41 protein-coding genes and 3 pseudogenes are annotated in these 44,052 nt (G+C 68.1%); 21 read left to right on the top strand and 23 right to left on the bottom strand.

Going from position 1 to position 44,052, the window contains the following annotated elements; translation table 11 throughout:
* The 10 genes and pseudogenes from NS331_RS11595 to NS331_RS11550 all read right to left on the bottom strand — a co-directional run.
* Positions 1-536 (bottom strand): glutathione S-transferase (locus tag NS331_RS11595; protein ID WP_058642146.1); only part of this gene is annotated, 536 nt, incomplete at its 3' end.
* Positions 533-2,260 carry an FAD-dependent oxidoreductase gene (locus NS331_RS11590; RefSeq protein ID WP_058642145.1) on the bottom strand — a complete coding sequence of 576 codons (1,728 nt, stop codon included), beginning with the start codon at positions 2,258-2,260 and terminating at the stop codon, positions 533-535. The genes NS331_RS11595 and NS331_RS11590, both read right to left, overlap by 4 nt.
* The gene (locus NS331_RS11585) at positions 2,257-2,994 is read right to left on the bottom strand and encodes an SDR family NAD(P)-dependent oxidoreductase (RefSeq protein ID WP_058642144.1); all 738 of its coding nucleotides are present in this window, start codon (positions 2,992-2,994) and stop codon (positions 2,257-2,259) included. The genes NS331_RS11590 and NS331_RS11585 overlap by 4 nt, the downstream gene beginning before the upstream one ends.
* Before the next feature lie 14 nt (positions 2,995-3,008).
* Entirely contained in the window at positions 3,009-3,761 is a 753-nt protein-coding gene (locus tag NS331_RS11580; RefSeq protein WP_058642143.1) for an SDR family NAD(P)-dependent oxidoreductase, read from the bottom strand.
* 36 nt (positions 3,762-3,797) lie between these two features.
* On the bottom strand, positions 3,798-4,517 hold the full coding sequence (locus NS331_RS11575) for an ABC transporter ATP-binding protein (protein WP_058642142.1): 720 nt from the start codon (positions 4,515-4,517) through the stop codon (positions 3,798-3,800).
* The gene (locus NS331_RS11570) at positions 4,510-5,343 is read right to left on the bottom strand and encodes an ABC transporter ATP-binding protein (protein WP_082702416.1); all 834 of its coding nucleotides are present in this window, start codon (positions 5,341-5,343) and stop codon (positions 4,510-4,512) included. Before NS331_RS11570 ends, NS331_RS11575 begins: the two co-directional genes overlap by 8 nt.
* A 116-nt stretch (positions 5,344-5,459) precedes the next feature.
* Positions 5,460-6,332: pseudogene (locus tag NS331_RS11565) on the bottom strand (branched-chain amino acid ABC transporter permease); the annotation flags it as partial.
* Positions 6,329-7,231 (bottom strand): branched-chain amino acid ABC transporter permease, encoded by a 903-nt coding sequence (locus NS331_RS11560; RefSeq protein ID WP_058642141.1) that lies wholly within the window; start codon positions 7,229-7,231, stop codon positions 6,329-6,331. The pseudogene NS331_RS11565 and the gene NS331_RS11560, both read right to left, overlap by 4 nt.
* A 70-nt stretch (positions 7,232-7,301) precedes the next feature.
* A complete protein-coding gene (locus NS331_RS11555) occupies positions 7,302-8,510 on the bottom strand; it encodes an ABC transporter substrate-binding protein (RefSeq protein ID WP_058642140.1) in 1,209 nt (402 codons plus the stop codon).
* 40 nt (positions 8,511-8,550) lie between these two features.
* On the bottom strand, positions 8,551-9,402 hold the full coding sequence (locus tag NS331_RS11550) for an SDR family NAD(P)-dependent oxidoreductase (RefSeq protein WP_058642139.1): 852 nt from the start codon (positions 9,400-9,402) through the stop codon (positions 8,551-8,553).
* Between the two features lie 137 nt (positions 9,403-9,539).
* Here NS331_RS11550 and NS331_RS11545 point away from each other — a divergent pair, with 137 nt between their 5' ends.
* The 5 genes from NS331_RS11545 (at position 9,540) to NS331_RS11525 (ending at position 13,531) form a co-directional block, all read left to right on the top strand.
* Positions 9,540-10,271: a GntR family transcriptional regulator gene (locus NS331_RS11545; protein ID WP_058642138.1), complete on the top strand. Its 732-nt coding sequence runs from the start codon at positions 9,540-9,542 to the stop codon at positions 10,269-10,271.
* A gap of 194 nt (positions 10,272-10,465) precedes the next feature.
* Positions 10,466-11,575 (top strand): 4-hydroxyphenylpyruvate dioxygenase, encoded by a 1,110-nt coding sequence (gene hppD / locus NS331_RS11540; RefSeq protein ID WP_058642137.1) that lies wholly within the window; start codon positions 10,466-10,468, stop codon positions 11,573-11,575.
* The gene (locus NS331_RS11535) at positions 11,572-11,907 is read left to right on the top strand and encodes a 4a-hydroxytetrahydrobiopterin dehydratase (RefSeq protein ID WP_058642136.1); all 336 of its coding nucleotides are present in this window, start codon (positions 11,572-11,574) and stop codon (positions 11,905-11,907) included. The genes hppD and NS331_RS11535 overlap by 4 nt, the downstream gene beginning before the upstream one ends.
* A 9-nt stretch (positions 11,908-11,916) precedes the next feature.
* Positions 11,917-12,819 carry a phenylalanine 4-monooxygenase gene (gene phhA / locus NS331_RS11530; protein WP_058642135.1) on the top strand — a complete coding sequence of 301 codons (903 nt, stop codon included), beginning with the start codon at positions 11,917-11,919 and terminating at the stop codon, positions 12,817-12,819.
* Positions 12,820-12,829: 10 nt separating this feature from the next.
* Entirely contained in the window at positions 12,830-13,531 is a 702-nt protein-coding gene (locus tag NS331_RS11525) for an SDR family oxidoreductase (RefSeq protein WP_058642134.1), read from the top strand.
* On the opposite strand, the gene NS331_RS11520 is transcribed toward NS331_RS11525, so the two are convergent.
* Both NS331_RS11520 and NS331_RS11515 read right to left on the bottom strand, forming a co-directional pair.
* Complete coding sequence (locus tag NS331_RS11520; protein ID WP_058642133.1) at positions 13,515-14,591, bottom strand: Fic family protein; 1,077 nt, start codon at positions 14,589-14,591, stop codon at positions 13,515-13,517. The two genes, NS331_RS11525 and NS331_RS11520, sit on opposite strands and share 17 nt — an antisense overlap.
* A 159-nt stretch (positions 14,592-14,750) precedes the next feature.
* Positions 14,751-15,695 carry a LysR family transcriptional regulator gene (locus tag NS331_RS11515; protein WP_058642132.1) on the bottom strand — a complete coding sequence of 315 codons (945 nt, stop codon included), beginning with the start codon at positions 15,693-15,695 and terminating at the stop codon, positions 14,751-14,753.
* 118 nt (positions 15,696-15,813) lie between these two features.
* Here NS331_RS11515 and NS331_RS11510 point away from each other — a divergent pair, with 118 nt between their 5' ends.
* From NS331_RS11510 to NS331_RS11495, 4 genes are read left to right on the top strand one after another with little or no spacing between them, the layout of a single operon-like run.
* On the top strand, positions 15,814-16,800 hold the full coding sequence (locus tag NS331_RS11510; protein WP_058642131.1) for a 2Fe-2S iron-sulfur cluster-binding protein: 987 nt from the start codon (positions 15,814-15,816) through the stop codon (positions 16,798-16,800).
* A 42-nt stretch (positions 16,801-16,842) separates the two neighbouring features.
* Complete coding sequence (locus tag NS331_RS11505; protein ID WP_058642130.1) at positions 16,843-18,102, top strand: aromatic ring-hydroxylating dioxygenase subunit alpha; 1,260 nt, start codon at positions 16,843-16,845, stop codon at positions 18,100-18,102.
* Positions 18,103-18,105: 3 nt separating this feature from the next.
* A complete protein-coding gene (locus NS331_RS11500; protein ID WP_058642129.1) occupies positions 18,106-18,588 on the top strand; it encodes an aromatic-ring-hydroxylating dioxygenase subunit beta in 483 nt (160 codons plus the stop codon).
* An 8-nt stretch (positions 18,589-18,596) separates the two neighbouring features.
* A complete protein-coding gene (locus NS331_RS11495; protein WP_058642128.1) occupies positions 18,597-18,923 on the top strand; it encodes a non-heme iron oxygenase ferredoxin subunit in 327 nt (108 codons plus the stop codon).
* A gap of 22 nt (positions 18,924-18,945) precedes the next feature.
* Here the strand turns inward: NS331_RS11495 and NS331_RS11490 are convergent, their stop codons facing one another.
* The 3 genes from NS331_RS11490 to NS331_RS11480 form a co-directional block, all read right to left on the bottom strand.
* Positions 18,946-19,269 carry a hypothetical protein gene (locus NS331_RS11490; RefSeq protein ID WP_058642127.1) on the bottom strand — a complete coding sequence of 108 codons (324 nt, stop codon included), beginning with the start codon at positions 19,267-19,269 and terminating at the stop codon, positions 18,946-18,948.
* Positions 19,270-19,453: 184 nt separating this feature from the next.
* Complete coding sequence (locus NS331_RS11485) at positions 19,454-20,449, bottom strand: aldose 1-epimerase (protein WP_082702414.1); 996 nt, start codon at positions 20,447-20,449, stop codon at positions 19,454-19,456.
* Positions 20,446-21,381, bottom strand: a complete 936-nt coding sequence (locus tag NS331_RS11480) for an SMP-30/gluconolactonase/LRE family protein (RefSeq protein WP_058642126.1) — start codon at positions 21,379-21,381, stop codon at positions 20,446-20,448. The genes NS331_RS11485 and NS331_RS11480 overlap by 4 nt, the downstream gene beginning before the upstream one ends.
* Positions 21,382-21,504: 123 nt before the next feature.
* Between NS331_RS11480 and NS331_RS11475 the strand changes: the two genes are divergently transcribed.
* A complete protein-coding gene (locus tag NS331_RS11475) occupies positions 21,505-22,299 on the top strand; it encodes an SDR family NAD(P)-dependent oxidoreductase (protein WP_058642125.1) in 795 nt (264 codons plus the stop codon).
* A 6-nt stretch (positions 22,300-22,305) separates the two neighbouring features.
* Here NS331_RS11475 and NS331_RS11470 read toward each other — a convergent pair whose 3' ends face one another.
* Positions 22,306-23,268, bottom strand: a complete 963-nt coding sequence (locus NS331_RS11470; protein WP_058642124.1) for a LysR family transcriptional regulator — start codon at positions 23,266-23,268, stop codon at positions 22,306-22,308.
* A 184-nt stretch (positions 23,269-23,452) separates the two neighbouring features.
* Between NS331_RS11470 and NS331_RS11465 the strand changes: the two genes are divergently transcribed.
* From NS331_RS11465 to NS331_RS11425, 9 genes are all read left to right on the top strand, one after another.
* Positions 23,453-24,421, top strand: coding sequence for an ABC transporter substrate-binding protein (locus NS331_RS11465; protein WP_058642123.1), 969 nt, complete (start codon positions 23,453-23,455; stop codon positions 24,419-24,421).
* A gap of 168 nt (positions 24,422-24,589) precedes the next feature.
* Positions 24,590-25,660: a multiple monosaccharide ABC transporter substrate-binding protein gene (gene chvE, locus NS331_RS11460; RefSeq protein WP_058642122.1), complete on the top strand. Its 1,071-nt coding sequence runs from the start codon at positions 24,590-24,592 to the stop codon at positions 25,658-25,660.
* Positions 25,661-25,843: 183 nt separating this feature from the next.
* Positions 25,844-27,400, top strand: coding sequence for a multiple monosaccharide ABC transporter ATP-binding protein (mmsA, locus tag NS331_RS11455; protein WP_058642149.1), 1,557 nt, complete (start codon positions 25,844-25,846; stop codon positions 27,398-27,400).
* Positions 27,397-28,608 (top strand): multiple monosaccharide ABC transporter permease, encoded by a 1,212-nt coding sequence (gene mmsB / locus NS331_RS11450; RefSeq protein WP_082702413.1) that lies wholly within the window; start codon positions 27,397-27,399, stop codon positions 28,606-28,608. The genes mmsA and mmsB overlap by 4 nt, the downstream gene beginning before the upstream one ends.
* A gap of 6 nt (positions 28,609-28,614) precedes the next feature.
* Positions 28,615-30,153: a sugar ABC transporter ATP-binding protein gene (locus NS331_RS11445; protein ID WP_058642121.1), complete on the top strand. Its 1,539-nt coding sequence runs from the start codon at positions 28,615-28,617 to the stop codon at positions 30,151-30,153.
* A gap of 1 nt (position 30,154) precedes the next feature.
* Entirely contained in the window at positions 30,155-31,195 is a 1,041-nt protein-coding gene (locus tag NS331_RS11440; protein ID WP_058642120.1) for an ABC transporter permease, read from the top strand.
* A 217-nt stretch (positions 31,196-31,412) separates the two neighbouring features.
* Positions 31,413-32,423 (top strand): galactofuranose ABC transporter, permease protein YjfF, encoded by a 1,011-nt coding sequence (gene yjfF / locus NS331_RS11435; RefSeq protein WP_058642147.1) that lies wholly within the window; start codon positions 31,413-31,415, stop codon positions 32,421-32,423.
* Between the two features lie 46 nt (positions 32,424-32,469).
* Positions 32,470-34,209, top strand: coding sequence for an IlvD/Edd family dehydratase (locus tag NS331_RS11430; protein WP_058642119.1), 1,740 nt, complete (start codon positions 32,470-32,472; stop codon positions 34,207-34,209).
* Between the two features lie 43 nt (positions 34,210-34,252).
* A complete protein-coding gene (locus tag NS331_RS11425; RefSeq protein ID WP_058642118.1) occupies positions 34,253-35,179 on the top strand; it encodes a dihydrodipicolinate synthase family protein in 927 nt (308 codons plus the stop codon).
* A 12-nt stretch (positions 35,180-35,191) separates the two neighbouring features.
* Here the strand turns inward: NS331_RS11425 and NS331_RS11420 are convergent, their stop codons facing one another.
* The 6 genes and pseudogenes from NS331_RS11420 to NS331_RS27120 all read right to left on the bottom strand — a co-directional run.
* A complete protein-coding gene (locus tag NS331_RS11420) occupies positions 35,192-36,283 on the bottom strand; it encodes a class I SAM-dependent methyltransferase (RefSeq protein WP_153012824.1) in 1,092 nt (363 codons plus the stop codon).
* Positions 36,280-38,100 (bottom strand): glycosyltransferase family 4 protein, encoded by a 1,821-nt coding sequence (locus NS331_RS11415; RefSeq protein ID WP_082702411.1) that lies wholly within the window; start codon positions 38,098-38,100, stop codon positions 36,280-36,282. The genes NS331_RS11420 and NS331_RS11415 overlap by 4 nt, the downstream gene beginning before the upstream one ends.
* 8 nt (positions 38,101-38,108) lie before the next feature.
* Positions 38,109-39,308, bottom strand: a complete 1,200-nt coding sequence (locus NS331_RS11410) for a glycosyltransferase family 61 protein (RefSeq protein ID WP_082702410.1) — start codon at positions 39,306-39,308, stop codon at positions 38,109-38,111.
* Positions 39,309-39,361: 53 nt separating this feature from the next.
* Positions 39,362-40,330, bottom strand: a complete 969-nt coding sequence (locus tag NS331_RS11405) for an NAD-dependent epimerase/dehydratase family protein (protein WP_058642114.1) — start codon at positions 40,328-40,330, stop codon at positions 39,362-39,364.
* A gap of 225 nt (positions 40,331-40,555) precedes the next feature.
* Positions 40,556-41,164 (bottom strand): annotated as a pseudogene (locus tag NS331_RS11400) (altronate dehydratase); the annotation flags it as partial.
* Position 41,165: 1 nt separating this feature from the next.
* Positions 41,166-41,669, bottom strand: a pseudogene (locus tag NS331_RS27120) (fumarylacetoacetate hydrolase family protein); the annotation flags it as partial.
* Between the two features lie 291 nt (positions 41,670-41,960).
* On the opposite strand from NS331_RS27120, the gene NS331_RS26660 reads away from it, so the two are divergent.
* On the top strand, positions 41,961-42,110 hold the full coding sequence (locus NS331_RS26660) for a hypothetical protein (protein WP_193758088.1): 150 nt from the start codon (positions 41,961-41,963) through the stop codon (positions 42,108-42,110).
* A 201-nt stretch (positions 42,111-42,311) separates the two neighbouring features.
* Entirely contained in the window at positions 42,312-43,424 is a 1,113-nt protein-coding gene (locus NS331_RS11390; RefSeq protein WP_058642112.1) for a serine hydrolase domain-containing protein, read from the top strand.
* A 40-nt stretch (positions 43,425-43,464) separates the two neighbouring features.
* Here the strand turns inward: NS331_RS11390 and NS331_RS11385 are convergent, their stop codons facing one another.
* Positions 43,465-43,896, bottom strand: coding sequence for a GNAT family N-acetyltransferase (locus NS331_RS11385; protein ID WP_058642111.1), 432 nt, complete (start codon positions 43,894-43,896; stop codon positions 43,465-43,467).
* Positions 43,897-44,052 lie beyond the last annotated feature (156 nt).

The raw sequence follows: 44,052 nt of genomic DNA, 5'->3' as shown, positions 1-44,052 counted from the left end.
TGGCGCGCGCGCCAGCCGAGGTCCGGAAAGCGCAGGTCCAGGTACCACAGCGCACAGCCGATGGTGAGTGCACCCAGGTCCACGCGGCCGGCGAGCAGGTCCGGATGGGCATCAAGGTGGGCCAGTGAGGTCTCGATTTTGTCGAGCTGTGCGGCTCGCCATTCCGGCCAGCGGATCGATTCGGGCCGCGCCACGTCTTCATAGCGCGCGAGCAGTGCCGCATCCAGCATGCCGTCACCCAATGACTGCAAGGTCAGCGTGGTCCAGCGCGCCGCGCCCGAGGCAGGGATCAGGCGACCACCTGCCTGCACATCCAGGTATTCGCAGATCACCCGGCTGTCGTAGAGCACCTGACCGTCGTCCGCAAAAAAGGTGGGCACCTTGCCCAGCGGGTTGTGGCCGATGATGGCCTGGTCGCGCTGGACCGGATGCGCGTTGGAAGGCAGCAACTGGATCTGCCCATCCAGGCCGAGCTCGTGCGCGGTGACCAGGCACTTGCGCACATAGGGGGAGAAGGGCGAGAACAGGATCTTCATGGATGGGACTCCGCGGATGGGGTAAGGGCCAGGTGCTGGCCGGCCAGCCAGCCGAAGGTCAGCGCCGGGCCGAGGGTGATGCCGGGCGCAGGATACTGCCCACCCATCACCGAGTGCATGTCGTTGCCGACCACGTGCAGGCCCGGCACCGGCGTGCCGTCGGCCGACAGGGCCTGTGCGTTGGCATCGCAGCGGATGCCGCAGGCTGTGCCGATGTCGCCGGCGACCACGGCCACGGCGTAGAACGGCGCCTGGCGCAGCCGGCCCAGGCAAGGATTGGGCTGGTGCTCCGCGTCGCCCAGGTAGCGGTTGTAGGCGGTGCTGCCCTTGCCGAATTCCGGATCCACGCCATTCACACCGGCCTGGTCGAAGGCCTCGGCCGAGGAGCGCAACGCGGCGGGGTCGACCTTGATCTGCGCGGCCAGTGCCTCCAGCGTGTCGGCCTTGGCCAGGTAGCCCGCGCGGACGAGGTGGTCACGCGGTCGCCCGCCCGGCAACGCCAGGCCCAGGCCCCAGCGCTCCATGAAGTCACTGTCGCAGACCAGGTAGGCGGGCAGGCTCGGCACGTCTGCGTGCGAGCGATACATGGCCAGCACGAACTCGTGATACGAGGTCGATTCGTTGACGAAGCGCCGGCCCGCGGCATTCACCGCCATGAGCCCGGGCTTGGCCCGGTCCCACACCAGGTGGGGATAGCGCACCTGCGTGCCGTCGGGCCGGGTGAGGATCGACACCGGCGCCCAGAAGGCGGGGCTGAAGTGCCCCGTCCCCATGGCGGCACCGGCCGCCTGGGCCAGCGTGATGCCATCGCCGGCATTGCCCGCCGGTGCCATGGACCAGGGCCCGGTCGGCGAGGGATACAGCCGCTCGCGCAGCGCCGCATTCCAGGGGAAGCCGCCCGTGGCCACCACGACGCCGCGGTGCGCCCGCACCCAGGTGGGCCGCCCGTCGCGCTCGATGCAGGCCCCCACCACGCGGCCTTCCTCCACATGCAACGAGACCAACGGCGCGCGCAGCCAGTAGGGAATGCCGCGGTCGAGCAGCGAGCGGAAGAGCCGGCCGGCCAGCGCATTGCCCAGCACCAGCCGCGTGCCGCGGTGGTAGCCGCGCAGCCGGTCGCCGACGTAGCGCAGGACGAGCTTGACGCCCTCCTTCCAGGCCGTGAACGAGCGGGTGACGGCCAGCAGGTGCTTCACGTCGGTCATCGTCACCATCATGCCGCCCAGCACCATGAACTCGGGCAGCGGATCGCGCAGCTCCTTGAAGTGGGCGCCGAGGGTGCGGCCGTCGAACATCAGCGGATCGAGGGAGCGTCCGCCCATCGCCGCGCCGGGCCGGTCAGGGTAGTAGTCGGGCGAATGGGTGCGCGCCACCAGCCGGACCTGCGTGTGCTGCGCCAGCGCGTCCATCACCGGGCCGGCCGCACGCAGGAAGGCCTGCTGCATGTCTTGCGGCGCGGCGTCGCCCACCGTGTGGCGCATGTACGTCCACACCTTGTCGAAGTCGTCAGGATGGCCGGCGCCCGCGCTCTGGCTGTTGAGCGGCGCCCACACGGCCCCGCCCGACACCGCGGTGGAGCCGCCGATCCGGTCGGTCTTCTCGACCAGCAGCACGCGGCAGCCGCCCACGCTGGCGCCGAGCGCCGCACTCATGCCCGCGGCGCCGCTGCCGATGACCAGCACGTCGACCTCTTCGTCCCACGTCGGTGCAGTGACGCCGCTCATGCGCCGGACCCTCCGAGCGACTTGCCACCGTCGACGAACAGCACCTGGCCGGTGATGAAGCCGGTCTGCGGCGAGACGAGGAAGGACACGGCCTGGGCGATGTCCTCCGGCCGGCCGGCCTTGCCGGTAGGCTGCAGCGCCAGTTGAGCGGCCAGCCGCTCGGGCGTGAGTGCCCGCAGGATGGGCGTGTCGATCAGCCCCGGCGCGATGGCATTGACCAGGATGCCGCGCGGCGCCAGCTCCATGGCGCTGGCCCGGGTGTAGCCCACGATGGCGGCCTTGGACGCGACGTAGTGCGGATGGTTGCGCGCGCCCAGGTAGGCGCGCGACGCGATGTTCACGATGCGGCCCCCCTCGGGCATGGTGCGTGCCACCTCCTGCGTGAGCGTGGCAGCCGCGATCAGGTTCACCTCGTAGGCACGACGGAAGTCGGCACTGCTCACCTCGGCAAACTTGCGCTCGTCGAACACGCCCGCGTTGTTGACCAGCGCCGTGATCGGCCCCAGCGACTGCACCAGCGCACGCACGGCCGGCTCGTCGGTCAGGTCCAGCACCCGGCCCTCCACGGCCAGTCCCTCGGCGGCCAGACGGCCCGCCTCCTGCGCCACCAGCTCGGCCGCGCGGTCCACCATCACCACCCGGAAGCAGTCCCGGGCCAGCCGCTCCACGGTGGCCAGGCCCATCCCGCTGGCACCGCCGGTGACCAGGGCCAGGGGAAGTCGGTCGTCGCTCATCGATGCACTCCTGCTCATGCCGAAAGAAAGCCGCCGTCCACCGGCAGCACGGCGCCATTGACATAGCTGGCCATGGAGGAGGCCAGGAAGACCACCGGACCCACGATCTCCTCCGGCTCGCCGCCGCGCTTCATGGGGACGCGGTCCATGTACCAGTCGGTGCCGCCCGGCACCTCCAGCTGGGGCCGCACCATGTCGGTCAGCATCAGGCCTGGCGCCACGGCATTGGCGCGTACGCCGTGCGGCGCCAGGTCGCGCGCCAGCGCCTGGGTGAACGAGCGCACCGCGCCCTTGGACGCGATGTAGCCCGCAGAGGAGATGCCGCTCACGAAAGCCACGATGGACGACAGGTTGACGATGCAGCCGCGGGTCTTCTTAAGCGCCGGCACGAAGGCATGCGTGACGTTGAACAGGCCCTGCAGGTTGACGTCGATGAGCCGGTCCCACACGTCGGCGGCCTGGGGATCGTCGATGCGCGCCCGGCCGGAGATGCCGGCGTTGTTGACCAGCACGTCGATGGCGCCGATGCGGGCCTCCAGGCTCTGCGCCAACGCGGCGGCGGCGGCCCGGTCGGTCACGTCGATGGCCTCGGCCCAGGCCGTACCGCCGGCGGCGCGGATCTCCGCCGCCACGGCCTCGGCGCGCGGCAGGTCGAGGTCGGCCACCACCACGCGGGCGCCGTGGCGCGCAAAGCCCAGGGCCATGGCGCGGCCCAGGCCGCCCCCGCCGCCCGTGATGAGGGCGAGCTTGTCGTCGAGAAGGTCCATGTCGTTGTCGTTGTTGGAGGAAGGACGCTCGGGCGCTCAGACGCCCAGGTAGGCACGGCGCACGGCGGGGTCGGTCAGCAGGCGGTCCGAGGGACCTTCCAGGCTCAGCTCGCCGTTCTCCAGGATGTAGGCGTGGCTGGCCAACCGCAGCGCCAGCCGCACGTCCTGCTCGACCAGCAGGATGGTCAGACCCTGCTCGCGATTGAGCCGCTGGATGGTCTCGAATATCTGCTCCACCAGCAGCGGCGACAGGCCCATCGACGGCTCGTCCAGCAGGATCATGCGCGGCCGCGCCATGAGGGCCCGGCCGATGGCCAGCATCTGCTGCTCGCCACCCGACAGCGTCGAGGCCTTCTGCTCGCTGCGCTCCTTGAGCCGCGGAAAGGTCTGGAACACGCGGTCCAGGTCCTGCGCGATCTCGGCACGCGCCCGGCGCAGGTAGGCGCCCAGCTCCAGGTTCTCGCGCACGCTCATGTCCTTGAACACCTCGCGGCCCTCGGGCACCTGCACCAGGCCGCGGCGCACGATCTCGTCCGAACGCAGCCGGCGGATGGGCTCGCCGTCGAACATGATCTCGCCCGCCGACGGCTCGATGAGGTGCGAGATGGCGTTGAGCGTGGTGCTCTTGCCCGCGCCGTTGCTGCCCAGCAGCGCCACGATGGCGCCCTGCCGCACGCGCAGCGACACGCCCTGCAGCGCCTGGATGGCGCCATAGGAGGCGCTGACGCCCTTGAGTTCGAGCATCCATTCACTCATTCGCCGCCCCCTTGCCGAGATACGCCTCGATCACGCGCTCGTTGCGGCCGATCTCGGCCGGCGTGCCTTCGGCGATCTTCTCGCCGAAGGACATGACGGTGATGCGATCGGAGATCGACATCACCAGCTGCATCACATGCTCCACCAGCAGCACCGTGATGCCATCACGGCGCGCCAGGTCGGACAGCAGATGGTCCAGGCTTTCGATGTCGCGGTTGCGCAGGCCGGCGGCCGGCTCGTCCAGCAGCAGCAGGCGCGGCTTGAGCGCCAGCGCGCGGGCCAGCTCCAGCAGCTTCTGGTGACCGAAGTCGAGTTCGCGCGCCACGGTATCGCGGTCGTGCGTCAGGCCCACGCGCTCGATCAGGCTGTCGACCAGGTCGCGCGTCTCGCCCGTGGGGCGGCGCAGCAGCGCACGCGGACCGCGGGCACTGTGCGAATGGCAGCCCAGCAGCACGTTCTCGTACACGCTCAGCTCGCCGAACAGCTCCAGGTTCTGGAAGGTGCGGGCCACGCCCATGCCGGCCATCTGGTGCGGCCGCGCCCGGCTCACGTCCACGCCATCGAGCACGATGGCACCCTCGGTGGGCTGGTAGTAGCGCGAGATGCAGTTGAAGGTGGTCGACTTGCCGGCGCCGTTGGGACCGATCAGCGCATGCACCGTGCCCTGCGCCACCTGGAACGACAGGTTGTTCACCGCCGTCAGTCCACCGAAGCGCACGGTGATGCCGCGCACGTCGAGGAAGGGCGTCGCCGCCGCCCGCTGCGCGCCAGCGGACCGAGTGGGGGCTTGGGCCTGCAGCTCGGCGTCAATGACGAGGGCGTTCATGCGGCACGGCCTTTCAGTGCGGCAGCGCCGGCGGCCGCCTGCCCATGCGGACGGGCAATGCGCTTCTTCGCATCGGCGAAGAGCCCGCGCGGCTTGAACATCATGAAGCCCAGCAGGATGGCGCCGTACAGGATCTCCTGGATCGACAGCGCCTGGCGCAGCATCTCCGAGATGATGCCAAAGGCCAGTGCGCCGGCCACCGCGCCGCGCACCGAGCCGATGCCGCCGACCACCACCATCGTGAGGATGAGGATCGTGGTCTGGAAGCCCAGGCTTTCCGGGTGGATGAAGGAAATGAACAGCGTGTAGGTGCCGCCCGCGATGCCGGCGAAGGCGGCCGACACCGCAAAGGCCGACTGCTTCATCGCCCGCGCATCGATGCCCATGGCCATCGCAGCCACGTCACTCTCACGCACCGCGCGCAGGGCCGAGCCGAACTGCGAGCGCGACAGCCACACCGTCACGCCCAGCATCAAGGCCGCGATGCCCACCACGAAGGGGTAGGCCTGCAGGTCGTTGGTGAGCGTGAGGCCCAGCATCTGTGCCGGCTGCATGCGCATGCCGTTGGAGCCGCCCGTCACCGACTCCCAGTTGAGGAACACCCACTGCATGGCCTCGCCGAAGGCGAAGGTGGCCAGCGCGAGGTAGATGTCGCGCATGCGCAGCGCCAACAGACCGATCACATAGCCCAGGGCCGCCGAGACCAGGCCGCCCGCCAGGATCGACAGCACGAAGGGCGGATGCCAGTGCGTGTTGATGAGCCCGGCGACATAGATGCCGATGCCGTAGAAGGCCGTGTGCGAGAGGGCGAACTGTCCGGCCTCGCCGATCACCACGTGCATGCCCAGCGCCAGGATCACGAAGACCATCAGCAGGTTCACCACGTACAGCACGTAGCCGCTGGCAAAGAAGGGAATCGCACAGAGCACGACGGCCAGCACGGCCAGCGCCCAGGCGTCGAGGGGCAAACGTCGGGTGGGGGTCGTCATACTTTCTTCACCTGCACCTTGCCGCCGAGCAGGCCCTGGGGCCGCACGATCAGCGTCACGAGGATCGCCAGGAAGGGCGCGACCACGATGGCGTTCGTCGAGATGAACAGCCCCACCATGTTCTCGACCACGCCGATCAGCAGTCCGCCCAGTACGGCACCCGGCAGGCTGGTGAAGCCGCCCACGATGGCCGCCGCATAGGCCAGGATGGCGATGTGCGCGATGTCGGGCGTGACCAGCACCTTCGGCGTGATCAGCAGCGCGGCAATGCCGGCGATCAGGCCCGCGAGCGCCCACACCATCATGCGGATGCTGGACAGCCGGATGCCCACGATCTGCGCCGCCTTGGGATTCATGCCCACCGCGCGCATGGCCTTGCCGATGCGGGTGTGCGTGAACATGAAGTAGATCAGCAGCATCACCACCACGGCCACGCCGAAGATGGCGATGTCCAGGTGCGTGAGCGCGGCGTCGCCGATCATCACCGTGTCGTTGGAGACCAGGGCCGGCAGCGACCGGGGCGTGTCCCCCAGGCCGGTCTGCCGCACCAGGCCCTTGAGCAGGTAGGCCAGCCCCAGCGTCGCGATGACCAGTTGCACGCCCACGCCGCGCGAGCGGGTGACGCGCTCCATCACCACGCGCTGGAACAGCGCCCCGCCGACCGCCATGGCGACGAGCGTGATCGGGATCACCGCGGCATAGGGCAGCTTGACCAGCAGCAGCAGGCTGAGCGCGACATAGCCCGCCATCATCAGCATCTCGCCCTGCGCGAAGTTGGGCACGTCGGTGGTCTTGAAGATGGCAACGATGGCCAGCGCGAGCAGCGCGTACACGCTGCCCGTCACCAGGCCCGACAGCAGACCCTGCTGGAGGAACAGCCAGACTTCATCGAGGCTCATGCACGGACCCTGTTCGTCGGTGGCAAGGGGACCGCCCCGCGGGGCGGCCGTGGGTGGCGATGCGGTGCACTCACTTGGGCTGGTAAGTCCAGGCGCTGGCATAGCTGCCGGGCACCACCGTCTTGTTCTCGCCGTCGAACTTCAGGTAGATGGCGGACTTCTGCGCCGCATGGTCGGCCGGCGTGAAGACGATGGGGCCGGCCATCACCTTGGAGTCGAAGTTGGTCTTCGACATGGCGTCCAGGAACTTCTCGCGCGTGGGCTGGGGGCCGGCGGCCTTCAGCGCATTGACCACCGCCATCGCCGACGGGATGCCGTAGGGCATGTAGGTTTGCGGATAGCCGGGCTTGGCGGCCAGCTCGGGGTAGTACTGCTTGTACATGTCGTACACCCACTTCAGCTTGTCGCCCCCGGCCACATCCAGCATCACCTCCTGCAGGTAGACGTTCTTGAAGGCCTCCTTGCTGCCCACGTTCTCGACCAGCTGCTTGAGGTCGGCCGTGCCGTTGACGGCGATCACGATGGGCTTGTTCCAGCCCAGCTCCTGCGCCTTCTTGACCAGCAGGCTCACGGGGCGGGCATAGGTGGTGACCAGCAGCACGTCAGGGTTGGCAGCGCGGATCTTGAGCATCGGCGCCGTCACGTCGGTGATGTTGGGATTGATGGACTGCACCTGCAGCGTGGCGCCCACCTTCTTGGCCTGGAATTCGGCGGCCTCCAGATTCCAGCCGCCGTAGGCATCGTCGTGGTTGAGGTAGCCGATCTTCTTGGCCTTGAGGTGCTCGGCCGCGAACTGCACCATGGAACCGCCCACCGCACGCTGGGAGATCGAGAAGGCGCCGTAGATGTACTTGGAGGGCGGATACAGCGCACCATCGCCCGAGGCGTTGAGCATCACCATCGGGATCTGCGAGCGCTCCACGTACTCGCGCGCGCCGACCACCGGACCCGAGCATGAGCCGCCATTGAGCAGGAAGACCTTGTCCTGTTCGGTCAGCTTCTTGACCGCGGCCAGCAGGTCGTTGGCATTGCAGCGGTCGTCCTCGACCACCAGCTCGATCTGCCGGCCGTGGATGCCGCCTTCCTTGTTGACCTTGTCGTAGTACATCTTGGCGGCGTTGATCACGTCGAAGCCGTAGGCCATCGAGTTGCCCGAGAGCGGGCCGAACATGCCGATGCGGATGGTCTTGTCGGTCAGGCCGGGTTCGGCCTGCGCCTGGGCGCCGAAGGCCGCGGCCGTGAGCGCGGCGGCAAGCAGTCTCTTGAACAGGGGGGTCATGCGTGTCTCCTTGAGGATGGATGGGGTGCGGAACGCGGCGTCAGGCCTGCACGGCGGCGGGGGCTGCGGCGTCCTCTTTCTGGAAACCGGGCCGGGGGATCAGCCCCAGCCAGGTCTGGGTGAGGCCGCCGTCGACCAGGATCTCCTGGCCATTGACATAGGCGGCCTGGTCGCTCGCCAGGAACAGCACCGCCTGCGCGATGTCGGCCGGCGTGCCGATGCGACCGGCCGGCACGATGCGCTCGCGCAGCGTGCGCACGGCGTCCTGGGCATAGATGCCCTCGCTCATGGGGGTACGGATCATGGCGGGGCTGACGAGGTTGCTGCGGATGCGGCTTTCCGCCAGCTCCACCGCCAACAGCCGCGACAGCATGGCCACGCCAGCCTTGCTGACGCTGTAGGCGCCGCTGAAGGGTTGCGGCACGCTGCCGGAGACGGAGCCCACATGCACCATCGACCCGCCACCCTGCTCGCGCATCTGGCGGCCGAACTGCTGGGCGCACAGCAGATAGCCGCCCAGGTTGACCGCCAGCAGCTGGTTCCACCGTTCGATGGGCAGTTCGAGCAACGCGCCCGCGTACAGCGCACCGGCGTTGTTGACCAGCACCTGGGCCGGGCCCAGCTGGCGGCGCACAGCCTCGGCGGCTGCCTGCACGCTGGCTTCGCTGCTCACGTCGCAGCCCAGCGCGATGGCGCGCTCGGGCGGGGCACCCAGCGTGTCCAGCGCGCGCGCCGCCTGGGCACCGTCGAGGTCGAGCAATGCCACGCGCGCGCCGGCGCCCAGCAGCTGTCGCGCCACCTCGGTGCCGATGCCACCCGCGGCGCCGGTGACCACGCAGACGCGGTCGTTCAGGCCGAGCCAATGCGGCGCAGTGGCCGGGAAATCGTTCAACGTTGTCTCCGTCGGATCATCACAGGCGGCGGATTATGTATACCTGACACGAATATAACGCCCGGGTTAACCCGTTAAATCGACGTTTTAGGGCTCACATGTATACTCAATGCCGACTAGAAACAGAGGGTATTCCGATGAAGACGCTGGCGCAGAACGTCACGGACACGCTCCGCGACTGGATCCTCCATGGCCAGTTCAAGCCCCTGACGCGGCTGGAGGAGTTGCCCCTCGCGCAGCAGCTGCAGGTCTCGCGCACGCCCGTGCGCGCGGCGCTGGCCACGCTCGCCAGCGAAGGCCTGATCGACCACCAGCCCAAGCGCGGCTATGTGGTGCGCGGCTTCGACCTGAATGCGATCGCCGCGGCGTACGAGGTGCGCTCGGTGCTGGAAGGCCTGGCCTGCCGCAATGCCGCCCAGCGCGGACTGGACAAGGCGCAGGTCCAGCGCCTGCGCGAGAACCTCGCCATCGGCGACGCCATCCTGGCCAAGGGCAGGCTGGAGCCGTCGGACCACGAGCCGTACCAGCGGATGAATGTCGAGATCCACGACACGCTGCTGGAGGCCTCGGGCAACGACTGGGTCTGCCGCTTCGCGGAGCAGGCGCAGAACATCCCGTTTGCGTCGGACCGGATCATCCTGTGGGACGACCATCCGATCATCCTGCGCTCGCATGGCGACCATCACCGCATCGTGGAAGCGGTGGTGAGCGGCGATGCTGCCCGCGCCGAGCAGCTGATGCGCGAGCATGTCTACTACGCTGGCCTCATCCTCCGTCGCAACTACGAGGCGCTGCTGGATGCCGGCCAGGACGCGCCCGGCCTGCGTCCCTCGCGCCGTTCAGACGATGGCACGCCGGGCCCGGGCTGAGCGCGAGTGCCGACCCGGCTGAGCGCTTTCCCTGCACATCATCGGCCGATCACGCTCCAGAGAAGCTCTCCCGCCTCAAAACTCGCAGAAAATCATTGATCCCAGTCGGAATCGATCCGGAAATTGCAGGATAAGTGCGCGACGCTCTGCCTACAGTAGAGCCTTTCCGTCCACCCACGAATCTGGAGCCAACGATGTCCGACCTCTTCGACAACCCCATGGGCCTGTGCGGCTTCGAATTCGTCGAATTCGCCTCGCCGACGGCCAACGTGCTGGAGCCGCTGTTCGAGAAGATGGGCTTCACGCTGGTGGCGAAGCACCGCTCCAAGGACGTGCTGCTGTATCGCCAGGGCGGCATCAACTTCATCGTCAACCGCGAGCCGCGCAGCGAGGCCGGGTACTTCGCTGCCGAGCACGGCCCCTCGGCCTGCGGCCTCGCCTTCCGCGTGAAGGACTCGCACCAGGCCTACAAGCGCGCCCTGGAGCTGGGCGCCCAGCCCATCGAGATCGCCACCGGCCCGATGGAACTGCGCCTGCCGGCCATCAAGGGCATCGGCGGCGCGCCGCTGTACCTGATCGACCGCTTCGAGGACGGCAAGTCCATCTACGACATCGACTTCGAATTCCTGCCCGGCGTCGAGCGCCATCCCAAGGGCCATGGCTTCCAGGTGGTGGACCACCTGACGCACAACGTCTACCGCGGCCGCATGAGCTACTGGGCCGACTTCTACAGCAAGCTCTTCAACTTCCGCGAGATCCGCTACTTCGACATCAGCGGCGAGTACACCGGCCTGACCTCCAAGGCCATGACCGCACCGGACGGCCTGGTGCGCATTCCGCTGAACGAAGAGTCTCGCCAGGGCGGCGGCCAGATCGAGGAATTCCTGATGCAGTTCAACGGCGAGGGCATCCAGCACATCGCCCTGCTGACGGACAACCTGCTCGAATCCATCGACCGGCTGCAGATGGCTGGCGTGCCGCTGCTCACGGCGCCCAACGACATCTACTACCAGAACCTGGACAAGCGCCTGCCCGGCCACGGCCAGCCGGTGGGCGAGCTGCAGGCCCGCGGCATCCTGCTGGACGGCACGACCGAAAACGGCCAGCCGCGCCTGCTGCTGCAGATCTTCTCGGAGCCCACGCTGGGCCCGGTGTTCTTCGAATTCATCGAGCGCAAGGGCGACTACCGCGAAGGCTTCGGCGAGGGCAACTTCAAGGCCCTGTTCGAATCGCTGGAGCGCGACCAGATCAACCGCGGCGTGCTGAAGGTGGACGACAAGACCACCGAGAAGGAAGCCGCGTGAGCGCAGCGCCCGTCCGCCTCGACGGCGACGCGCTCGCGGCGCACCTCGCCGCGCTGCCGCAGTGGCGCCATGCGCCGGAGCGCGGTGGCCTGATCGTGCGCGAATTCGTCTTCGCCGACTTCGTGGCCGCCTTCGGCTTCATGGCCCAGGTGGCCCTGCATGCGGAGCGCATGAACCACCATCCCGAGTGGTTCAACGTCTACAACCGCGTGCAGGTCACCCTGACCACGCACGATGCCCACGGCCTGTCGGCCAAGGACATCGAGATGGCCGGCCTGATGGACCGGCTGGCCACCGCCCTGGGCGCCCGCGCCGCCGCCTCCTCCACCTAGGAGCCCCCCATGCTGCAGACCACCGACACCGCGCCGGCCAAGCATGGCCTGGCGGCGGGGACGGACCACGCCCCGGCCCGCCCCGACTGGACCATCGACCAGGACTGGGGCCGCTACAGCGCCGAGGAACATGGCGTGTGGCGCACGCTCTTCGAGCGCCAGAGCCGCCTCTTGCCCGGCCGCGCATGCGACGAATTCATCCGCGGCATGCAGGACCTGCCCATCGGCCCGGAGCAGATCCCCGACTTCGAGCAGATGTCCAAGGTGCTGCGCGCACGCACGGGTTGGGAGGTGGTGGCCGTGCCCGGCCTGGTGCCCGACGACGTGTTCTTCGAGCACCTGGCCAACCGCCGCTTTCCGGCCGGCCAGTTCATCCGCAAGCCGCACGAGCTGGACTACCTGGAAGAGCCCGACGTCTTCCACGACGTGTTCGGCCACGTGCCCATGCTGATGAACCCCGTCATCGCCGACTACATCCAGGCCTATGGCGAAGGCGGCCTCAAGGCCAACCGCCTGGGCATGCTGGAGAAGCTGGCGCGGGTGTACTGGTACACGGTGGAGTTCGGCCTGGTCCAGCAGCGCGACGGCCTGCGCATCTATGGCGCGGGCATCGCCTCATCCTTCAGCGAAACGCGCTTCGCCGTCGAGGACGACTCGCCCAACCGCGTGCGCTTCGAGCTGGCGCGCGTGACGCAGACGCACTACCGCATCGACGATTTCCAGGAAACGTATTTCGTGCTGGGCCACCTCGACGAACTGCTGGAACTGGCGCGCATCGACTTCGCGCCGCTCTACCAGCGCCTGGCGGGTGCGCCCGAGCACGAGCCCGGCGACCTGTTGGCCACCGACACGGTGCTCACCCGCGGCACGGGCCGTTACCACACGGCGCGGCGTGCGGCCGCCAAGGCGTGAAGGAGCGGACATGAACGCGCAACCGCAAGCGAAGCAGAAGGTGATGCTGATCACCGGCGCCTCCGGCCAGCTGGGCCGCGCCGTGGCCCACACCTTCCAGGACCAGGGTGCCCGGCTCATCCTGCTCGACCGTCAGGCCGGCGCCCTGGCCGACGGCGAGCGGGTGCTCAACGTGATGGTCGACCTGGCCGACCGGGAACAGGTCGTGCAACGCATCGGCGAAGCCGTGGCGCGCATGGGCGGCCTGCACACCGTCTGCCACATCGCCGGCGGCTTCCGCATGGGCGAGGCGGTGCACGAGACCAGTGCGGCGACGTGGGACTTCCTGATGGACCTGAACGCCCGCTCACTGCTGCATGTGGCCGCGGCCACGGTGCCGCTGCTGCTGAAGCAGGGCGGTGGCCAGATCGTGACCGTGGGCGCGGGCGCTGCCGCGCGCGGCGGTGCGCAGATGGGCGCCTACAGCGCGGCCAAGAGCGCGTTGATCCGCCTGACCGAGTCGATGTCGGCGGAACTGAAAGACCAGGGCATCCGCGTCAACTGCGTGCTCCCTTCCATCATCGACACGCCGGACAACCGCCAGTCCATGCCCGACGCCGACTTCGGCCGCTGGGTGGCGCCGCAGGCGCTGGCGGACGTGATCGCCTTTCTGGCGTCCGATGCCGCGCGCGCCATCCACGGCGCGGCGATTCCGGTCAGCGGCCGGGTTTGAGGTCGGCCTCGCTTTCTTGTGTGCGCTGCCATTTGGCAGCGCGGCCTTTGCCTGTCGGCGCGATCGAGCCTTCGGCCTTCATGGCGCGCAAGATCACCCGAACCATGTCGCGACTGACGCCGGGGCAGGATTCCTCGATCTCCGAGATGGAAAAGGGACGTTGCCGCTTGAGAACCTCCGAGCGCACCCGGTCGCCCTTGGCACCGCGACCTCGTTCGATGGTGCCGACGCGCTCCTCGAACTCCTTGTAGGCGCGCAGCACCGCACCCCAGAAGTAGTCGAGCCACGGCGCAGTGGTGTGGGCCGCCTCGTGCCAGTCCTGGGAACTGGCTTTCAAGGTGTCGTAGTAGCTTTCCTTCGACTCCTCGAAGATGCGCTCCAGACTGATGAAGCGCCCCACCACATAGTCGAAGTGATAGAGCAGCTGCAGGGTGAGCAGGCGTGCCATGCGTCCGTTGCCGTCCGGGAAGGGGTGAATGCACAGGAAGTCGAGGATGACCAGCGGCACCAGCACCAGGGGGTCCGCCAGATGCTGATCCAGCGCCGAGCGATAGCGCGCCATCAGGTCCGTCACCGCCATGGGGGTGAGATGCGCGGCGACAGGACGAAAACGAATGCGCGATCTCCCATCCGGGTAGCGCTCGACGATGTCGTTGTTCGTTGCCTTCCATCGACCGCCCGGCTGCGGCATGTAGCGGTACAGCATGCCGTGGAGTTGAAGCACCGTGCCCTCCGAGAACGGCATCTGCTCGCCGCTTTCGTGGATCAAGCCCAACGCATCGCGGTAGCCCGCGACCTCTTGCTCGGACCGGCTTTGCGGCGTCGCGTTTTTGAGCACCAGCGACTTGAGCCGGTGGGTCGGCACGACAACGCCCTCCAGGCGGTTCGACGACTCGGTGGACTCGACGACCGCAATCTGCCGCAGGTCGCTCAGCACCTCGGGTGATTGCGCGACGAAGAGCTGCTGCTTGCCGCGGTACTCCCCCAAGGCGCGCATCGACGCAAGTTGCCGCGTGTCGAAGCGGAGCTTGGTCAGGTAATCAGGCGAGAGGGAGTGCATGCGACGGCATTCAGTTTGGCGAACAAATGGGGCAATGCTACCCAAATTGGGGTATTTTTAAGTCTTCATTACCCCAATAACAGGGGGTGATTGCCCTGTTTCCCCAGCCTTCGAGGCCAATTGCCCGCATTCGCGCCGACGACCTCTGGCCGAGTGCTTTCAACCGCAGGACACCGCCGCACGCGCGCGTTTGCGCGGTGCCGCGTCGACGAACAGCTCCACCATCAACTGCCGCAGCCACAGGTTGGCCGGGTCGCGGTTGAACTTGGCATGCCAGAACAGGTTGATGGCGATGTCGGGCAGCCGCACCGGATGCGGCGTGCTGACCAGCCCGAAGGCGTCGGCGATGCGCTCGGAGAAGCGCTCCGGCACGGTGGCGATGAGGTCGGTGCTCTGCAGGATGGGCCCCACGGCGACGAAGTGCGGCACGCGCAGCCGCATGCGCCGCCTGACGCCGGCCCGGTCCATCAGCGCGTCGATGTCGGCATGGCCAGTGTTGGCCGAATGCACGCCCACATGGTCGAGGGCACTGAACTGCGCCAGCGTCATGGGCGCGCGGGCCACCGGGTGGTTGCGCCGGAACATGCACACGTAACGGTGGCGCAGCAACCGCGTCTGGAAGAAGCCGGTCTGCAGGTCGGGCAGCGGGCCGGCGGCCAGGTCGACGGTGCCGGCCTCCATGTCCTCCTTCAGGTTGCCGGCATGCGGGCGCACGGTGCTGATCTGCACATGCGGCGCGCGCTGGGCCAGGGCGTTCATCAGCAGCGGCATGAAGTAGATCTCGCCGATGTCGGTCAGCGCGAGGTTGAAGGTGCGGCGGCTGGTCTCCGGGTCGAACACGTCGCGGTGCGACAAGGCCGACTGCAACGCATTGAGCGCATACACCACCGGCTCGGCCAGGTGCAGCGCATAGGGCGTGGGCTCCATGCCGCGCGAGGTGCGCAGGAAAAGATCGTCCTGCAGCAGGATCCGCAGGCGCTTGAGCGCATTGCTGACCGCGGGCTGGCTTAGGCCCAGCCGTTCGGCGGCCATGGAAACACTGCGGTCCAGCAGCATCTGGTTGAAGACGACCAGCAGGTTCAGGTCCAGTTTGCGCAGGTTCATGGCGTCTCCCACTATTCACGACAGTGATTCGTTCTATCAGAGTGTATTTATGGACTGATATGCGCCCACTCTCCAGAATCGCCTGCATCACAAAGAGACAACCCGCGATGGACGACGCATGGAACTCACCATCGAGCCGCTGAACCGCCGCCTGAGCGCCGAACCCGGCAACAACCTGCTGGACGTGCTGCGCGCCCACGGCCTGCCCATTTCCTACAGCTGCATGGCCGGCCGCTGCGGCACCTGCCGGTGCCGCGTGCTGAGCGGCCGGGTGCTGGACGCCGGCCCCGAATCCGGACGGCCGCAGACCGCCGGCGACGGCTACGTGCTTGCCTGCCAGACCGTGCTGGCCGAAAGCTGCACCATCGAACTGCCGGAGGTGGACGAGGTGGTGGTGCATCCGGCGCGCATCGTCAAGGCCACCGTGGTCGACATCGAAGCGGCGACCCACGACATCCGCCGGCTGCGCCTCAAGCTGGCCAAGCCCATCGACTTCAGCCCCGGCCAGTACGCCATGCTGCAGTTCGGCCCCGAGCATGCCCGTCCCTATTCGATGGCCGGGCTGCCGGGCGAGGACGTGTGGGAGTTCCAGATCCGCAAGGTGCCCGACGGCCGGGTGACCGACTACGTCTTCGGGCAGCTGCAGCCCGGCGCCACGCTGCGTGTGAGCGGGCCGCTGGGCACCGCCTACCTGCGCCGCAGGCACGAGGGGCCGATGCTGTGCGTGGCCGGCGGCACGGGGCTGGCGCCGGTGCTGTCCATCGTGCGCGGGGCGCTCGAAGGCGGCATGGCGAACCCCATCCACCTGTACTTCGGCGTGCGCAGCGAGCGCGACCTGTACGACCGCGAGCGCCTGCAGGCGCTGGCCGAGCGCCATCCGCAACTGAGGCTGTCGATCGTCGTCGCCACGGGCCCCGTCCCGGCGGGGCTGCGCGCCGGCCTGGTGACCGATGCCATTGCCGAGGACCTGCCGGGCCTGGCCGGCTGGCGCGCCTACCTGTGCGGCGCGCCGGCGATGGTCGAGGCCGTGACCTTCGTGGTCAGGCGGCTGGGCATCGGCACCGACCACATCCACGCCGACGCCTTCTATCCCACCGGCGTCTGAGCGCCGACCCCCGTCTTCATTCCCGCAAAGAGGAGCCACCCCATGAGCGAACCCTCGGCCATCTTTCCCGCCGAACCGGCCTGGCCCGGCGACGGCACCCACCGCATCCCCTTCCTGGCCTACACCAGCGACGAGATCTACCAGCGCGAGCTGGAGCGCTTCTTCTACAAGGGCCACTGGTGCTACGTCGGCCTGGAGGCCGAGGTGCCCCAGCCCGGCGACTTCAAGCGCACGGTGGTCGGCGAGCGCTCGGTCATCATGGTGCGCGATGCCGACGGCAGCATCCACGTGGTGGAGAACGTCTGCGCCCACCGCGGCATGCGCTTCTGCCGCGAGCGCCACGGCAACCGCAAGGACTTCGTCTGCCCCTACCACCAGTGGAGCTACACCCTCAAGGGCGACCTGCAGGGCGTGCCCTTCCGCCGCGGCGTCAAGCAGGACGGCAAGGTCAACGGCGGCATGCCGGCCGACTTCGACACCCGCGAGCATGGCCTGACGAAGCTCAAGGTGGCGGTGCGCGGGGGCGTGGTGTTCGCGTCCTTCGACCATGAGGTCGAATCGCTGGAGGACTACCTGGGCCCGACCATCCTGTCGTACTTCGACCGCCTGTTCAACGGCCGCCAGCTCAGGATCCTTGGCTACAACCGCCAGCGCATCCCGGGCAACTGGAAGCTGATGCAGGAGAACATCAAGGACCCCTATCACCCCGGCCTGCTGCACACCTGGTTCGTCACCTTCGGCCTCTGGCGCGCCGACAACAAGTCGCAGCTGCGCATGGACGGGCGCCATCGCCACGCGGCCATGATCTCCACCCGCGGCACGGCCGGCAAGGCCGAGCAGGTGACCCAGGTCTCCAGCTTCAAGGAGAGCATGCAGCTGAACGACCCGGGCTTCCTGGACATCGTGCCCGAGCCCTGGTGGGGCGGCCCCACGGCCGTGATGACCACCATCTTCCCGAGCGTGATCCTGCAGCAGCAGGTCAACAGCGTGTCCACCCGCCACATCCAGCCCAGCGGCAACGGCGCCTTCGACTTCGTGTGGACGCACTTCGGCTTCGAGGACGACACCCCCGAGATGACCGAGCGCCGCCTGCGCCAGGCCAACCTGTTCGGCCCGGCCGGCTTCGTGTCGGCCGACGACGGCGAGGTGATCGAGTTCTCGCAGGAGGCCTTCGAGAGCAAGCCCTTCCACCGCACGGTGGCCGAGCTTGGCGGCAAGGACGTGGAGGACACCGAGCACATGGTGACCGAGACGCTGATCCGCGGCATGTACCGCTACTGGCGCGACGTGATGGAGGACTGAGCGATGGCCGCGACGATCGACTTCGAGGACTGGCTGGCCCTGAATCAGCTGTATGCCGACTACGCCAGTGCCGTGGATTCCGGCAACTGGGACCTGTGGCCCGAGTTCTTCACCGAGCAGTGCGTCTACCGCTTGCAGCCGCGCGAGAACCACGAGCGCGGCTTTCCGCTGGCCACGCTGTCCTTCACCAGCAAGGGCATGCTCAAGGACCGGGTCTACGGCATCCGCGAGACGCTCTACCACGACCCCTACTACCAGCGGCACGTGGTGGGCGCACCGGTGGTGCGCGCCGTGGAGGAGGACGGCTGGCGCTGCGAGGCCAACTACGCGGTGTTCCGCACCAAGCTGTCGCAGATCTCCACCGTGTTCAACGTCGGCCGCTACCTGGACCACGTGGTGCGCACGCCCGAGGGGCTGAAGTTCGCTGCGCGCGAATGCATCTACGACAGCGAAATGATCGCCAACTCCATCATCTACCCCATCTGAGGCGCGGCATGAGCGACGACAACAACAACTGGATCGACATCATGGCAGCCGACGCGCTGCCCAGCGACGACGTGGTGGGCCTGGTGGTGGGCGGCCGCGACATCGCCATCTATACGGCGGGGGACGCGGTCTACGCCACCGACAACCTGTGCACGCACGGCAATGCGCGGCTGTGCGACGGCTTTCTGGACGGGCACGAGATCGAGTGCCCGCTGCACCAGGGCAAGTTCGACGTGCGCGACGGCAAGCCGACCTGCGCGCCGGTGACCGAGGCGCTGCGCACGCACGCGATCAAGGTGCAGGACGGCCGCGTCTGGCTCAGCGTGGCGGCCTGAGCGCCCGGGCAGGCGAAGTCGCTCAGGGCAGGCGCACCGTGCCCTGGATCACCACGCCCGGCGCGGGCTGCGGCGCGTAGGCCGGCACAGGCACATAGACCGGTGCCGGTGCCGGGCCGTAGTGCACCGGGCGGCCGTCCCGGCACTTGCGCTTCTCGTCGAAGTCGCCGTTCTTCTTCCACTTGCGTTCGATCTTGCAGGGGCCGTCCCAGTAGGTCTCCTTGTGGCCGGGGCCGTGGCCCTTGCCGGGACCGCGGCCGTGCGGCGGATCCGCGAGGGCGAGCATGGGCGCGAGGAGCAGGGCGCCGGCAAGGCCGGCGAGCAGGCGCGGGGTGGTGCTGGTCATGGGCGGACGGACGTGGGTTGACGACTTCTTGCGTCCCGCAGCGTAGTGGCGCCACGCGGCGGCAAAGTCGGCGAAGTTCAACCGCCCGCATCGGACGACAACACGTCCGCACCCATGCCGGAGCGCCAACGCCGCACGATCCGGCGTGCCGCGCGTGGTGAAGCGGCCCCCGGCCTGCCTCCGTTCAGGCCTGGTCCGGCAGCAGGTCCCACGCCACGGCCAGGCGCATCGATTCACCGGGCGCCAGCAGCCGCAGGCCCTCCTGGCCCGGCAGGTGGAAGGCGTCGATGGGATGGGTGATCGGCTCCAGGCAGAAGGCCTCGCCCTGCGGTGGACGGTAGACGAGGCAGTGGCCGTCGAAGCGCAGCGCGGGCTCGAGCTGGCGCAACTGCACCTGCAGCCCGCGCGAGGGCCAGCGCACCCGCGCCAGGCCGTCCCAGCCGAAGAAGGCGTTGTCGATGAAGCTGCCATGGGCCGGCATGCCCTCGGGCAGGCACCAGTCGGCGGGCAGCGTGCTGCTGCGCGCCGTGGGAATCGGGTCGCTGCCGCTCAGCCATACCCCGGCCACCGCGGCCTGGATGCGGGTGTCGGCCGTGCGCACGAACCAGGGATGCAGGCCCAGTCCGTAAGGCAGCGGCCCGTCGCCTTCGTGGCGCACCTCGACCCACTGGTCGAGCCCCTGCGCGCGCAGGCGCAGCACCTGCCGTGCGAAGAACCGGTAGGGACTGCCGCCGAAACCGTCGGACCACAGCGTCATCTCCAACTCGCCCGGCGCCGACTGGCGCAGCTGCCAGGGCTGCAGCCAGCCGTCGCCATGGATCGGATAGGGCTCGCCCGCCCGGTTGGGCTGCATGGCATGGAAGCGGCCCGCCGCCTCGAAGCCGCCCTGCGCGATGCGGTTGGACCACGGCACCATGGCGAAGGAGGCCTGCCGGTAAAGATCGTCGCTGCCGTCCCAGGGACGCCAGAGGTCCAGCGGCGCGCCCTGCGGCGGCAGCCACTGCCAGGCGGCCACGGCGCCACCGCGAGAGGGGACGACCGCCAGTCGCTGGCCGGCATGTTCCAGCCAGTGGCGGCCGAGGGCGTCCGTGGCGAGCGCGCTGGCAACGGCGTCGTGGCCCGCGTCCTGGATGGCATCGTCGGGCGCGGCCGGCGAACCGGCGATGTCGGAGAGGGTCATGCAGAAGCTCCAAAGGCATGGGCCGGCAGGCCGGCGACGTTCATCGGCACGGCGAACACACCACCCGCCAGCGGCTCGCGGCGCAATGCATCGGCATCCAGGCCCACGCGGGCGGTGGTGATGAAGAGCGTGCGCAGGTCCTCGCCGCCGAAGGCGCAGTGCGTGACCTGGCTGGCGGGCACGGGGATGCGGTCCAGTTCCTCGCCCGTGTCGGGGTCGTGGGCGCTGACGCAGCCGCCGCCCCAGTGCGCGATCCACAGGCGCCCCTGCGCATCGACCGTCATGCCATCGGGATGTCCATCGCCCGCACCGAAGGTCAGCCAGGGGCGAAGCGGCACACACGGGCCGCTGGTGGGGTCGACCTCGCAGGCCAGCACATGCCGGCCCACCGTGTCGTTGACGTACATGCGCCGGCCGTCCAGCGACCAGGCGGGACCGTTGGTGACGCGCAGGCCCAGCAGCAGCCGCTCGCAGCGGCCCGCCTCGTCGTAGCAGTACAGGTGGCCGGTGGGCTGGCGGGCGTCGAAGTCCATGCTGCCGGCCCAGAAGCGGCCGTGCTGGTCGCAGCGGCCGTCGTTGAAGCGGTTGCTGGCCGGCTCGTCCGCCGGCCGGTGCAGGTACACCGGCTGCGAGCCCCGCGCCTCGGGATCGAAGTGCGCCATGCCCCGCCGCAGCGCGAGCATCAGGCCGGTGCCGTCGCGCCGTTCGGCGACGGCCGACACCTCTTCTTCGAACTGCCAGCACCGCGCTTCGCCGTCGGCCGGGCGCCAGCGGAAGAGGCGGTGCGACAGGATGTCCACCCACCACAGCGCCTGGTGGCGCAGCGACCACAGGGCGCCCTCGCCCAGCTGGGCACGGGCATCGAGCACGCACTGCGCCGGGCCGGCATGAAGCGGTGCGCCATCGGGAACGGCCATCGAGGAGGAAGTCATGCAGCTTGCCTTGCCGCGAGCTGTCTCGCAGCGGTCTCGTGTTTGTCTCGTCTTGACGCCATCGATGCTAGCCGGGCATATTGATGAGCGTTGCATAAATTATTGGCTTCCATCGATATACAAATGAATATCTCATCACTGAACGCACCCGGCGCCGATTTGGCCGTTTACCCAGGCCTGCAGGGCCGCCGCGCCTTCGTCACCGGCGGCGGCAGCGGCATCGGTGCCGCCATCGTGGGCGAGCTGGCCCGCCAGGGCATGCAGGTCGCCTTCGTCGACATTGCCGAGGCCCCCAGCCGGGCGCTGGCGGACGCGCTGTCGGCCGCCGGCCTGCCCGCGCCCTGGTGGCGGCGCTGCGACGTGCGCGACGTGCCCGCGCTGCAGGCCGCCATCGCGGATGCGGCCGCGGAGCTGGGCGACTTCGCCGTGCTGGTCAACAACGTGGCCAGCGACGACCGGCACACCCTCGAATCGGTGACGCCGCAGTACTACGACGAGCGCATGGCCATCAACGAGCGGCCGGCCTTCTTCGCCATCCAGTCCGTGGTGCCGGGCATGCGGCGGCTGGGCGGCGGCGCGGTGGTCAACCTGGGCTCCACCGGCTGGCAGGGCAAGGGCAGCGGCTATCCCTGCTATGCCATCGCCAAGTCGTCGGTGAACGGCCTGACGCGCGGGCTGGCGCGCACGCTGGGGCAGGACCGCATCCGCATCAACACGGTCTCGCCCGGCTGGGTGATGACCGAGCGGCAGATCACGCTGTGGCTGGACGCCGAGGGCGAGAAGGAGCTGGCCCGCAACCAGTGCCTGCCCGACCGGCTGGCGCCGCAGGACATCGCGCACATGGTGGCCTTCCTGGCCAGCGACGCGGGGCGCATGTGCACGGCGCAGGAGTTCACGGTAGACGCGGGCTGGGTGTGACCCCTCTCAGGGGCTGAGGCCGTAGACCGGCCGGCAGGCGGTGCGCAGCGCCTGCATCAGCAGCGTGGCGCCGGGCGACAGCTGCCGGTCGGTGCGGGTGATGAGGCCGAAGTCGTCCATGTGGCAGGGCATGTCCAGCGGCAGGATGCTCAGGATGCCGTGGCCGGCGTAGTAGCGCGCCACTTCGGTGGCCATGACGCACAGCATGTCGCTCTGCTGCAGCATGCGGGTGACGAAGAGCAGGGCCGCCGTCTCCACGACGTCGAAGGGCGGGGCCAGGCCGGCCTCCTGGAACATCAGGTCGAAGCGGTGCCGCAGCACGCTGCCCGCCGGCGGCACGATCCACGGCCGGGTGGCGACGTCGGCCAGCGTCAGCCCGGCCGCGCTCGACAGCGGATGCCCCGGCCGCGCCACAGCGCACACCGGCTCGCCGGTCAGCGGCTCGTAGCGCAGGTTCGACTTGTCGTCGTCGGCAAAGATGCGCGCCACCAGGATGTCCAGCCGGCCCTGGCGCAGGTAGTCGACCAGCACCGGGCTGGTGTCGATCTCCAGCACCACGCGCAGGCTGGGCTGCTCGCGCTTGACCGCCGCCACGGCCTGCGGCAGCAGTGCCAGGCCCGGTGAGGTGATCGCCCCCACGCCCACCTGGCCGAAGCGCCCGGCCTTGAGCGACATCAGCTCCTCGTGCGCCTGGTTGAGGCTGGCCAGCGCCTGGCGCGCGTGGCGGATCATGGTCTCGCCGTACCAAGTGGGCCGCATGCCCCGGGGCAGGCGCTCGAACAGCGGCACCTCCAGCACGTCCTCCAGGTCCTTGAGCAGCTTGCTGGCCGCCGGCTGCGTAATGTTGAGCGCGCGGGCGGCGGCGTGGATGTTGCCCTCGTCGGCCAGGGCCGTGAGCAGCAGCAGCTGCCGCGTCTTGAGGCGGGCGCGCAGGAACCAGTGCGGATGGGAATTGGCGGGGAGGCTCATCGGACGGGAAGGGCGTGGCGGGCCGGCGCCAAGGGTTTTTGCGAATGCGCCGATTGATATCCATTCTCTTCAAAAAACCATTGGATGGATATTTTTTTGCTCCATACACTGCCCCCACGTTCGATGCGGTGCGGGTGCGCCGCACGGCGCCCACAACACCATCGATTCCTTCAGGAGACAACCCATGCGCCTTTCCCGTCGTCAGCTCGTCGCCCTGGCCGCCGGCCTGCCCCTCGCCACGGCGCTGCCCGGTGCCGCCTGGGCGCAGAAGAAGATCGTGCTCGGCTTCAGCCAGGTGGGTGCGGAAAGCGAATGGCGCACCGCCAACACGGAATCGATCAAGTCCGCCGCCAAGGACGCGGGCATCGAGCTCAAGTTCTCCGACGCGCAGCAGAAGCAGGAGAACCAGATCAAGGCCATCCGCGCCTTCATCGCGCAGAAGGTGGACGTGATCGCCTTCTCGCCGGTGGTCGAGACCGGCTGGGACAACGTGCTGCGCGAAGCCAAGGCCGCCAAGATTCCCGTCGTGCTGACCGACCGCGCCGTCAACACCAAGGACCCGTCGCTCTACGTCACCTTCATGGGCTCCGACTTTGTCGAGGAAGGCCGCAAGGCCGGCCGCTGGCTGGTGGACAAGATGAAGGACCAGAAGGGCGAGGTGCGCATCGTCGAGCTGCAGGGCACCGTAGGCTCGGCCCCGGCCATCGACCGCAAGAAGGGCTTCGAGGAAATCATCAAGGCCGACCCCAAGTTCAAGATCGTGCGCTCGCAGACCGGCGACTTCACCCGTGCCAAGGGCAAGGAGGTGATGGAAGCCTTCCTCAAGGCCGAGGGCAAGAACGGCATCAACGTGCTCTACGCGCACAACGACGACATGGCCATCGGCGCCATCCAGGCGATCGAAGAAGCGGGCCTGAAGCCGGCCAAGGACATCACCATCATCTCCATCGACGCCGTCAAGGGCGCCTTCGAGGCCATGATGGCCGGCAAGCTCAACGTGTCCATCGAATGCTCGCCGCTGCTGGGCCCGCAGTTGATGACGGCCGTGAAGGACATCGTGGCCGGCAAGCCGGTGGCCAAGCGCATCGTGACCGAGGAAGGCATCTTCCCCATGGAAACCGCCGCCGCCGAGTTCCCGAAGAGGAAGTACTGAGCAACCCCCATGCCGCTTCGCGGCGCCCCCGTCGCTCGCTTCGCGGGAAGGGGGCGCACCCGGCGGCCTGGCAAAGCCAGATCCGCGGGTGCCCTGGCAGGCGCTGCGAGCACCACGCCTCCCTCACGTTGCCCGGTTCGCACAACAACACACCAAGAGAGACAAACCATGCGCCGCCTTTTCATCCGTCACCTTCTTGCCGCAGCGGCCGCGCTGACGGCCTTCGGCCCGCTGGCTGCCCACGCGCAGGACAAGGGCCTGGTCGGCATCGCCATGCCCACCAAGTCCTCGGCCCGCTGGATCGCCGATGGCGACAACATGGTCAAGGTGCTCAAGGAGCGCGGCTACAAGACCGACCTGCAGTACGCCGAAGACGACATCCCGAACCAGCTGGCGCAGATCGAGAACATGGTCACGCGCGGCGTCAAGGTGCTGGTGATCGCCTCCATCGACGGCACCACGCTCACCAAGGCGCTGCAGAACGCGGCAGACCGCGGCATCAAGGTCATCGCTTATGACCGGCTGATCCGCGGCACCAAGAACGTCGACTACTACGCCACCTTCGACAACTTCCAGGTCGGCGTGCTGCAGGCCAATTCCATCGTCGACAAGCTGGGCCTCAAGCAGGGCAAGGGGCCGTTCAACATCGAGCTCTTCGGTGGCTCGCCCGACGACAACAACGCCTTCTTCTTCTACGACGGGGCCATGAGCGTGCTCAAGCCCTACATCGACAGCGGCAAGCTGGTGGTGCGCAGCAAGCAGATGGGCATGGACAAGGTGGGCACGCTGCGCTGGGACGGCGCGGTGGCGCAGGCCCGCATGGACAACCTGCTGTCCGCCTTCTACGGCAATGCGCGGGTCGATGCCGTGCTGTCGCCCTACGACGGCCTGTCCATCGGCATCCTGTCCTCGCTCAAGGGCGTGGGCTACTGCACCGCGCAGCAACCCTGTCCGGTGGTGACCGGGCAGGACGCCGAGGTGCCCTCGGTCAAGTCGATCATCCGCGGCGAGCAGTACTCGACCGTGTTCAAGGACACGCGCGAACTCGCCAAGGTCACGGCCGACATGGTGGATGCCGTGCTCTCGGGCAAGCAGCCGCAGGTCAACGACACCAAGACCTACAACAACGGCGTGAAGGTGGTGCCCGCGTACCTGCTCAAGCCGGTGAGCGTGGACAAGAGCAACTGGGAGCAGGTGCTCGTGGGCAGCGGCTACTACAAGGCCGCGCAGTTCAAGTGAAGCCCGGCCGGCGCGCATGAACCGCCTCATCGCAAGTTCGCCAATAAGCCCCTCTCCCCTTTCGGGAGAGGGGTTGGGGAGAGGGGGCGCGTCCATTGCAACGATCTCTCACCTCGCCAGCGGCGCGGCCCCCTCTCCCCGGCCCTCTCCCGCAAGGGGAGAGGGAGCGCAACAGCCATGACCGTGCTGCTGGAGATGCGCCACATCCGCAAGACCTTCCCCGGGGTCGTGGCCCTGGACCGGGTGGAGCTGGCCGTGGACGCCGGGCAGATCCATGCCCTGGTCGGCGAGAACGGCGCCGGCAAGTCCACGCTGATGAAGGTGCTCAGCGGCGTCTACCCGCACGGCGAGTACGAAGGCGACATCGTCTACGACGGCCAGGTGCAGCGCTTCGGCGGCATCCACGACAGCGAACGCGCTGGCATCATCATCATCCACCAGGAGCTGGCGCTGGTGCCCATGCTCTCCATCGCCGAGAACCTGTTCCTCGGCAACGAGGTGGCGCACCGCGGCGTCATCGACTGGACCGAGGCGCACCGCCGCACCCGCGAGCTGCTGGCCAAGGTGGGCCTGCGCGTCTCGCCAGAAACGCCGGTGGGCGAGCTGGGCATCGGCCAGCAGCAGCTGGTGGAGATCGCCAAGGCGCTGGCCAAGCGGGTGCGCCTGCTGATCCTGGACGAGCCCACCGCCAGCCTGAACGAGAACGACAGTGCCGCCCTGCTCGAGCTGCTGATGGCGCTGCGCAGCCAGGGCATCACCTGCATCCTGATCTCGCACAAGCTCAATGAAATCGCCCGGGTGGCCGATGCCGTGACGGTGCTGCGCGACGGCAGCAGCGTGCAGACCCTCGACTGCAGCGCCGGTCCGGTCGACGAGGACGCGGTGATCCGCGCCATGGTCGGCCGCCCCATGGCCGACCGCTACCCGCCGCGCTCGCCGGCCATCGGCGAGGTGGGCTTCGAGGTGCGCGACTGGCAGGCGCACCATCCGCAGCGGCCGGAGCGGCCCTTCCTGCAGCAGCTGAACCTGCAGGTGCGCCGCGGCGAGGTGGTGGGCATCGCGGGGCTGATGGGCGCCGGCCGCACCGAATTCGCCATGAGCGTCTTCGGCCGCAGCTGGGGCCAGCGCGTGACCGGCACGGTGCGCATCGACGGCCACGAGGTGGACGTGAGCACCGTCGGCAAGGCCATCGCCCAGGGCCTGGCCTACGTGACCGAGGACCGCAAGGGCGCCGGCCTGGTGCTGGACGAGAGCATCCGTTTCAACACCTCGCTGGCCCACCTGAAGGGCGTCTCCAGCGCGGGCGTGATCGACCCGCTGCAGGACACGGCCGTGGCCGAGCGCTTTCGCCGCGCCCTACGCATCCGCACGCCAGACGTGCTGCAGAAGACGCTCAACCTCTCGGGCGGCAACCAGCAGAAGGTGGTGCTGGCCAAATGGCTGTTCACCGAGCCCAAGGTGCTGATCCTGGACGAGCCCACGCGCGGCATCGACGTCGGCGCCAAGTACGAGATCTATGCACTCATCGCCGAGCTGGCGGCCCAGGGCCGCTGCGTGATCGTCATTTCCTCCGAGATGCCCGAGCTGCTGGGCATCACCGATCGCGTCTACGTGATGAACGAAGGCCGCTTCGTCGCCGAGATGCCGACCGCCGAGGCCACCCAGGAAAGGATCATGGCCGCGATCGTGCGCGGCCATGCGGCCCGCGTCCCCGCGGCCACGACCGAAAGTACCGCATGACCGACAACGCCGTCCCCCTCGCCGCACGCACCGTGGCCGCCGAAGCGCCGGTGCCGTCCACCGGCAGCTTCCTGCGCCACAACTTCCGCGAATACGGCATGCTGGTCTGCCTGGTGGCGATCATGGTGCTGTTCCAGGTGCTGACCGACGGCACGCTGATGCAGCCGCTCAACCTCACCAACCTGGTGCTGCAGAACAGCTACATCGTCATCATGGCGCTGGGCATGCTGCTGGTGATCGTGGCCGGGCACATCGACCTGTCGGTGGGCTCGGTCAGCGGCTTCGTCGGCGCCCTGGCCGCGGTGCTGATGGTCAACCACGACTGGCCGGTGATCCCGGCCACGCTGGCCTGCCTGGCGGGCGGCGCGCTCATCGGTGCGGCGCAGGGCTGGTTCGTGGCCTATGCGCGCATCCCCTCCTTCATCGTCACGCTGGCCGGCATGCTGGTGTTCAAGGGCCTGGCGCTGGCACTGCTGCAGGGCCAGTCGGTGGGCCCCTTCCCCGACACCTTCCAGCGCCTGAGTTCGGGCTTCATCCCCGACGGCTTCGGCATCCAGGGCCTGCGCCTGACTTCGCTGCTGCTGGGCGTGGCCATGGCGGCCGCCTTCGCCGTTGCCGGCTGGCGCGCACGGCAGCGCCAGCAGGCCCACGGCATCGCGGGCGAGCCTGCCGGCTTCTTCGCGGCCAAGACGCTGGTGTTCGCGGGCCTCCTGATCGGCTTCTCGTGGATGCTGGCCTCCTACCGCGGCCTGCCCAACGTGCTGGTGGTGATGGCGGTGCTGATCGTTCTGTTCGACTTCGTCACCCGCCGCACCACGCTCGGCCGCCGGGTCTATGCCCTGGGCGGCAACGAGAAGGCGGCGCGCCTGTCGGGCATCGACACCCGGCGCCTGAGCTTCTATGCCTTCGTCAACATGGGCGTGCTGGCGGCGCTGGCCGGGCTGGTGTTCGCGGCGCGGCTCAACACGGCCACGCCCAAGGCCGGCCTGGGCTTCGAGCTGGACGTGATCGCGGCCTGCTTCATCGGCGGCGCCTCGGCCTCCGGCGGCGTGGGCAAGGTGACGGGCGCGGTCATCGGCGCCTTCGTCATGGGCGTGATGAACAACGGCATGTCGATCATGGGCATCGGCATCGACTACCAGCAGGTGATCAAGGGCCTGGTGCTGCTGGCAGCCGTGTTCATCGACGTCTGGCACAAGAACCGCTGAGATTCCATGAATGCTGTCACACCCTCCCCCGCCGCGCCGGTGCTCGCGCTGGACGGGATCGGCAAGCGCTTCGGCAACGTCCCGGTGCTGCAGGACGTGCAACTGCGCCTCTACCCCGGCGAGATCCATGCGCTGATGGGCCAGAACGGCGCGGGCAAGTCCACGCTGATCAAGGTGCTCACGGGCGTGTTCCCCGCCAACGAGGGCCGCATGGTGCTGGGCGGCAGGCCCATCCTGCCGGCCTCGCCGGCCCATGCGCAGGCGCTGGGCATCAGCACCGTCTACCAGGAAGTGAACCTCTGCCCCAACCTGTCGGTGGCCGAGAACGTGTTCGCCGGCCGCTATCCGCGCCGCGGGCTGCTGCAGGGCCGGCGCATCGACTGGGCCGCGGTCAACGAGGGTGCCCGCGCGCTGCTGGCGCGTGTGGGGCTGGACATCGACGTGACGCGGCTGCTGGCCAGCTATCCGGTGGCGGTGCAGCAGCTGGTCTCCATCGCCCGCGCGCTGGGCGTGGATGCGCGGGTGCTGATCCTGGACGAGCCCACCTCCAGCCTGGACGACGATGAGGTGCGCAAGCTCTTCGAGGTGATGCGCCGGCTGCGGGACGAAGGCCTGGCCATCGTCTTCGTCACCCACTTCATGAACCAGGTGTATGCCGTGTCGGACCGCATCACCGTGCTGCGCAACGGCCGCTTCGTGGGCGAATGGCCCACGGCCGAGCTGCCCGCGCCTGCGCTGATCTCGGCCATGGTCGGCCGCGAGCTGGCGGCCGCGTCCGGCCAGTCCGCGGCCATGGCGCCCGCCGCGGCCGGTGAGACGCCGCTGCTCAAGGCCGAGGGCCTGGGCCAGAAGACGCAGCTGCATCCCATCGACCTGCAGGTGCGCGCCGGCGAGGTGGTGGGCCTCGCCGGCCTGCTGGGCGCTGGCCGTACCGAGCTGGCCCGCCTGCTCTTCGGCCTGGAGGCCGCCGACAGCGGCACGCTGTGGATCGACGGCCAGGCGCGGCGCTTCGCCAGCCCCACCGAGGCCATCGCCGCCGGCCTCGCGCTATGCCCCGAGGAGCGCAAGACCGACGGCATCGTCGCCGAGCTGTCGGTGCGCGAGAACGTCGCGCTGGCGCTGCAGGCGCGGCGCGGCGCCCTGCACTTCATTCCCCAGGCCGAGCAGGTGCGCATGGCCGAGCACTATGTCGCCGCCCTGGGCATCAAGACGGCCAGCATCGACACGCCCATCGGCCTGCTCTCCGGCGGCAACCAGCAGAAGGCCGTGATCGCCCGGTGGCTGGCGACGGCGCCGCGCCTCCTGATCCTGGACGAGCCCACGCGCGGCATCGACGTGGCGGCCAAGCAGGAAATCATGGAACAGATCCTCCAGCTCGCGAAGGCGGGGATGGCGGTGCTCTTCATCTCTTCCGAGATCAGCGAGGTGGTGCGCGTGGCGCACCGCATCGTCGTGCTGCGCGACCGCGCCAAGGTGGGCGAACTGCCCGCCGGCAGCAGCGAGGACGACGTGTACGAACTGATCGCCGCAGAAAGCGCCCACTGACATGCCCTCTTCTCTTTTCTCGCGGCTGATGCAGCACCGGCTCGCCTGGCCGCTGCTCACGCTGGCACTGCTGCTGGCGGTGAACGCCGGCTTCAATCCCGGCTTCCTGCACCTGGAGTGGCGCGATGGCCACCTCTACGGCAGCCTGGTCGACATCCTCAACCGCGCGGCGCCGCTGGTGGTGGTGTCGTTGGGCATGACGCTGGTGATCGCCACGCGCGGCATCGACATCTCGGTGGGTGCGGTGGTCGCCATCTGCGCGGCGGTGGCGGCCTGGCTGATCGGCGGCGCGGTCGACGGGCAGACAGCCCGCTTCGGCCTGCCGCTGGCCATCGCCGGCGCGCTGGGCGTGGCCCTGCTGTGCGGGCTGTGGAACGGCCTGCTGGTGGGTGCCATCGGCATGCAGCCCATCATCGCGACGCTGATCCTGATGGTGGCCGGCCGCGGGCTGGCGCAGCTCATCACCGACGGGCAGATCCTCACCATCTACTACAAGCCCTTCTTCTTCATCGGCGGCGGCTACCTCTTCGGCCTGCCCTTCTCGGTGTACGTGGCGGCCGCGGTGCTGGCGTTGCTGGGCCTGGCCTGCACCCGCACGGCGCTGGGGCTGTTCATCCAGGCGGTGGGCATCAACCCCACGGCGGCGCGGGTGGCGGGCGTGAAGGCGCGGCGCCTCATCGTCGGCTGCTACGTGGTGTGCGGCCTGTGCGCCGGCATCGCGGGGCTGCTCATCAGCTCCAACGTCAAGAGCGCGGACGGCAACAACGCCGGCCAGCTGCTGGAGCTGGACGCCATCCTGGCCGTGACGCTGGGCGGCACGCTGCTCACCGGCGGGCGCTTCAGCCTGGTGGGCAGCGCCATCGGCGCGCTGATCATCCAGACGCTGACCTATGCCATCTACTCGCTGGGCGTGCCGCCCGAGATCAACCTGGTGGTCAAGGCCGCCGTGGTGTTCGCCGTGATGCTGCTGCAGTCCGCCGAGTTCCGCGCCACGCTGCGCACGCTGGCCGTGCGGCCCGCGCACAAGGAGCAGCTGCGATGAGCCGCCTTTCGACAGGCCTCGTCTGCGAGCCCCTCTCCCCTTGCGGGAGAGGGGTTGGGGAGAGGGGGCTGCGGCCTGGCCGGGCCCTTCCTCGATGGGAGCGCCGCTGCCCCCTCTCCCCGGCCCTCTCCCGCAGGGGGAGAGGGAGGAAGAGCGCCCTGCGCACAGGAGGCGCCCGATGAGTGTCGTCATGCCGCAAGACAACCGGATCGGCCCGATGACGCAGGCTGCTGCCCCGGCTTCTACCGCCGTCCAGCGCCCGCGCCGCCGGCTCGACCCCAAGTACCTGCCCCTGGCCGCCACCATCTCGCTCTTCGCAGCCGTCGTGCTGGCCGGCTCGCTGCGTTACGACGGCTTCTTCTCGCTGCAGGTCTTTTTGAATCTGCTGATCGACAACAGCTTCCTGCTGGTGGTGGCGGTGGGCATGACCTTCGTCATCCTCACCGGGGGCATCGACCTGTCGGTGGGCTCGGTGATCGCCTTCTCGACCATGGTGCTGGCCACGCTGGTGGAGCAGCACGGCTGGAGCCCCGCGCCCGCCATCGCCGTGGTGTTGGTGATGGGCACGGCCTTCGGCGGCTTCATGGGCCTGCTGATCGAGCGCTTCCGGCTGCAGCCCTTCATCGTCACGCTGGCGGGCATGTTCCTGGCGCGCGGGCTGTGCTACCTGATCAGCATCGACTCGATCAGCATCACCAGCGAGGCCTACACCGAGCTGGCGCAACTGCGCCTGCCCTTCCTTGCCGGCACCTCGCTGTCGCTGGGCGCCGTGATCGGCGTGGCCGTGCTGCTGGTCGCCATGTACGTGGGCCACTGCACGCCCTTCGGACGCACCGTGTACGCCATCGGCGGCAACGCGCACTCGGCCCACCTGATGGGCCTGCCGGTGCGGCGCACGCTGGTCGGCGTGTATGCCCTGTCGGGCCTGTGCTCGGCGCTGGCCGGCGTGCTCTTCACCTTCTACATGCTCTCGGGCTACGGCCTGCATGCGGTGGGCCTGGAGCTGGACGCCATCGCCGCCGTGGTGATCGGCGGCACGCTGCTCAGCGGCGGCGTGGGCTATGTGGCCGGCACGCTGTTCGGCGTGCTGATGCTGGGCGTGATCCAGACCCTCATCGCCTTCGACGGCACCCTCAGCTCCTGGTGGACGCGCATCGTCGTCGGCCTGCTGCTCTTCGCCTTCTGCCTGCTGCAGCGCGTGGTGTCCATGCGCGCGGCGCGGCGCTGAACCCTCCTATTTCCCCATCGTCGCTTCCGTCCTCCTGAAAGCCACCATGTCCGACAACACCCCCAAGAAGAAGCTGCGTTCCACCGAATGGTTCGGCCACAACGACAAGAACGGCTTCATGTACCGCAGCTGGATGAAGAACCAGGGCTTCCCCGACCATGAGTTCGACGGCCGGCCGGTGATCGGCATCTGCAACACCTGGTCGGAACTGACGCCCTGCAACGCGCACTTCCGCAAGATCGCCGAGCATGTGCGCCGCGGCGTGTACGAGGCGGGCGGCTTTCCGGTGGAGTTCCCGGTGTTCTCCAATGGCGAGTCGAACCTGCGGCCCACGGCCATGCTCACCCGCAATCTGGCGGCGATGGACGTGGAAGAGGCGATCCGCGGCAATCCCATCGATGCGGTGGTGCTGCTGGCCGGCTGCGACAAGACCACGCCCGCGCTGCTGATGGGCGCGGCCAGCTGCGACGTGCCGGCCATCGTGGTGTCGGGCGGGCCCATGCTCAACGGCAAGCTCGACGGCAAGAACATCGGCTCGGGCACCTCGGTGTGGCAGCTGCACGAGTCGCTCAAGGCGGGCGAGATCGACCTTCACAAGTTCCTCTCGGCCGAAGGCGGCATGTCGCGCTCCGCCGGCACCTGCAACACCATGGGCACGGCCTCGACCATGGCCTGCATGGCCGAGGCGCTGGGCGTCACGCTGCCGCACAACGCCGCCATTCCGGCGGTGGACGCACGCCGCTACGTGCTGGCGCACCTGTCGGGCCAGCGCATCGTTCAGATGGCCCGGGACGACCTCAAGCTGTCGAAGCTGCTCACCCGCCAGGCCTTCGAGAACGCCATCCGCACCAACGCGGCCATCGGCGGCTCCACCAATGCAGTGATCCACCTCAAGGCCATCGCCGGGCGCATCGGCGTGGACCTGGCGCTGGAGGACTGGACGCGCGTCGGCCAGGGCATGCCCACGCTGGTGGACCTGATGCCCTCGGGCCGCTTCCTGATGGAGGAGTTCTATTACGCCGGCGGCCTGCCGGGCGTGCTGCGCCGCATGGGCGAGGCCGGCCTGCTGCCGCACCCCGACGCGCTCACGGCCAACGGCCAGAGCCTGTGGGACAACGTGCGCGAGGCGCCGATCCATGACCCCGAGGTCATCCGCCCGCTGGACAAGCCGCTCATCGACGACGGCAGCATCCGCGTGCTGCGCGGCAACCTGTCGCCGCGCGGCGCCGTGCTCAAGCCCTCGGCCGCCACGCCGGCCCTGCTCAAGCACCGCGGCCGGGCCGTGGTGTTCGAGAACCTGGAGCACTACAAGGAGCGCATCGTCGACGAAGCGCTCGACGTCGACGCCGACTCGGTGCTGGTGCTCAAGAACTGCGGTCCACGCGGCTATCCGGGCATGGCCGAGGTGGGCAACATGGGCCTGCCGCCGAAGCTGCTGCGCCAGGGCATCAAGGACATGGTGCGCATCTCGGATGCACGCATGAGCGGCACCGCTTACGGCACCGTGGTGCTGCACGTGGCGCCCGAGGCGGCGGCCGGCGGCCCGCTGGCCATGGTGCGCGACGGCGACTGGATCGAGCTGGACAGCGACGCCGGCCGGCTGCACCTGGACATCTCCGACGAGGAATACGCGAGCCGCATGGCCGACGTGCAGAAGAGCCTGACGCCCCCCGGCGGCGGCTACCGCAAGCTGTACGTCGAGCACGTGCTGCAGGCCGACGAGGGCTGCGACCTCGACTTCCTGGTGGGTTGCCGCGGCGCTGCGGTGCCTCGCCACTCGCACTGAGCCCTGTCCGCCTTCCTTCCGACACGCCGAGACGCAACTGCCCATGGCCCATCCCGCCACCCCGTACCGCGGCATCTTTCCGGTGGTGCCCACCACCTTCACCGACAGCGGCGAGCTCGACCTGCCCAGCCAGAAGCGCGCCCTGGATTTCATGATCGACGCCGGCGTGGACGGCCTGGCCATCCTGGCCAACTTCTCGGAGCAGTTCTCCCTGTCCGACGAGGAACGCGAGGTGCTCACCCGCACGGCGCTGGAGCACGTCGCCGGCCGCGTGCCGGTGATAGTCACCACCTCGCACTACGCCACGCGCATCTGCGCCCAGCGCAGCCGCCGCGCGCAGGACATGGGTGCCGCCATGGTGATGGTGATGCCGCCCTACCACGGCGCCACCTTCCGCGTGCCCGAGGCGCAGATCCAGGCCTTCTACCAGGAGGTGTCCGACGCCATCGACATCCCCATCATGGTCCAGGACGCGCCGGCCAGCGGCACGGTGCTGAGCCCCGCCTTCCTGGCCCGCATGGCGCGCGAGATCGAACACCTGTCCTACTTCAAGATGGAAACCGCCGGCGCCGCCAACAAGCTGCGCGAGCTGATCCAGCTGGGCGGCGATGCCATCGAAGGCCCGTGGGACGGCGAGGAGGCCATCACCCTGCTGGCCGACCTAAACGCGGGCGCCACCGGCGCGATGACGGGTGGCGGCTTTCCGGACGGCATCCGCCCCATCCTGGAGGCGCACCGGCGCGGCGACATGGACGGCGCCTTCGCGCACTACCAGCGCTGGCTGCCGCTCATCAACCACGAGAACCGCCAGGCCGGCATGCTGGCGGCCAAGGCGCTGATGAAGGAAGGCGGCGTGATCGCCTGCGAGGCGCCGCGGCACCCGCTGCCGCCCATGCACCCGGCGACGCGGCGCGAGCTGATCGACATCGCGCGGCGGCTGGATCCGCTGGTGCTGCGCTGGGGGCGGTGACGACGCGCGCTGCTATTTGAACAAGGACCGCAGGCGCCTAAGCGGCGCGGTGATGCGCCAACTGGTCGATTGGCGCAGCGCGGCCACTTCGGCGGTGAGCGCCTGCTCGGTGCGCCTGTGTGCGTCGCGCTCGGCCGCCAACGAGCCTTGCAGCTCCGATTCGCGCTGCATCACCGCGGCGGCGTCTGCCCTGGCATCGGCCAATTCGGCAGCCAGTCCATCCCGTTCGGCCTGCAACGCCGCAACCGATGCTTGAAGTTGCGCGCGCTCCCGCTCTGGCAGACGGCCGATCTCATTCCAGGGATTGCCCGTTTCGATCACCGGAACGTGGGGCTGCATGCGGAGCGCTTTGGCTCCCGCCCACACCAGGTCCTCATGACCGGAGACGATGCGTCTTCCGAGCGTGTTTTCTCCAACGTGGCGCTTGGTGACGACGCAGATGGAGTTCACGAACTCGACCGAGTGAATGGTGGCCAGGTCGTCTTCGTCGAACGCGTAACCGTATTCCTCCACGAACGCGCCGAGCACGTCTTTTCTCGCGAGCGGAACGCCCCAGTGTTCGTGAGACACGATGTCAGCCAGCCGCTTGAAGAAGGCGATCGCCGAGAGGGGATAGGAAAGGCCACCCTCGTAGCCCTTCCAATAGCTGCAATGCAGGTCTTCGGCGATGAAGACGCCACCGCTTTTGAGCGACGGAAAGAACCGGGCGAAGGATTTGACGATGTCACCCGAGCGGTGGGAGCCGTCGTCAATGACGATGTCGAAAGCGGGCGCGCATTCGAGGATGCGGGCCGCGACGTCAGGCGCATTCGCATCGCCAACCACGACCGTGATGCGCGGATCGTCGTAGCGGAGCTTCCTGCAATCCTCGTTGATGTCGCAGCCGACGAGGCTCACTGCATTGGGAAAGTATTGGCCCCAACGCTCGAGAGAACCGCCATTCTGGACGCCGACCTCGAGCAGGCAGACGGCATGCTGACGGTATGGCGAAAGCAGCCGCTCATACTCGCGCAGGTAGAGTTCCCACTTGTCGGAGACCTTGCCTTCGCCGGACCTGTACAACTGCGCAATGCTCGTTGCCGAAGCGTTCATGGCTTGCGTCATGGCGCGACTCCCGAGGGGGCGAGGTCACGCGCAATCTTGTCGATTCTGGTCACGTAAGAGTCCATGTCGAACATGCGCGCCGCGAGGTCGCGCAGAAGGAACTGGGTACGTTCGGCCTTTGCCGGATCCGATGCCAGCTGATGAATGATCCCGGCCGCGGTGTGCGCGTCGGCATAGGGGGCGATGAGGAATGCCAACTCCGGCTCGGTCCGCAGGGCATCTGCGACGCCGGTCGCCTTGTCAAAGCTCACAACGGGGATGCCGGCAGACATGGCGTCGATGGCAACGTTGGGCAGCGGATCAAGTCGCGAACTCACGTAAAGCACATCGATCGACTGGTAGACGCCCTCAAGGTCCGCCGTTGCAGGAAGCATGAGCACGGAACCCGCAAGGTCCGAACGCAGCTTCTGCTCGCCCAGATACATCAGCATCTCGTCGGAGTGCCCTCCGGGATCGCCAATCCAGACGAACCGGCACGGAACGTCAGGGAAGCGCGCGCGGAAGGATGCAGCCGACGACAGAAAAAGGTCGACACCCTTTCGCCACTCCACCGTGCCCAGCCCCGCGACGGTGAAAGTCCGATCTGTTTCGCCCCACTTCATGAGGTCTGCGGGCCCGGAAGCGACGGATGCCCGGACACCTCCGCTGTGCTGCGCGGGCAACGTGCACTTGCCTTGCGGAAGGATGTAGGTCGGCCGATCCTCGAGGAAAGGATAGACGCGGACCGCGGACTCGCGAACGATCTCGGTCGGGAAAACGACGGCCCCAATGTGTTTGAAATAGTCGCGCAGCGCCGTTGTGGCGTGGAAAAGTGTGGCGAACTCGTGCACCAGACCGACAGTGGGAACGCCGTGTACCGTCAGCGAGAGGGCGACGTCATGGGCCACCGCGCTGTTGGCAATGCAATAGCGGGGTTTCGCGACCTGCACCAGGCGGGTGGCGATCAGGTCCATGTCGAATCGGGACAAGACGTCCTTGCTGGGAGGACTGATGAACAGATCGGATTCTTCGACGAAAGCCTGCTCGATGTCTCCGCCACCTCGCCAGGAAATCACGATCACGTTTAAGCCCCACTGGCTCTTCAGCTTCATCAGGAGGTTCAGCCCGAGGATGGGCGCGCCCGTGCGGGAGGTTTCATGGACGACGAGGATGACGGTTTCACGGTCCGGGTTCAACTTCTCCAGGGCACGGTCCTGGAGCGCGCTCATCGGAACGCCGGAGCGTCCTTCTTCTCGCCCATGCTTGATGAAGTGAAGGTAAAGATTGACGCCCGTCGCGGCGACGTCGGGGTAACGGGCACGGTAGTACCTGGGCTGGAACTGCGCGCTGGGTGCGAGGTCTGCCGCCTCGCCTTCGGTGAGATAGTGAAGGGCCGCCTCCGAAGCGTTGAACGTCTTTCCCGTCAGCCGGCTGTAGGCGTCGACGTCGAAGTCCGGCGCTGATGCGATCAGTTCAATTGCCTCCGCAGGGACGACCGACGGACCTGAGGCCAGCTGTGACGCTGCCACTGGCCCGGTCCCGGCGCGCCCCTCGGCCCGTCCATGCTGTTGGAAGTGGAGAAGAAGGCTCACGCACGACGCCGCGACATCGGGGTTGGATGCGCGGTAGTACCCCGGATCGAAGCCTTCGGAGGGCGGAACATTGGCGGCCTCCCCGTGAAGGAAGTAATGGGCTGCGGGATCCCCCCGCAGGCCTCCGAGGCGGGCTCTGTACTCTTCGGCAACAAACAGAGGACTGGTCCGAATTTGCTGGATCTCCTCGCGATGCCTGTATCGCCGCAATGCGTCCGAGAGCCTTCTTTTGAGTCCGTCAATCATTTGGTGTTTCAGAGGAAGCTGTCGAGGCGGCGCATGAGCGCGTCCACATCGACGGTGAAGGGAACGTGATGCTTGCTGAACTCGTACGAGGATGGGACGCCTTCGAAGAAGCCGTACTCCAGACCGCGCGAACTGAAGAGCCGTGCATGCCCATGTACCCAGTGAGGTTCGCTTTCGATGTCGACCATCTTCGTGCCCGGGTAGCAGAACACGACATTGAAGAAAGCGGAGCCTGACGCCGATAGCAAGACCGATGCCGAAGAGAACAGGCGGATCTGCTCGAAAGCATTGAAGTGCTGCGGCTCGACTACTTCGAACTCGCGTTCTGCCAGCCGGGGCAGAAGGTCGCCCTCGTTGACCATGACGCGGCCGTTGGCGCCTGGCCCTTTGGCGAAATCGCGTCGCGAGAGATAGATTTTTCTGTCGCGCTGCGCAGAACCGTGGCGCAGCCGCAATTGGTCGTAGAAGGCGAGCGTCTCGTCGTCGAGCCAGACATCCCGATTCCGAATGCTTGGAACAAGTGCGCGCTTGATCAGGTAGACGTGGTCAAGGTATTGGGGAATCAGCCGATGCTCGCTGATGCCGGCCATCAGCAGGTACTGCCGAAGGGTAGGAAAGTACATCGGCACCAGGATCCGCAGGTTGACCTGAAGCCGCGCAATCTCGATGATCTTCGGAAAGATGCGAAACAGGAAGGCACCGTAGTTCGGTGCCTCGTTCGATGACAGGCAGATCACGGTTTCATCGATCGTCACGAATTTCTTGGCACTCGCGTCTAACCGGTAGACACCGGGCTCGGACGTGTCGCGAAAGCCGATCAGCTCGTTTCGGAATTGCTCGGGATGGCCGAGCCGGCCGATCTCGATGGCCTCGATTTCCTTCGACGTGAATGCTTCGTCCAGGTTGTACTCGCCATCCGCCCCGATGAGGGTGCGATACCCAGACAGGGCGACGTCGTTGCGCACCATCACGAAGACGGCTGGGCGCGGACTCGGCAGAGGCACGTCAAGGTCCGGACAGACGGGACGCTCGGCGCGATCATGGAAGGCCGCGCGGTTCGTCACCTCTGGGTAGGGTCCGGCTTCTCGAATGACATGGATCGCGTTCGAAACGTGTCCAGCGAGTTCGGACAATTCGATGCGGGGATAGGTCAGCGGGTTTCGGTAGCGAAACTCTTGCGTGGCGAGTCGGTCGGGAGTGATCTTCATCTCTGCGCTCGTTGCTCCGTCAAAGAGGGCGTCCAAGGGCTGTGCGAAACAGACTAGGAATGGAGAGACAAGCCCTGCTGGATTTCCGCCTCGAGCCAACGGATAGTCCTGGCAATTCCATCGGCCAGGGACGTTGTCGGATGCCAGCCAAGGTGCTTTGCTGCACGATCCACGTTGAGGACGTTTCTGGGAACGTCGACCGCACGCGCGGGGCGAAACCTCACGGGAACAGGCCGCTGAAGCGCCGTCTCGATGCCGCTGATGATCTCGATGAGGCTGGAACCCTTCCCGGATCCGATGTTGAAGATGGCTTCGTCGCCGTCGTACTCGATCGCCTTGACGATGGCATCGACCGCATCTCCGATATAGACATAGTCGCGGACCACGGACCCATCGCCCCACACCTCTATTTCTTGGCCACGCAGCGCGGCACCGAGAAACACGGCAATCGCACCTTGCTTGCCCGTGATCCTCTGTCTCTCCCCGTAGGGATTGGACAACCGGAGCGACACGGAATTCAGGCCGTGCAGGTTCTTGTAGATGGCAAGGTACTTTTCGGCCGCCAGCTTGGTCACCCCATAGGATGACAGCGGATTGGTAGGATGGGTTTCGTCGATCCTGTCCTGAATGGGCCTGCCGTAGACGGTGCCACCCGAGGACATGAAGATGAACTTCCTGATCCGGTGTCTTACCAGCGCCTCGAAAAGGCTCAAACTGCCGATCAGATTGGTAGAAATGTCGAACGTCATGTCGTCGTTCGACGTCTGGGGCAGCGTACTCGTGATGAGGTGAACGCAGCAGTCGCAGCCTTCGAGGGCTTCGTCCAGATCCTTCTCGTTGCCGAAGTCGCCGTCGATCATCTCCAGGAGATGCGGATTGGCCGCCGGCGGCAATTCCCGGACCCCGCCCGGCAGAGGTCGATCCAGAACACGAACCGCGACGCCTGCACTGAGCAACGCGTCGACCACGTGGGAGCCGATGAAGCCTCTTCCACCAAGCACAAGGCAACGTTGATATTTCATCGGGGGTGTAGACGGGTTGCTCGTGGAGCCGGGCATTCTAGACAGCCGGCATCGCGTCAGAAGGCGTCTGGCCTGCGATCACCAACCCGGCACCTTTGCCGGCCGTGCACCCGGCGAAGCGGCAACACGGCGCGCGCTGATCGACATCGCGCGGCGGCTCGATCCCGATCGTGCTGCGCGGTGGGCGGTGAGGCGGCGGGGCCGTGCGGGAGCCAGGCTCGGCCCTCAGGTCACGGCCCCCAGCGGCCACGGCACGAACTTCTGCTGGCCGTAGCCGTGCATCTCGCTGCGAGAGCGCTCGCCGGAGGCGGTGCGCAGCATCAGCTCCAAGAAGGCCTGCCCCAGTTCGTCCACGCTGCGTTCGCCCTCGACCACCGGGCCGCAGTTGAAGTCCATGTCGTCGGCCTGCCGCTGCCACAGGGCCGTGTCAGTCGCCAGCTTCAGCGAGAGCGAGGGCGCGCAGCCGTAAGCCGAGCCGCGGCCCGTCGTGAAGCAGATCAGGTTGGCGCCGCCGGCCACCTGGCCGGTGGCCGACACCGGTTCGTAGCCCGGCGTGTCCATGAGGACCAGGCCCCGCGCCTGCACGGGCTGGGCGTATTCGTATACCTCCACCAGGGCGATCGAGCCGGCCTTGGCGATGCCGCCCAGCGACTTTTCGAGCACCGTCGTCAGACCGCCCGCCTTGTTGCCGGCGGAGGGGTTGTTGTCCATCGCGGCGCCGTGGCGCGCGCAGTGGGCCTCCCACCAGCGGATGCGGGCAAGCAGCTTCTCGCCGACCTCCGCCGAGCGGGCACGCCGGGTCAGCTGGTGCTCGGCGCCGTAGATCTCCGGGCCGACGGTTGGCCAGTTCGCCCAGCCGCGGCGTGCCGATGCGCACCACGTCGCCGACCACGTGGGTGAAGCCCTGGCCGGGGCCGTGCCGGTCCTGCGTGGGCGCGAACATGGTGCCGAGGAAGAGCATGAAGCCGTCGGGATAGGCATGCTCGGCATTGACGACCTGCATCACGATGTCCAGCGGATCGCGGCTGATGCGCGACAGGGCGCTGTGGCCGCGCATCGTGAAGCCGTCGGGGCCCTCGACCGCCAGCGCCACCTCGCAGGCGCGCACGTCGTCCATGCCGAAGTGGCCGTCGAACAGGCGCACGAAGGGGCCGATGGCGCAGGAGGAATTGTTGTTCTTGGCCTTGAACAGCAGCAGCGCGCTGCGTCCCTAGACGTCGCGCAGGTTGACGTCGTTGCCCAGGGTGGCGCCGAGTACGGCGCCGCGGCTGTTGACGGCCAGCACCACCTCGGGCTCGGGGTTGTTCCAGTGCGACTTGGGGTGGATGCCCACGCTGTCGGCGGTGCGGTACAGCCAGCGCACGGTGGCGGGTGCCTGCCCCGGCCGGCGGGCCGCATAGTCGGCGGTGCCGTCGGGACGGCGCTACAGGGCATGCGCCCACCCCTCGGGGTCGGCCCGCATCTGCATGCTGAACACGACCTCGGGGTCGCGACACCTGGCTGAACCACTGCGGCAATGCCTATCTGCAGGACGCCTACAAGCTCGCCGCCGGCAAGATCGCCGCCCTGCGCACCAACCTGAGCGCCCCGCTGGACGTCAAGCGCCCGGCTCGTTCGGCAGCACCGCGAGTTGCTGCGCAGCTTCATCCGCGGCGACTTCGCCGCCTTCGAAGCCCTGACCGTGGCCCATGTCCAGGGCTCGGGCGAGGCCTATGTGCGTGCGCTGACGACGCCGCCGGCGCAGGCGCCTGCGGACGGCGTGAAGGCCGCGCGGGGCTGAACGCGCCCTCTTTCTCGCGGGAGACGCGGTTCGACACAACCGGCGGCGCAAGCGAGCCGCGCACAAGAACGAGCGTGCAAGCCGCGTTCCTTCAGCGGCGAACATCTGCCGCTTCAGGCACCGTGATGCCGTCAGTGGCGCCGAGCGATTGCCCGTACCGCCGCATTCCCGGATGATGCGGCGCACCGAAAGGAGCCGAGCATGCCGACCCGGATGCCATCTCGCCGACAGCTCATCGCCAGCGGACTGGCGCTGGCGGCCGCGCCGCTACGCCACCCCTTCGCTGCGCAGGCCGCCGAAGGCCAGGACGACTGGGCCGAGCCCAGGACAGACGCCGGCGCGGAAGCCGCCGCCATCCGGCGGGTGCTGGACGACGCCGGCTCGGTGGCGGCGCTCAGGAGCATCCTCGTGGTCAGGAACGGGGAACTGGTCGCCGAGCGGTACTACGGCGGCGCGAGCGCCTCCGCACTGCAGAGCGTGAACTCCGTGACCAAGAGCGTCGCGTCGATGCTGGTGGGCATGGCGATCGAACAGGGCAGGATCGACAGCCTGTCGGAGACGGTCGGCCGGCTCTTGCCCTCGGCGGCGGCCCGGATGCCCGGCTCGCCCGCACTGGGCATCACGCTGGAACAGATCCTGACCGGCACCTCCGGACTGGTCTACGACTATCAGACGGGGATGCGCGCCCTGGCATCGGCGGACGACCCGGTCGCGTACGTGCTGGGGCTGCCCTTCGACCCAGCGCAGGTCGGGCGGTGGGTCTACAACGACGCTGCGGTCTCCTTGCTGTCGCCCATCCTCGCGCAGGCGCAGGGCATGCCCGTCGACCAGCTCGCCCAGCGCGACCTGTTCGGGCCGCTGGGCATCGAGCGCGTCGCGGCGGTCCGCGACAAGGCGGGCCACATCATGAGCTACCAGGGCCTGCGCCTGCGCGCGAGGGACCTCGCCAAGATCGCCTGGACGATGGCCGACGAAGGTCGGTGGCAAGGTCGCCAGGTGGTGCCGGCCGCATGGGTCGCGGCCAGCACGCGGCCCCGGGTGCCCGCGACATGGCGCGCCGGGCCCATGCAGACGACGGACTACGGCTACCTCTGGTTCTCGGGCAGCCTGGCCGGTCGCCCGGTGTTCTGGGCCTGGGGCTACGGCGCACAGTGCGAACGCTTTGAAGACCCCTGCCCAGGCGCAGACAGACCATCGCGCTATTCCAGCGCGAGCCATGGAAGCGGCACCATGATGCCGAATGGGACGCGCTGCTCACCCTGGATGGGTCCGGCACGGAAGAAGCGGGTGCCGTGGACGATCGGATCACCCTGAGCTTCACCCTCCCGGCGCTCCATTGGTAGTCCGCTGCGGCTCACCCTGCGTGCAGCGCCTTCTTCATGCAGCAAAGATGGAAGCCCGGCGCATAGTCATCGATGCGCGCGTATTCCTCGTAGCCATGCTTGCGGTAGAACGCCGGCGCCTGCCATTCGAAGGTCTCCAGCTTGGCATGCCGGGCGCCCAGCGCGACGGCCTGCCGCTCGGCCTCGGCCAGCAGGCGGCTCCCCAGCCCGGCGCCGCGCGCATCGGCTTCGACGAACAGCACGTCGATGGTGAGCCAGTGAAGGAAGACGAGGCTGCGCAGCCCACCGAGCAAGCGGCCCCGGCTGTCCCGTGCGTTGAGTCGGATGTACTGCTGATCGGGATATTCGCCGACGAAGCCGTAGTTGTACTCACGCAGTCGACGGCCGAGCTCGCCGGAACGGATCTCTTCGGGGGTGGCGGCGGCCAGGGTGATGTCGTTCATCGTGCAGGAAGATGGGCGGGACATGCTTCGACGTCGGTGGCTTCGGGGCCAATGTATCCGCCTGCCAACGTTGCCGACGTGCATGGCCGCCACCTCCGGGTCAAGGCGGCAAGACGAACCGGAAAGGTACGTCCACCCAGCCCGCCCGCGCCACGC

It is taken from the genome of Pseudacidovorax intermedius, assembly GCF_001476815.1.
Lineage (GTDB): Bacteria > Pseudomonadota > Gammaproteobacteria > Burkholderiales > Burkholderiaceae_C > Xenophilus > Xenophilus intermedius_A.
The sequence above is the reverse complement of the archived record's forward strand: the minus strand, read 5'-3'. Positions and strand labels throughout refer to the sequence as shown.

What these genes read in the sequence shown, in the direction of transcription:
- NS331_RS11415 (WP_082702411.1), bottom strand. Translation starts at nt 38,100, where the DNA reads ATGATTGACGGACTCAAAAGAAGGCTCTCGGACGCATTGCGGCGATAC.
- NS331_RS11420 (WP_153012824.1), bottom strand. Translation starts at nt 36,283, where the DNA reads ATGACGCAAGCCATGAACGCTTCGGCAACGAGCATTGCGCAGTTGTAC.
- NS331_RS11475 (WP_058642125.1), top strand. Translation starts at nt 21,505, where the DNA reads ATGAATATCTCATCACTGAACGCACCCGGCGCCGATTTGGCCGTTTAC.
- NS331_RS11580 (WP_058642143.1), bottom strand. Translation starts at nt 3,761, where the DNA reads ATGGACCTTCTCGACGACAAGCTCGCCCTCATCACGGGCGGCGGGGGC.
- NS331_RS11390 (WP_058642112.1), top strand. Translation starts at nt 42,312, where the DNA reads ATGCCGACCCGGATGCCATCTCGCCGACAGCTCATCGCCAGCGGACTG.
- NS331_RS11480 (WP_058642126.1), bottom strand. Translation starts at nt 21,381, where the DNA reads ATGACTTCCTCCTCGATGGCCGTTCCCGATGGCGCACCGCTTCATGCC.
- NS331_RS11590 (WP_058642145.1), bottom strand. Translation starts at nt 2,260, where the DNA reads ATGAGCGGCGTCACTGCACCGACGTGGGACGAAGAGGTCGACGTGCTG.
- chvE (WP_058642122.1), top strand. Translation starts at nt 24,590, where the DNA reads ATGCGCCGCCTTTTCATCCGTCACCTTCTTGCCGCAGCGGCCGCGCTG.
- NS331_RS11570 (WP_082702416.1), bottom strand. Translation starts at nt 5,343, where the DNA reads ATGAACGCCCTCGTCATTGACGCCGAGCTGCAGGCCCAAGCCCCCACT.
- hppD (WP_058642137.1), top strand. Translation starts at nt 10,466, where the DNA reads ATGTCCGACCTCTTCGACAACCCCATGGGCCTGTGCGGCTTCGAATTC.
- NS331_RS11545 (WP_058642138.1), top strand. Translation starts at nt 9,540, where the DNA reads ATGAAGACGCTGGCGCAGAACGTCACGGACACGCTCCGCGACTGGATC.
- NS331_RS11445 (WP_058642121.1), top strand. Translation starts at nt 28,615, where the DNA reads ATGAATGCTGTCACACCCTCCCCCGCCGCGCCGGTGCTCGCGCTGGAC.
- NS331_RS11495 (WP_058642128.1), top strand. Translation starts at nt 18,597, where the DNA reads ATGAGCGACGACAACAACAACTGGATCGACATCATGGCAGCCGACGCG.
- NS331_RS11430 (WP_058642119.1), top strand. Translation starts at nt 32,470, where the DNA reads ATGTCCGACAACACCCCCAAGAAGAAGCTGCGTTCCACCGAATGGTTC.
- NS331_RS11525 (WP_058642134.1), top strand. Translation starts at nt 12,830, where the DNA reads ATGAACGCGCAACCGCAAGCGAAGCAGAAGGTGATGCTGATCACCGGC.
- NS331_RS11485 (WP_082702414.1), bottom strand. Translation starts at nt 20,449, where the DNA reads ATGACCCTCTCCGACATCGCCGGTTCGCCGGCCGCGCCCGACGATGCC.
- NS331_RS11510 (WP_058642131.1), top strand. Translation starts at nt 15,814, where the DNA reads ATGGAACTCACCATCGAGCCGCTGAACCGCCGCCTGAGCGCCGAACCC.
- NS331_RS11440 (WP_058642120.1), top strand. Translation starts at nt 30,155, where the DNA reads ATGCCCTCTTCTCTTTTCTCGCGGCTGATGCAGCACCGGCTCGCCTGG.
- NS331_RS11425 (WP_058642118.1), top strand. Translation starts at nt 34,253, where the DNA reads ATGGCCCATCCCGCCACCCCGTACCGCGGCATCTTTCCGGTGGTGCCC.
- phhA (WP_058642135.1), top strand. Translation starts at nt 11,917, where the DNA reads ATGCTGCAGACCACCGACACCGCGCCGGCCAAGCATGGCCTGGCGGCG.
- NS331_RS11515 (WP_058642132.1), bottom strand. Translation starts at nt 15,695, where the DNA reads ATGAACCTGCGCAAACTGGACCTGAACCTGCTGGTCGTCTTCAACCAG.
- NS331_RS11385 (WP_058642111.1), bottom strand. Translation starts at nt 43,896, where the DNA reads ATGAACGACATCACCCTGGCCGCCGCCACCCCCGAAGAGATCCGTTCC.
- yjfF (WP_058642147.1), top strand. Translation starts at nt 31,413, where the DNA reads ATGACGCAGGCTGCTGCCCCGGCTTCTACCGCCGTCCAGCGCCCGCGC.
- NS331_RS11405 (WP_058642114.1), bottom strand. Translation starts at nt 40,330, where the DNA reads ATGAAATATCAACGTTGCCTTGTGCTTGGTGGAAGAGGCTTCATCGGC.
- NS331_RS11500 (WP_058642129.1), top strand. Translation starts at nt 18,106, where the DNA reads ATGGCCGCGACGATCGACTTCGAGGACTGGCTGGCCCTGAATCAGCTG.
- NS331_RS11585 (WP_058642144.1), bottom strand. Translation starts at nt 2,994, where the DNA reads ATGAGCGACGACCGACTTCCCCTGGCCCTGGTCACCGGCGGTGCCAGC.
- NS331_RS11490 (WP_058642127.1), bottom strand. Translation starts at nt 19,269, where the DNA reads ATGACCAGCACCACCCCGCGCCTGCTCGCCGGCCTTGCCGGCGCCCTG.
- NS331_RS11520 (WP_058642133.1), bottom strand. Translation starts at nt 14,591, where the DNA reads ATGCACTCCCTCTCGCCTGATTACCTGACCAAGCTCCGCTTCGACACG.
- NS331_RS11465 (WP_058642123.1), top strand. Translation starts at nt 23,453, where the DNA reads ATGCGCCTTTCCCGTCGTCAGCTCGTCGCCCTGGCCGCCGGCCTGCCC.
- NS331_RS11410 (WP_082702410.1), bottom strand. Translation starts at nt 39,308, where the DNA reads ATGAAGATCACTCCCGACCGACTCGCCACGCAAGAGTTTCGCTACCGA.
- NS331_RS11555 (WP_058642140.1), bottom strand. Translation starts at nt 8,510, where the DNA reads ATGACCCCCCTGTTCAAGAGACTGCTTGCCGCCGCGCTCACGGCCGCG.
- NS331_RS11470 (WP_058642124.1), bottom strand. Translation starts at nt 23,268, where the DNA reads ATGAGCCTCCCCGCCAATTCCCATCCGCACTGGTTCCTGCGCGCCCGC.
- NS331_RS11505 (WP_058642130.1), top strand. Translation starts at nt 16,843, where the DNA reads ATGAGCGAACCCTCGGCCATCTTTCCCGCCGAACCGGCCTGGCCCGGC.
- NS331_RS11560 (WP_058642141.1), bottom strand. Translation starts at nt 7,231, where the DNA reads ATGAGCCTCGATGAAGTCTGGCTGTTCCTCCAGCAGGGTCTGCTGTCG.
- mmsB (WP_082702413.1), top strand. Translation starts at nt 27,397, where the DNA reads ATGACCGACAACGCCGTCCCCCTCGCCGCACGCACCGTGGCCGCCGAA.
- NS331_RS11575 (WP_058642142.1), bottom strand. Translation starts at nt 4,517, where the DNA reads ATGAGTGAATGGATGCTCGAACTCAAGGGCGTCAGCGCCTCCTATGGC.